We start from the raw sequence: 56,973 nt of genomic DNA on the forward strand, positions 1-56,973 counted from the left end.
GAGCAAATCACGCACCGTCAACGACACCCCGACCGAACAGGAGGCCACCCCCGCGGCACTGACCACCTGAACCATCACCTCGAAGAATCACACGACGACGTCGTACACCACGTCCCTGGACTTGACCGATCGACCAAGTGTGGTCGCGAAAGTGCCGACACACCTCCCCGCGAATGGTCGGCACCGCGAACGCCGCGAATCGCCCCTTGGCGGGGTCGTAGCGGTCCACGCTCTTGACCAACCCCATCCGGGCAACCTGGACCAGGTCCTCGGACGGTTCGCCGCGCCCGACAAATCGGACGGCGATGTGGTCGGCCAGCGGCACACACTCGGTGATGATCCGTTGTCGCCAACGCCTGCGCTCGTCGTCCGCCGCGCAGGCAGTCAACTGCGCGAACATGGTGTCAACATGCGGCCAGTCAGGATCTCGGACGGCAACATCGCTGCCTGAACCATCCGGCTGCGCGAGTGTCATCGTGGCCTCTTTCTGGGCGGAAGGCGTCGTCTTCGGCGGCTTTGCTGTGCCCTCCGCCTACCCACATGAGCCACACAACTATGGTGTTCGCGCAATCGTTGCTCAACCGAGACAAACACCGATTTCCGGATGGCGGGTATCAAGCCCCGGCCTGGAGGGAACTCCTCCTCGGACAATCGAGATCGCCGATGCGACCCACTGGAGGCAGACACATGCGGCAAGCACAGGTCCACCGGGAGGCTCCGGTGGTGCTGGCAGCAACGGCGCTGGCACTCGGAATCTCCGGGTGCGGCGAGGATGCCGCGGTGGACTCGTCCAATCGCGGCTCGGGATCGGATACGGAGGGTACGTCGGTCGAGAACGCTTTCATCGTGCCGGCCTTTGTGCCCGGCGAATGCGCGCTGCAACTCGATGCCGGCGGCGAAATGCGTTTCACCGTCACGAACAACCGTCCCGCAGACACCGAGCGACTCCTCGGTCTGACCATCGGCGCGGCCGCGCAGGCGCACGGCATCGACAGCGTGGCCATCCCCCCGAAGTCGACCGCCGCCTTCGGCGAGGCGAACCACGGTCCAGCCCCCGACGGGCGTCACCCGGCGGTCCGGCTCCAACGATTGGATCCAGGCCTGCGACCCGCCACCTCGACTGACGTGACCTTCCGTTTCGAGCGGGCCGGCGACATCACGTTGCCGGTGCCGGTCGAGGCGTGCCCCGTCCAGACTCGGTGACGGACCACCGGCAGGTACTCTGCTCGGTCTAGCAACCTGTCCTGAGCTCGAAGTGCGCGGTGTCTGTGTCCCCGGGTTCGTCGACGTAATACCCCACCGCGGTTCCGGTGATCGTGCATACCCCATCGGAGAACGTGGCATCGGCTTCGACCGGGGCGGTCGCCGGATCGGCGTTCCACGAACTGCCGGTGAAGCCGGCCAGATTCTGAATCCGGACCAGTCGCGCGCCCACGCGTCGCCGGTGCGCACCTGAGCGGTGAAACCTGGTTCCTGCTGCAGACTTTCGATGAACCACACCCAACCGACCTGGTCACACGTGATTCGCATCTGCTCCTCGACCACACTGCCGTTGATCAGCACTCGCGCAGTGTGGGTACCGAGGGCCTCGTGGCCGTCGGTTGAGCACCCTGCACCCAGCAGAGCCGCAAGTGCAAGTCCGAGAGCCCGCGTGGGGTGCGCGCGGCCTGGCATCAATCGGGCTTGGTGGTGAGCACACACGCTCACAAGTACCCCGGCGCCACGAAGTCATACGGTCGTGCAGCGGGCCGGCACGTATCAAAGCGGCGTCTGCGGGTACGGATACGGCATGGTGCGATGGATAGCAATCTTCGTGGGTGTGGTGGTCTTGCTGGTCGGGCTCCTGGGACTGATCACGCCCGTGTCAGTCTCGCCTTTTCAGCAGAGCGTCAGTTGTGGCAGTGTTGTCGCGCCCGACCTGTCGGAGGCTCGATCGCTCGACGACTCGAACGCAGCGAACGTACCCGTAGACGGCGAGATCGTGGTCGACGTGAACTACACGCACCTGTGTCGCATGGAACTGGAGGACCGGAGGCTGTGGACCATCACCGTCGCGGTGTTGGGAGCGCTGATGGTGAGTGCGGCCGGCGTGCAGCGCGTGTTGACTTCGAGAAGGACTCCCGTCAGCTGAGTCCCTCATGGACGAGCGTGCGCATTCTCGGCAGTTTCCACGGCGTGTCCGCCACAGACACGCACGCTCGCCATGACACTCGCCATGACACCGGGCTACGCCAGGCGGGAACGAACCTCTGCGACAACCTGATCGAGGGCGATGTCGACCTGCTCGCCGGTGGCCATGCTCTTCACCCCGACCGTGCCGGCCTCCAGATCCCGGTCCCCGGCCACCAGCGCGATCGAGGCCCCCGACCGGTCGGCGCCCTTCATCGCGCCCTTGAGACTCCGGTCGCCGTAGGCGACGTCGACGCGCACCCCCGCCGCCCGTAACTGCGCGGCCAGTACCGCCAGTCGCACCTTGGCGTCGGCCCCCAACGGCACCGCGTACACGTCCACCCGCGCCGTCTCCCCGGCCGCCTTGCCCTCGGCGCGCAGCGCCAGCAGCGTGCGGTCCACCCCGAGGCCGAAGCCGATCCCGGACAGGTCCCGGCCACCCAGCTGTGACATCAGGCCGTCGTAACGGCCCCCGCCGCCGATGCCGGACTGGGCGCCGAGCCCGTCGTGGACGAACTCGAACGTCGTCTTGGTGTAGTAGTCCAGCCCGCGCACCATCCGCGGGTTGATCACGTACGGCACCGACAACGCGTCCAGGTGCGCGAGCACGGTGTCGAAGTGTGCCTTGGCCGCGTCGGAGAGGTGATCGAGCATGACCGGCGCGTCGGCGGTCATCTCCTTCACGTGCGGGCGCTTGTCATCGAGCACCCGCAGCGGGTTGATCTGCGCGCGGTGCCGCGTTTCTTCGTCCAGATCCAGCTTGAACAGGAAGTCCTGCAACAGTTCCCGGTACTGCGGCCGGCAACTGTCATCGCCCAGCGAGGTGATCTCCAGCCGGAACCCGTCAAGGCCCAGAGATCGGAACCCGGCGTCGGCGACAGCGATCACCTCGGCGTCCAGCGCGGGATCGTCGATGCCGATCGCTTCGACGCCCACCTGCTGCAGCTGCCGATACCGGCCTGCCTGCGGGCGCTCGTAGCGGAAGAACGGGCCGGCGTAACACAGCTTGACGGGCAGCTGACCACGGTCGAGGCCATGCTCGATGACCGCCCGCATCACGCCGGCGGTGCCTTCGGGCCGCAGTGTCACCGATCGCTCACCGCGATCGGCGAAGGTGTACATCTCCTTGGAGACCACGTCGGTGGACTCCCCCACCCCGCGCGCGAACAGCGCGGTGTCCTCGAAGATCGGCAGCTCGATGTCGCCGTAGCCGGCGCGTCGGGCTGCGGCCAGCAGCCCTGCGCGTACGGCGACGAACTCGGCCGAGTCCGGCGGGAAGTAGTCGGGGACGCCCTTGGGCGCCTTGAACGAGTCAGTCACGGAGTCAAACCTTCGAGGAATGGGTTGGTGTGGCGTTCGATGCCGATGGTGCTGCGCTCGCCGTGCCCCGGTAGAACCAGAGTGTCGTCGTCGAGCACCAACAGTTTTGTGACGATCGATTCGAGCAGGTCCCGCCCGCTGCCGCCGGGCAGGTCGGTCCGTCCGACCGACGACCGGAACAACGTGTCGCCGGTGAAGGCCACCTGCTCGGGCCCGTGCTCGACGCGGAACACCACCGAGCCCTGGGTGTGGCCGGGGGTGTGGTCGACGGCGACGGTGATCCCGCCGAGCTCGATCTTGTCCCCGTCGCGGTCCAGTTCGAGCACCTGCCTGGGCTCGCGGAACATGGCTCCGAGCGCGGTGCGCGCCAGGCCGCCGAGAAACCCCCTCCCGAAGCCCTTGATCGGGTCGGTGAGCATGTGCCGGTCGGCCGGGTGGATGAAGGCCGGGCACCCGTAGGTGTCGGCCACCTTCTGCGCCGACCATATGTGGTCGATATGCCCGTGCGTGAGGAGTACCGCGGCCGGGGTCAGCCGGTTCTCGTCGAGGATCCGGCGCAGCGGACCCATCGCCCGCTGGCCGGGGTCGACGACGATGGCGTCGGCGCCCTGCCGCGGGGCCAGCACGTAGCAGTTGCACGCCAACATGCCGGCCGGGAATCCGGTGATCAACACGTCTTCCAGCTTCCCATGCCCAGGTGGTGAGCCTGTTCAGGAGGGTCGCGGCGGCCGTTTCCAGCCGGAGCTGGCACACTCGGTGCCGACCGGATCAACTTCGAGGAGGACACCGGCCGTGCCGACGAACGAACAACGGCGTGCGACCGCCAAGCGCAAGCTCGAGCGACAGATGGAGCATCGGGCCGAGCGTGAGCGCAAGCGCCGCCTGTACACGATCATCGGATCGGCGGTGGCAGCCGTCGTCATCGTCGCCGCCGTGGTCGCCACCATCGTGATCACCAACCGCGACTCCGGCACCCAGACCGCGTCCGCTTCCAGCACCACCGCCACCACCGAGCCGTCGTCGCCACTCGACATGCCGGCGCCGGCGGAGGCCGGGGCCCTGCCCGAGTTCACCGCACCGGAAAATCTGGGCGGCGACTGCCAGTACCCCGCGGCCGAGCCGGCCAGCAAGGAGAACACCCCGCCGCGCAGTGGCAAGGTGCCCACCGAGCCTGCCCATGTCAGCGCCAGCATGGTCACCGACCAGGGCAACATCGGGCTGCAACTCGACAACGGCAAGTCGCCGTGCACGGTCAACAGCTTCGCCAGCCTGGCACAGCAGGGCTACTTCAACGACACCCCGTGCCACCGCCTCACCACCAGCGACTCACTCGGGGTGCTGCAGTGCGGCGACCCGACCGGTGAGGGCACCGGCGGTCCCGGCTACCAGTTCGCCAACGAGTACCCGACCGACCAGTACCAGCCCGACGATCCGGCGCTCGGCCAGCCCGTGGTGTACCCGCGCGGCACGCTGGCGATGGCCAATGCCGGCCCCGGCACCAACGGCAGCCAGTTCTTCCTCGTCTACCAGGATTCGCAGCTGCCGCCGCAGTACACGGTCTTCGGCACGATCGACGAGACCGGTCTGGCCACCCTGGACAAGATCGCGGCCGAGGGCGTCGACGGTGGCGGGCCCGACGGCCCGCCCAAGCTGGCGACCACGGTGAAGTCCATCCAGCTGGACTGACCGCCGGGAAGGCTCAGCGCAGCGAATCCGCCGACGACTGCGCGTCGGCGACGCTGACCACCAACCGGTCGTAGTTCTGACCGTCGAGTTCGATCTGCACCGCGGGCCGTCCCGCCCGCGCGACGGCGAACGTCTTGCGGCCCCGTCGGCGCCAGGTACCGATCTTCGTGCGTCCGGGCCAGTGCAGACCCGGGGCCCGCATGCCGGCCACCGCGCGCAGCGGCTCGTCCACGACGTCGACGGCCTTCACCGCCGACACCGGCACGCGGATGTCGCCGTGCAGGCCCGCGATCTTCTCCCCGAGCGTCAGACGCAGCTCCACATCCGTCCCGACCCGTCGAAGTTCAGCCATCGATCCCTCTCCTTTCTCATTATTGATAATGATACCAAGGGCGATAATAGGCAGATGGCTTCGCTCGATCTTCTGCTGCACCCGGTTCGCATGCGCATCGTCCAGGCGATGCTGGACGGCAGCGAACTGACCGCCGGTGACCTGCGCGCCGAGCTCCCCGAGATCCCAGCGGCGTCGCTGTACCGGCACATCGCCACGCTCTCTGAAGCCGGCGTGCTGGAAGTGGCGCGCGAGCGACAAGTGCGAGGGGCCGTCGAGCGGACCGTCCGCCTACACCTGCCCTCCGCGGTGGTCTCCCCGCAGCAGGCGCGCGACTTGACCCGTGAAGACCACCGCCGCGCGTTCGCCGCCTTCGTCGCGATGCTGATGGCGGACTTCGACCGCTACCTGGCGGCCCCCGAGGTCGACGTCGTAGCCGACGGCGTGGCCTTCACCCAGGCCGCGCTGTGGTTGGACGACGACGAAATGCACGCGCTCCGGGACGAACTCGCCGCGGTGATCACGGCACGCATGGGCAATCGCCGCAGCGCGGGCCGCACCAAACGGTTGCTCAGCACCGTGCTGATGCCCGCGCGCTGAGACTGCGGCTCACGCCGCTGACGTCACGCGGTAGACGTCGTAGACGCCCTCCACGTTGCGCACCACGTTGAGCACGTGACCGAGGTGCTTGGGGTCCCCCATCTCGAAGGTGAACCGGCTGATCGCGACCCGGTCGTTGGACGTGGTCACCGACGCCGAGAGAATGTTGACCTTCTCGTCGGCGAGCACCCGGGTCACATCCGACAGCAACCGGTGCCGGTCGAGCGCCTCCACCTGGATGGCGACCAGGAACACCGACGACGGCGACGGCGCCCACTGGACATCGATGATGCGCTCCGACTGTTGTTGCAACGACGACGCATTCGTGCAGTCGGTGCGGTGCACGCTGACCCCGCCGCCGCGGGTCACGAAGCCCATGATGTTGTCGCCGGGCACCGGCGTGCAGCACTTGGCGAGCTTGGTCAGCACGCCGGGCGCGCCCGGCACCGCGACGCCGACGTCATCGTTGGTGCGCTGCCGCACCGGCATGGTCGCCGGCGTGGACCGCTCGGCGATCTCGTCGGCGGCCTCGTCGTCGCCGCCGAGCTGGGCCACCAGCCGCTGCACGACGTGCCGCGCCGAGACATGCCCCTCACCGACAGCCGTGTAGAGCGCCGACACGTCGGTGTAGCGCAGCTCCCGGGCCAGCGCGGTGATGGTCTCGGCATTCATCAGCCGCTGCAACGGAAGTCCGCCACGGCGGACTTCGCGGGCGATGGCCTCCTTGCCGGATTCCAGCGCCTCCTCGCGGCGCTCCTTGGCGAACCACTGCCGGATCTTGGCCTTGGCCCGCGGTGAGACGACAAAGGTCTGCCAGTCCCGCGACGGCCCCGCATTCGGGGCTTTGGAGGTGAAAACCTCCACCACTTCCCCGTTTTCGAGCTTGCGTTCCAGCGCGACCAGCCGACCGTTGACACGGGCGCCGATGCAGCGGTGCCCCACCTCGGTGTGCACCGCGTAGGCGAAGTCCACCGGTGTCGACCCGGTGGGCAGCGTGATCACATCCCCCTTCGGGGTGAACACGAAGATCTCCTGCACCGCGAGGTCGTAGCGCAGCGATTCGAGGAACTCACCGGGGTCGGCGGCCTCCCGCTGCCAGTCGAGCAGCTGGCGCATCCACGCCATGTCGTCGATCTCGGTGGCGGCGTGGCTGGGCGGAACTCCGTTGCGGCCCTTGGCTTCCTTGTAACGCCAGTGCGCGGCGATGCCGTACTCGGCGGTCTTGTGCATGTCGATGGTGCGGATCTGCACCTCCAGCGGCTTGCCCTCGGGGCCCACGACCGTGGTGTGCAGCGACTGGTACACCCCGAACCGCGGCTGGGCGATGTAGTCCTTGAACCGCCCGGCGATGGGTTGCCACAGCGAGTGCACCACGCCGACCGCGGCATAACAGTCTCGCAGCTCGTCGCACAGAATGCGTACGCCGACCAGGTCGTGGATGTCATCGAAGTCACGGCCCTTGACGATCATCTTCTGATAGATCGACCAGTAGTGTTTCGGCCGGCCCTCGACCACAGCGTTGATCATCGACGCGTTCAGGGTCGCGGTGATCTCGGCGCGCACCTTGGCCAGATAGGTGTCCCGCGACGGGGCCCGGTCGGCGACCAGCCGCACGATCTCCTCGTACTTCTTCGGATGCAGGATCGCGAACGACAGATCCTCCAGTTCCCACTTGACCGTCGCCATCCCGAGCCGATGAGCAAGGGGCGCAATGACTTCCAGCGTTTCGCGAGCCTTGCGGGCCTGCTTCTCGGGCGGCAGGAAACGCATCGTGCGCATGTTGTGCAGCCGGTCGGCGACCTTGATCACCAGCACCCGTGGGTCACGCGCCATCGCGATGATCATCTTGCGGATGGTCTCGCCCTCGGCCGCCGTGCCGAGCGCGACCTTGTCAAGCTTGGTGACACCGTCGACGAGGTGGCCGACCTCGGTCCCGAACTCCTGGGTCAACTGCTCGAGCGTGTAGCCGGTGTCCTCGACGGTGTCGTGGAGCAGCGCGGCGATCAGCGTGGTGGTGTCCATCCCGAGCTCGGCCAGGATGTTCGCGACCGCCAGCGGATGGGTGATGTACGGGTCGCCGGAGCGGCGCAGCTGGTCGGCATGCCGTTGCTCGGCGACTTCGTAGGCCTTCTGCAGCAACGTCAGGTCGGCCTTCGGGTAGATCTCGCGGTGCACTGCGACAAGCGGTTCGAGCACCGGGTTGATCGTGCTGCGCTGGGACGTCATCCGACGGGCCAGCCTGGCCCGCACCCGGCGGGACGCGCTGGTGGCCGGTTTGGTGCTGTCGCCGCGGGGCAGCTCCAACGGCTGGGTCTCCGGGCTGGACACCGGCGGCCGGGACGGCGACTGCACAGCCTGGCTGGCGGGCTCGGTCCGAACCTTGTCGGCCATGTTCACCTCCGGGATCTGTGCTCTTCGCAGGATATCCGCTCAGACGGTGTAGAGACTGGTCACCTCGAGCGGTCCCAGCGCGGTGCGACCGCCCAGCGCCGTGAGCTCCATCATCACCACCGCACCGGTCACGTTCGCGCCGACCCGGGTGAGCAACTGATGGGTGGCGGCCAGCGTGCCACCGGTGGCCAGTACATCGTCGATGATCACCACGCAGCGGCCCGCCAGATCGATGCCCTCGGCGGGGACCTCCAGCGTGGCCGTGCCGTATTCCAGGGAGTAGGTCTGGCTGATGACCGGGGGTGGCAGTTTGCCACCCTTGCGCACCGCGAGAACACCGATGCCCAGGCTGATCGCGACCGCACCACCGAGCAGGAAGCCGCGGGCGTCCACCCCGGCGATCAGGTCCGCCCCGCGCGCGGCGTCGGCGATGGCCCTGCTCACCTGCGCCAGCCCGTGCGCGTCGGCGAGCACCGGCGTCAGGTCCTTGAACTGGATGCCTGGTTCGGGGAAGTCCGGGACCTCCCGCACCAGGGACGCGATCACGTCGGCGATGTCGCTCACTGGCTCAGCTTCCAACGATCCATGTTCCATCCCGCGCCCCATCGTGTCGGATTGCCGCTCACCGCGTACATCTTGGCCGAGGTCAGCAGCGTGCGCTGCTGGCGGTACAGCGGCAGCGTCGGCATGTCGCCCCACAGAATCGGCGCGGCCTCACCGAGCAGCCGCGCGATCTCCTTCGGGTCGGAGACGACGGCCAGCGTTGCGATGATCGCGTCGATGCGCTCGTTGCGGTAGCGGGGCAGGTTGTTGCCGTTGGCGCTGTGCAACGCGTAGGCATCCATCGTCGACGAGCCCGTCGACCCGCTGCCCGCCGCTCCCCCGACGGTGGCGATCAGCACGTCGATCTCATTGTTGCGCAACGACAACGGGCCGACATTCTCCCCCGCCACGTCCTCGACGGTGATGCCCGCGGGGGCACACGCCTTCGCGATGGCGCCGACGGTCGCGGCCAGACGCGCGTTGGGGGTCTGGTAGCCGATCCGCACGGTCAGGGGCGCCCCGTCCAGCACGGCGCGCGCGGCGTCGGGGTTGGCTACCGCGAACTCGTTGACCTGCGGCGTGACTTCGGCGGCGCTGTAAGCGTCCACCGTCGCGCTGTTCAGCCGCGTGTTGGCCACCGGCACCTCGGCGTTGCGGGCGATCACGTCACGGGGTGTGCACAGGGCCAATGCGCGGCGCGCCGGCACCGCGGCCAGCGGGCCGCCCGGGGCGAAGATGAGCTGTTCGACACCCGCCGACGGCGAGTCGGTGCGCACGTAGTCGTCGGGCAGGTTCAGCGTGCCCGACGATCCGGTGGCGATATCGACGACGTCATAGGCGCCCTCGTTGACCTTGTCCTGCATGTCGGCGCTGCGCGGCCACACGGTGATCTCGGCGGTGACCGGTGTGGTGCCCCACCATTTATCGTTGGCCACCAGTTTCACCGCGCCGTCCTCGGTGACGGAGTCCATCTTGTAGGGGCCCGAGGACGGGAACTTCTTCAGGTCGAGCTCTGGCGTCAGGTCCCAGGTGGTGTTCCACACCTGCGCGATGCGCTCGACGGTCGGGCGGTCGTTGTCGAGCAGCGCCCGGGTCACCCCGCCGTCACCGAGACCGAGGACGTCGGCGATCACGTGGGCCGGCATCATCGACGTCGCCGCGAACAGCTGGCCGTAGTCGGTGAAACCGCGTTCGGGAGCGAACGACACCCGGGCCTTCTTCTGCCCCGGCGCGCAGTCGACGCTCGCGATGTCGACGTAGCCCGCGCGGCTGGCCGCGTCGAATCCCGGGAACCGGCCCGACTGCGAAGCCCATGCCAGCACCATGTCGTCGCAGGTGATCGGTTTGCCGTCGGAGTACACCGCCTCGGCCTTGATCTCGTAGTCCAGGATCAGCGGGCTGCGGCCCACCACCGAGATGGTGCCGAAGTCGTGGTCGCCGACGATCTGACCGTCCGGCCCGTGATAGTTGAACCCGGTCAGGACGCGTGCGAACGCCTGCGGTCCGCCCGATGCGGCGCCGACGACGGTGTTGGTGTTGTAGGTGATCAGCGCTCCGTCCACGGCGTAGTCGACGGTGTCGGCGGTGGCGTCCCCGCACGAGGTCAACCCCAGCCCGCCCACCACGGCCAGCACCGCGGTCAACGCGATCGCGCGACGTGGGCGAGGTGCCCGGCGGGCTCGCAGGCGCCAGCGATCGGCCATCGGCGGCTACCGGTTCCGCGGGGTGCGCTTACCCGACGGTCGCCCGGTCCGGCTGCTGGTGGGCCGCACGGGGCGGGCGCCCGGGGCAGGCTTGTCAGGCGCGGGAGCCGGCGGTGTGGACACCACGGCCGCGGGTTCGGCCGTCACGGCGTCGTCGTCGGCGAGCGCGTCGGCCCCGGTCAGGTCGGCGCCGCCGGCCTTGGCCGCCGCCGTCTGACGGCGGTTGAGCACCCGGCGGGTGTGCTTGCTGACCAGCTCGGTGCGTTCGCGCAGGCTCACCAGCAGCGGTGTGGCGAAGTAGATCGACGAATAGGTGCCGACGATCACGCCGACCAGCTGGACGAGCGCGAGATCCATGAGCGTGCCGACGCCGAGCAGCCAGACCGCGATCACCATCAGCGCGATGATCGGCAGCACGGAGATCAGGCTGGTGTTGATCGACCGCATGAAGGTCTGGTTCACCGCCAGGTTGGCCTGCTCGGCGAATGTCCGGCGGGTGGTGTGCTCGAACCCGTCGGTGTTCTCCTCGACCTTGTCGAACACGATGACCGTGTCGTAGAGCGAGAAGCCCAAAATCGTCAGCAGGCCGATGACGGTGGCCGGGGTGACCTCGAAGCCGACGAGTGCGTACACCCCGGCGGTCACGACGAGGTCGAACACCAGGGTCGCCAGCGCCGCGATCGCCATGTATCGCTCGTAGCGCACCGTGATGTAGATGGCCGCCAGCACGAGGAAGACCACGAGCGCGATCAGCGCCTTCTGGGTGATCTGCCCACCCCAGGTCTCCGACACCGCGGAGTCGGAGATGGCCTGTTCGCTGGGCTGGCCGTCCGGTCCTTTCGGCTGGAACGCGTCGAACAGCGCCTTGCGGAGCTCGATGATCTGCTCGTTGTCCAGGGTCTCCGAACGGATCTGGAACGTCGCCGAGTCGCCGGCGCCGACAATCACGACCGATTCCGGCGGGTTGCCGATGGTGTCGGTGAAGACGGTCTCGACCTGCGAGGTGGTGGCCTGGGTGTCGCTGCGGGGGAACGACACCTTGGTGCCACCCTCGAAGTCGATGCCGAAGGTGAACCCGCGCAACAGCATCGCGCCGAGCGACACCAAAATAATCAGCCCGCTGACCGTGTACCACAGCTTGCGTTTGCCGATGACCTCGAAGGCGCCGGTGCCTGTGTAGAGCCGGACGAAGAAGCCGTGCTTGGCTGCGCCGGTCGCGGCGGACTCCAGGTCGGGCGCCTCGATCGCGCCGGATTCGTCGTTGTCTGTGCGGTGACGTGTCGCCATGATCTATCCCCGTCCCGCCGCGTTCGCGGCCGCTCGGCGTTCGCGTGCGATCTGTTGGACGGCACCCAACCCGTTGAGCGACGGCTTGGCCCACAACGTGGACTTCGACGCCGCGTACACGAGCGGCCAGGTCACCAGGAACACGATCACGACGTCGAGGATGGTGGTCAGGCCGAGGGTGAACGCAAAGCCCTTCACCTGACCCACAGCCAGGAAGTACAGCACCGCTGCGGCGAGCAGGGTCACGGCGTTGCCGGAGACGATGGTCTTGCGGGCGCGGGCCCAGCCTCGTGGCACCGCCGACCGGAACGAGCGCCCCTCCCGGATCTCGTCCTTGATGCGTTCGAAGAACACCACGAACGAGTCGGCCGTCATACCGATACCGATGATCAGACCCGCGATACCGGCCAGGTCCAGCGTGTAGTTGATGTATCTGCCGAGCAGCACCAGGATCGCGAACACCATGGCCCCCGACGCGGTCAGCGACAGCGCGATGAGCACGCCCAGCGCCCGGTAGTACAGCAGCGAGTACAGCAGCACCGCAACGAGCCCGACCGCGCCGGCGATCAGGCCGGCCCGCAGCGAGGACAGGCCCAGCGTCGCGGACACGGTCTCGGCCTCCGAGGATTCGAAGGACAGTGGCAGTGAGCCGTACTTGAGGACGTTGGCGAGTTCGCGCGCGGTGTCCTGGGTGAACTGGCCGGTGATCTGCGTGCGGCCACCGGGGATGGCCTCCTGGATCACCGGGGCGCTGACCACCTGCGAATCGAGGACGAACGCGGTCTGCGTGCCGATGTTCGCGGCGGTGAAGTCCGCCCACACCTTCGCGGCGTCGCTCTTGAACTCGACGTCGACGACGTACTCGCCGGCCTGCTGGTTCAGCCCGGACGTCGCGTTGGCGATCTGCTCGCCGTTGATGATCGACTTGTCCAGCAGATAGACCTCATTGCCGTCCTGCGAGCAGGTCACCAGCGGCAGGTTCGGGTCGTCGTTGCCCGCCAGCACGTCCTCCTGGCCGCAGCGGGTGGCCTGGAACTGCAGCGCGAGGATCTGGATCGCCTGCTCCGTGCTCTGCCGCAGCCGCTTCTCGTCCTGGATGCGGGTGGCCAGCGGGACATCCTTGTTGTCACCCGGCGTCGCGGCGCCCGGCGCCGGCTGCGCTCCGGGCGCGGGGGTCGGCGACGGTCCCGGAGGCGGGGTCGGCGCCGGCTGTTGCGGGAACGGACGCGGCTGCGGGGCGGGTGCTTGCGGCGCCCCCGGCTCGGCGGCCGCATCCGCACCGGGCGCGGGGCTGGGTTCGGCGCCCGGCGGCGTTCCGGGCGCTCCCGGTGGAGCCCCGGGGGCACCGCCCTGCGGGCCGGCTTCCGCTCCGGGCGGCATCGCACCGGCGGCCGGGATTACGTGGACGACGGGACGGATGTACAGCCGAGCCGTCTGCCCCAGGCTGCGGGCTTCGCTGGTGTCGTCACCGGGGACGGTGATCACGAGGTTCTGGCCGTCGATGATGACCTCTGAACCCGACACGCCGAGACCGTCGACGCGGGAGCCGATGATCTGCTTGGCCTGCTCCAGTGATTCGCGCGACGGCGGTGAGCCGTCAGGGGTGCGCGCGGTCAGGGTGACGCGGGTGCCGCCCTGCAGGTCGATGCCCAGTTTGGGTTCGGCCTTCTTGTCCCCCGTCAGGAACACCAGCAGGTAGGCGCCGATGAGCAGCACCAGAAACAGTGCCAGATAGCGGGCAGGGTGAACCGTCGAAGACGATGCCACGTGTTTACAGTCTCCTAGAGATCAGTTCGTCAGGTACCGCACGAGGGCGCGAAGGTACGGAAAGACATGGAAAGACACGAAAAGATTACGTGCTGTTGCTGAGATTTCAGCCGTCGCTCTTGGTGTTGGGCCGCTCGCCGAGGTCGGCGCCGGCGTCGAGATCGGCGTCATCGGTGTCGCCGTCCTCGTCGATGTCGTCGACGATGCGGTCCCGCACCGCCAGCTTCATCCAGGTGGTGACCACACCGGGGGCGATCTCCAGGTCGACGTAGTCGTCGGTGATACCGGTGATCGTGCCCTTCAGGCCGGAGGTGGTGTGCACCTGGTCGCCGATCTGCAGCGAGTTGTGCAGGTCGATGGTCGCCTGCATGGCCTTCTTCTGGCGCCGCGACGCGAAGTACATGAATGCGCCCATGATGATGAGCAGGGGCAGGAAAACGACCAGATCCATGGCGGCAATGTCTCTCTAAAAGTCTTCGTATCGGTCATGCGTGCAGGCTGTCGCACCTGCCGCAACAGGGGCCCGTCGCGCGGACTCACGCGCGGGCTCAACTAACCAGTGTGCCATTTCGGCCGCTTGAGGCCACGACCCTGGTCGGGCGTCCCCTGCCACGACCTCGCCCACCGGGTCCATTCGCGACGGAATCCGAAGCCGACAGCGCCAGACAGCGATGATTCCGCATCAAGGTGGCGATGTTCTCGACGGATCAGCCGGTTCAGCGACTAGGCTCAGACGGTAACTCGGCAGTCGTCGAACCCGGTCCCGTTGAGGCCTGTAGGAGGTTTCCCGTGAGCGCTCTGGAACAGAGCCGCCACCTCGCCACCGCCATTCCCGGTCCCCGCTCCGCCGAGATGATCGCGCGCAAGAGCGCGTCGGTGGCCCGGGGCGTCGGCACCACGATGCCGGTGTACGCGGCGCGGGCGTTCGGCGGCATCGTCGAGGACGTCGACGGCAATCGGCTGATCGACCTCGGGTCTGGCATCGCGGTGACCACCGTCGGGAACTCGTCGCCCCGAGTGGTCGACGCCATCACCGACCAGGCCGGCCGGTTCACCCACACCTGCTTCATGGTCACGCCCTACCAGGGATATGTGGCCGTGGCCGAGGCGCTCAACCGGCTCACACCCGGGGACGGCGACAAGCGGTCGGCATTGTTCAACTCGGGCTCCGAGGCCGTCGAGAACGCGGTGAAGATCGCCCGCGCGTACACCCGCAAGCAGGCGGTGGTGTCGTTCGACCACGCCTATCACGGGCGCACCAACCTGACGATGGCGCTGACGGCGAAGTCCATGCCCTACAAGCACGGCTTCGGCCCGTTCGCCCCGGAGATCTACCGCGCTCCGCTGTCGTACCCGTTCCGCGACGCCGAGTTCGGCAAGGAGCTGGCCACCAACGGCGAACTGGCCGCCCGACGGGCGATCACGGTGATCGACAAGCAGGTCGGCGCCGACAACCTTGCCGCCGTGATCATCGAGCCGATCCAGGGCGAGGGCGGTTTCATCGTGCCCGCCGAGGGTTTCCTGCCGACCCTGCTTCAGTGGTGCCGGGCCAACGGCGTGGTGTTCATCGCCGACGAGGTGCAGACCGGGTTCGCCCGGACCGGCGCGATGTTCGCCTGTGAACACGAGGGCCCCGAAGGCCTGGTCCCCGATTTGATCGTCACCGCGAAGGGCATTGCCGACGGGATGCCGCTGTCCGCGGTCACCGGCCGCGCCGAGATCATGGACGCCCCGCACGTCAGCGGGCTGGGCGGCACCTACGGCGGCAATCCGGTGGCCTGCGCGGCCGCGCTGGCCACCATCGAGACCATCGAGTCGGAGGGTCTAGTCGAGCGGGCCCGTCAGATCGAGACGCTGATGAAGGACAGGCTGGGCCGGATGCAGGCCGAGGATGACCGGATCGGCGACGTCCGTGGCCGTGGGGCGATGATCGCCGTCGAACTGGTCAAGTCCGGAACGCTGGAACCGGACCCGGAGCTGACCCGCAGTCTGCTCGCCGCAGCCCACCAGGCCGGCGTGATCGTGTTGTCCTGCGGCACGTTCGGCAACGTGCTGCGCTTCCTGCCTCCACTGGCCATCAGCGACGAACTGCTGCTCGAAGGCCTCGACATCCTCGAACTGATCCTGCGCGACCTCTGACTCAAGGAGCTCCAAAGACATGACCACAGTTCAGAACTTCATCGACGGCCGCCTCGTCGACTCCAGCAGTGGCGCCACCATGCCGCTGGTCGATCCGAGCACCGGCGAAAAGTACGGCACGGCACCGGTTTCCAACGAACAGGACATCGACGAGGCGTATGCCGCGGCGGCCAGGGCGTTCAAGGAGTGGAAGAAGACGACACCGTCGCAACGACAGAAGGCGCTGTTGGGCTTCGCCGACGAGGTGGAGAAGGCCGCGGACGCGTTGGTCGCCGCCGAGGGCCGCAACACCGGAAAGCCCAATCACGTCACCGCGGTCGAGGAGATCCCGCCGATGGTCGATCAGATCCGGTTCTTCGCCGGCGCGGCCCGGGTACTGGAAGGCAAGTCGGCCGGGGAATACATGGCCGACCACACGTCGTGGATCCGCCGCGAGCCGGTCGGCGTCATCGGGCAGGTGGCACCGTGGAACTACCCGATGATGATGGCGATCTGGAAGATCGCCCCGGCCATCGCCGCGGGCAACACCGTGGTCATCAAACCCAGCGACACCACCCCGGTGACGACGGTGATGCTGGCCGAGCTGGCCGCCAAGCACCTGCCCGCCGGCGTGCTCAACGTCGTCACCGGCGACCGGGTGACCGGCGCGTCCCTGGTGGCGCACCCGACCCCGGAGATGGTGTCGATCACCGGCTCGGTGGCGGCGGGCAAGGCAGTCGCGGTCAGCGCCGGAGGTAACCTCAAGCGCACCCATCTGGAGCTCGGCGGTAAGGCCCCGGTGGTGGTGTTCGACGACGCCGATTTGGCCGCCGCGGCCGAGGGCATCGCCACCGCGGCGTACTTCAACGCCGGGCAGGACTGTACGGCTGCCACCAGGGTGCTGGCGTCGGCCTCGATCGCGGCCGACCTGACCGCGGCCCTGGCCGAGCAGGCCAAGGCCGCCACGACCACGTTCGGCCGACCCGCCGACGATGAGGACGCCTGGGTGCCGCCGGTCAACAACGTCAACCAGATGGAGCGGGTGCTGTCCTTCTTCGATGACATCCCGTCGCACGCCACCGTCGCGGTAGGGGCGAATCGCCAGGGCGACAAGGGGTTCTACATCGAGCCGACAGTGATCGGTGGGCTACGCCAGGACGACCGGCTGATCCAGCAGGAGATCTTCGGTCCGGTGATCACCGTGCAGACGTTCTCCGACGAGGACGAGGCGATCGGCTGGGCCAACGGGGTCGAGTACGGACTGGCGTCGTCGGTGTGGACCAAGGACGTGTCCAGGGCGCTTCGGGTCTCCAATGCGCTCGACTTCGGCTGCGTCTGGATCAACACGCACATCCCGCTGGTCGCCGAGATGCCGCACGGCGGTTTCAAGTCGTCGGGCCACGGCAAGGACCTGTCGATGTACGGGCTGGAGGACTACACGCGCATCAAGCACGTGATGGCTTACACCGGCTGAGCCGCGGCCCGCACGAAGTCGACGAGGATCTGCCGGATCTCGTCGGCGGTCAGTCCGTCACCGTCGACGTCATGGGCGATCAGCTCGGAGATCAGGTCGTCTCCGGGCTGCCCGCACCGGTATGCCACCATCACGTCGAAGTAGGCGCCGAGCTCGTCGCGCACCTCGCTGTCGTCAACAGCGCCTGCCCACCGAGCGATCCGCCACCAGTCCCGAACCGGCGCGCCGAGCGCGCTGCACAGCCCGCACATCCGGGGTCCGAGGACGATCGCGGCGACGTCGTCGTGGGTGCCGGCCGACATCCGCGCCGTGAACAACTCGGTGAGCCGCTGCGTCTGCGGGTGCACCTTCCGACCTCCCTGGACAATTAGCCAACCTATTCATTCCACGCTAACCGTCGGCGATACCCGAAGAAGCACGCAGACGGCCGACTGTGGCGGGCTTAACGCCGGACCGCGCAGTGTGACCCCCGCTGCACATATGCGAGTTGGCTTGCGCCGCAATCATTCACAGCATTTTGACAGGCCTCGAGGCTACCGTGACGGAATAAAGTTAGTTTTACTATCGTAATTTTTTTACGGCGCAGCGCCGCGCCCGTCCCCCACCGCGATTCCGCTGAGGAACTCTGATGCCCACTGAGATGCCCACTGACTCCCGCGAGGACCGCCTCGTTCGTCGCATCGCCGACCTGCGCGCCACCGACCCGCAATTCGCCGCCGCCGTGCCCGACGAGGCCGTCTCCCACACCATCGACCGACCCGGCATGCGCCTTCCCGAGATCATCGCGACCGTGCTCGGCGGCTACGCCGACCGACCGGCCCTCGGCGCGCGCGCCGTGCGCTACGTCGTCGATCCGGACACCGGCCGCACCAGCGCCGCACTGCTCCCCCACTTCGAGACGATCAGCTATGCGGAGCTGTCGCGCCGCGTCGACGCCGTGGCCGCCGCGCTCGACGACGTGCGCCCCGGCGACCGTGTCGCGATGCTCGGGTTCACCAGCATCGACTACACCACCATCGACATGGCCCTGGCGACCATCGGGGCGGTGACGGTGCCGCTGCAGACCAGCGCCCCGATGGGCACGCTGGCGCCCATCGTCGCCGAGACCGAACCGCGTGTCGTCGCCTCGTCGGTCGACTCGCTCACCGACGCGGTGACACTCGTGCTGGAAACCGCGACCGTGACACGGCTGGTGATGTTCGACCACAACACGCGGATCGACGATCACCGTGACGCGGTCGCCTCCGCCGCCGCCCGACTGAAGTCCGCCGGGTCGGCGGTCGACGTCGAGACACTCCCCCGGGTCATCGCCCGCGGATCGACACTGCCGCACCGCGAAATCTCCGCCTCCCACGACGACACGCTGGCCCTGTTGATTTACACATCCGGCAGCACCGGCGCCCCGAAGGGCGCGATGTACCCCGAACGACTGGTGGCCAACTCGTGGCGGCAGTCCACCAAGGCGAACTGGGGCAACCGCGGCGGCCTTCCGTTGATCACGCTGAACTTCCTGCCGATGAGCCACATGATGGGCCGCGGCCTGCTCTACGGGACGCTGGGCGCCGGCGGCACTGCGTATTTCGCTGCACGCAGCGATCTTTCGACCTTTCTGCAGGACCTTGCCCTGGTGCGGCCCACGCAATTGAGCTTCGTCCCGCGGATCTGGGACACCGTCTACGCCGAGGTGTGCAAGGAACTCGAGGCCGCGCGGCAGAGCACCGCGAGGTTCTCGCCGACCTGCGGCAGAGCCTGCTCGGCGGCCGATTCGTCACGGCGATGACGGGCTCGGCGCCGCTGTCTTCAGAGATGAAGACCTTCGTCGAGGACCTGCTCGACATGCACCTGGTCGACGGTTACGGCTCGACGGAGGCCGGCGCGGTGTTCGTGGACGGGCTCGTCCAGCGGCCCCCGGTCATCGACTACAAACTCGCCGACGTTCCCGAGCTCGGCTACTTCGCCACTGACCGTCCCCACCCGCGCGGCGAGCTTCTGGTCAATTCGGAGACGCTGTTTCCCGGCTATTACAAGCGTCCCGACGTCACCGCCGAGATGTTCGACGCGGACGGCTATTACCGCACGGGCGACATCGTCGCCGAGACCGGCCCCGATCACCTGGCCTACCTCGACCGTCGTAACAACGTTCTGAAACTGTCCCAGGGTGAATTCGTCACCGTGTCCAGGCTCGAAGCGGTGTTCGGGGACAGTCCGCTGGTTCACCAGATCTATCTGTACGGCAACAGCGCGCGACCCTACCTGCTCGCAGTGGTGGTGCCGACCGAGGCGGCGTTAGCCGGCGACGACGTCAAAACGGCTGTGGCGGAATCACTTCAGCATGTCGCCAAGCAGGCCGGACTGCAGTCCTACGAGGTTCCTCGCGACCAACTCATCGAGACCACGCCCTTCACGCTGGAGAACGGCCTGCTCACCGGCATCCGTAAGCTGGCCCGTCCCAAGCTCAAGGAACGATACGGCAACCGACTGGAAGTGCTGTACACCGAGTTGTCCGAAGGGCAGGCCGACGCACTGCGGCAACTTCGCCGGCAGGGGGCGGGCCGGCCGGCCCTCGAGACCGTCGGCCGCGCCGCCGCCGCGCTGCTCGGCACCGCGGCCGGCGATGTGCACGACGACGCCCATTTCACAGACTTGGGCGGGGATTCCCTGTCGGCGTTGACCTTCGCGAACCTGCTCCGTGACATCTTCGACGTCGAGGTTCCGGTCGGTGTGATCGTCAGCCCAGCCACCGATCTCCGCGAGCTGGCCGACTACATCGACTCCGAGCGCCGAAGCGGTTCCACGCGACCGACATTCGCGTCGGTGCACGCGCGATCCGACGGCCCGGTGACCGAGGTGCACGCCGGCGACCTGACGTTGGACAAGTTCCTCGGCGCCGAGACCCTCGCCGCCGCGCCCGCCCTGCCCGGGCCGCGCCAGGAGATCCGCACCGTGCTGCTGACCGGGGCGACCGGGTTTCTGGGCCGCTACCTCGCGCTCGAATGGTTGGAGCGCATGGCGTTGGTCGGTGGCACGCTGATCTGTCTGGTGCGCGCGAAGGACGACGCCGCGGCACGGGAGCGGCTGGACCAAACGTTCGACAGCGGGGATACCGAGCTGTTGGAGCACTACCGGCGTCTGGCCGCCGAGCACCAACAGGTCCTCGCCGGCGACAAGGGCGAGCCACATCTCGGGCTCGACCCGCAGACGTGGCAGCGACTCGCCGACACCGTCGACCTGATCGTCGACCCGGCCGCGTTGGTCAACCACGTGCTCCCCTACAGCCAGCTGTTCGGTCCCAATGTGGTCGGCACGGCCGAACTGCTCCGCATCGCACTGACGACGAGGTTGAAGCCGTTCGTCTACGTGTCGACGATCGGCGTCGGCGCCGGTGTCGAGCCTGCAGAGTTCAGCGAAGTCGGCGACGTCCGCCAGATCAGCGCGACCCGCAGGGTGGACGACAGCTACGCCAACGGCTACGGCAACAGCAAGTGGGCCGGCGAGGTCCTGCTGCGGGAGGCGCATGACCTGTGCGGTCTTCCGGTGTCGGTGTTCCGGTGCGACATGATCCTGGCCGACACCACCTACACCGGACAGCTGAACCTGCCCGACATGTTCACCCGGCTGATGCTCTCGCTGATCGCCACCGGTGTGGCGCCGGACTCGTTCTACGAACTCGACGCTGACGGCCGCCGGCCGAGGGCCCACTATGACGGTCTGCCGGTGGAGTTCATCGCCGAGGCGATCTCGACGCTCGGCGCCCAGGCCGTCTCCGGGTTCGAGACCTATCACGTGATGAACCCGTACGACGACGGGATCGGTCTCGACGAGTTCGTCGACTGGCTCATCGACGCCGGCCACCCGGTCCGCCGGATCGGTGGCTACGACACCTGGCTGCAACGTTTCACCACCGCGCTGCACGGGCTACCGGACCGACTGCAGCAGGCGTCGTTGCTGCCTCTGCTGCACAACTATCAGCGGCCCGACGCTGCGGTGCGCGGTTCGATCGCACCGACCGACAGGTTCCGTGCGGCCGTTCAGGACGCGAAAATCGGTCCGGACAAGGATATTCCGCACGTGACGCCGCAGATCATCGTCAAGTACGCGACTGATCTACGGCGCCTCGGCCTGCTCTAGTTGACCGCCAGCTTGTCGCTGGCCTTGGTGCGGCGACGCCCGAACAGCCGGTGCCGCTTGCGGTCGCGTTCCACTGGCGCGGTCACCGCATCAGGCCGGTCGGACCGATTCCACCCTGCGGTGGCCTCCGGGGTCGCGTCGGTGACGGGGTGCGGTTCGGCCGCCGGGACGCGGGCATCGCGGTAGGCGATGTCGCGAGCGCTGCGCACCGACAACCGCCCTACGGCCATCGCGGCGAGGAACACGATCAGCGCGCCCAGCCCGGAGAAGTAGGTCAGCTCGAGCCAGACCTGCTTGGTCTCGTTCGCGGCCACCGGCTGCCCGACCCCGCCCAGTCCCAGCGGTCCCGCCACGGCGCGTCCGACGACGAACCAGGCGCCGGCGGCCACAGCCAGCCACGCGCCGAGCATCGCGGTGGCACGGTTACGGGACACCAGCAGCAGCAGACCGCCCAACACGGCGACCGCACCGGGCAGCACTTCCAGCCACCCACGGCCTGCGGTCCACGTCCACGCCCGGTCCGGGGTGAACGCGAAATTGAAGAGCGGGCCGATGAAAGGCACCAGCGCGCCCCATATGCCCAGCGCGATGATCAGCAGGCCGCTGACCGCGCCGCGGCTCCGGGGAATGTGCATCCTGCTCTCACGGACCCGATTGGTTGAGTCGACCATGATTCCTCCTGAAGGTGATGCCAGCGGGTACCCGCAGGCGCCGGGCGATAACCCGAGGGTCGCGTGAAAGGCAGCCCGGGTTGCCAGAACCGCACCCGTGCGCTCCGTCGGCGGGACTCACTAACATCGGCGGCGTGGGTCGCATACGCCAGTGGTGGGGACAACCCGACCATTACCACTGGTTGTCGGGGTACCTCGGCTCCCGCGACCTGCGCGGGTTCACCCGCATGATGATGGGGCTGATCGTCGTGGTGCTCGGCGTCGTCCCGGCTCTGATGTTGCTCAGCCCGTCGGGTCCGGACACGAATCTCGGCCGCGGGGTCAGCCTCGCGGTCGTGACGCTGTGCGCGCTGATGGCAGCCGTCTGGTTCAGACACTGGCCGTCGAGGCGCGAATCCCTGATCTTCGCGGTGCTGTCCGACCTGAGCATCGCCGCCGTGGTGCTGGTCTGGCCGGACCCGCTGACCGGGCTGCTCGGGTGCATCTCGTTCGCCGCGCTGGCGGGTTATGTGGCGTTCTTCCACTCCAGCCACTATCTGGTGATGGTGCTCGCGACGGCGGCGGCCGTCGCGCTGCGCTGCACTCTCGAGATCACCGCCCGCGGCGACGGTTACCTCGCCACCGTGGCCTTCCTGATGATCGCGGTCGGGGTGCTGGCCGTTCCGTTCTCAGCGCAGGTGCTGGTCCATCTGCTCGGCGACGATGCGCTGCAATCCCACACCGACGCGCTGACCGGTCTGCGCAACCGCCGGGGGTTCTACCGGTCGGTGCGGGAACTCATCAATTCCGCACCGGCGCAAGGCCTTCCGCACCTGACCGTCGCGATGGTCGATCTGGACCGCTTCAAACAGGTCAACGACACCCGCGGCCACGCGACCGGGGACCGGCTTCTGGTCGCCGTCGCCACGAGCCTGCGCCAGGCCGTCAGTGGACAGGCGGTCGTCGCGCGGGTCGGTGGCGAGGAGTTCCTGGTCGCCGAGGCAACCCGGGACGACGAAACCGACGCGCTGGGCGAACGGCTCCGCAGTGCGATCGTGGCGGCCCCGTGGGGTGTCACCGCCAGCATCGGGGTGGTCTGCACGCAGATGGACGGCGACACCGGCACCCGGGAAATCCTGGGTGAGCTCATCGAGGCCGCCGACACCGCGATGTACGAGGCCAAGCGGTCCGGCGGAAATCAGTACCGCCGGGCGGGGCGGTCAGCGGCCTGACCGACGCACCCGTTCGACGACGTCGACGATCGCGCGGGCGAGGACCTTCGGCTGGTAGAGCATCACGTTGTGGCCGCATCCCGGCACCAGCACGTTGCTGGTTCCCAGCGCGGCGGCGAGCAGGTCGTTGGCGCGGTGGATCTGCGCCTGCGTGTAGTTGTCGGCGGTGAGCCGGCTCGGCGGCGGGAATCTGTCGGCGCTGAGCACACTGGCGGGCACCCTCGGCAGCGGCGGCGCCGCGGCGACCGCCGCGAACGCCCTCTCAAACCAGACGCTTTCACCCGGCGCTCGGCCCTCCCGGCCGCTGGCGTAGAACGCGGCGTTCTGCGCCGGCGTCCCGATACCGGGCAGAAACTCCGAGGTGGGTTCGACGAACACCAGGCCGGAGATCAACTCGGGGTGTTGTCGGGCGAGCAGGTCGAGGATCAGACCGCCGTAGGAGTGAGCCACGAAGACAAGCGGCGCGGTCAGCTTGGCGGCCGCGATCAGCGCCACGATGTCGTCGACGTCCTGCTGCATGTCGTGCGGTTGGGGTACCGACGTCGATCGCTGGTCTCCGTCGGGGCGGGTATCGGGCCGGTCATAGACGCACACGTGGGTGGCCTTGGCGACCGTCGGCTGGGCTGCGTCGCGACTCGGCACCGGATCGGCGATCTCGACATCGTCGTAGGGCGTGGACCAGACCGGGTCCCCCGGCGGGATCAGATAATTCCAGGCTTCGGCGTAGCTGCCCATGCCGGGAATGACGAAAACCGTTGGGGCGCCGGAGCCCTGGCAGTTCAGGAACAGAGTGCGCCCGCCACCGATGTCGACGGCGCCGGGAACGGCCGGGGACGGTTGGGCCGCGCTGGTTGCGCACGCCGACACCGCGACGAGCACCGCCGCGAGCGCGCCGCACCGACGCCACCTCACGCCGGCGACAGTACCGCGCGGCGGGGGCGTCACGAGCAGGATTGCCGAGCGTCAGTCGAACAGGCCGGCCTGGCCCAGTCCCACGGCACCGGCGGGCGGTGTCATCCCGAGATGCGTCCACGCCTGCGCGGTGGCGACGCGACCGCGCGGCGTCCGCGCGATCATGCCGGCCCGCACCAGGAACGGCTCACATACCTCCTCGACCGTGGTGGCCTCCTCACCCACCGCCACCGCCAGCGTCGACACCCCGACCGGCCCGCCGCCGAAGCTGCGCGTCAGCGCCGAGAGCACCGCCCGGTCGAGCCGGTCCAGGCCGAGCTCGTCGACGTCGTAGACCTCCAGCGCGTACTTGGCGATGTCGCGGGTGATGACACCGTCGGCCCGCACCTCGGCGTAGTCCCGGACGCGCCGCAGCAACCGGTTCGCGATACGGGGGGTGCCCCGGGACCGGCGCGCGATCTCCGCGCCGGCGTCGGCGCCCAGTGCGATCCCCAGAATGCCGGCCGATCGGGCCAGCACCCGTTCCAGTTCGGCGGGCTCGTAGAAGTCCATGTGCGCGGTGAAGCCGAACCGGTCCCGCAGTGGGCCGGTCAGCGCCCCCGACCGGGTGGTGGCCCCGACCAGCGTGAAAGGCGCCACCTCCAGCGGAATCGACGTGGCGCCGGGCCCTTTCCCGACGACAACGTCGACGCGGAAATCCTCCATCGCCAGATAAAGCATCTCCTCGGCAGGCCGGGCGATCCGGTGGATCTCGTCGATGAACAGCACGTCGTGTTCGACCAGATTGGACAGCATCGCGGCCAGATCACCGGCGCGTTCCAGCGCCGGCCCGGAGGTGACGCGCAGTGAGGACCCCAACTCGGCGGCGATGATCATCGCCAGCGAGGTCTTGCCCAGCCCGGGCGGGCCGGACAACAGGATGTGGTCCGGGGTGCCGCCCCTGTTCTTGGCGCCCTCGAGGACGAGCTGAAGCTGTTCACGCACCCGGGGCTGGCCGATGAACTCACCCAGCGACCGCGGGCGCAGGCTGGCGTCGATGTCGCCCTCGCCGACGGTCAGCGCCGGCGACACGTCCCGTTCGTCGGGCTCGTCGACCGAATCTTCGGAGAACCGGCCCACGTTGCTACTTCTTCCCCAGCATCGACAGCGCCGCGCGCAGCGCGCTGGAGGTGGTGGCCTCCGGATCGTTGGCGAGCACCTTGTCGGTGGCCTCCTCGGCTTGCTTCTGCGCGAAGCCCAACCCGACGAGGGCTTCCACGACGGGGCCGCGGATACCGTGTCCGCCGCCGGCGACGACCCCGGCCGGGCCGGACGCACCGACCTTGTCGCGCAGGGTCAGCACCAGAAGTTCGGCGGTCTTCTTGCCGACCTTCGGGATCCGGGTCAACGCGGTGACGTCACCGTCGCCGATCGCCTGCCGCAGCGTGGGACCGTCGTACATGGCCAGCGCACCGAGGGCGATGCTCGGTCCGATCCCGGACACGCCGAGCAGCGTCAGGAACAAATCCCGGGCGTCGGAGTCGGCGAAGCCATAGAGCGTCATCGAGTCTTCGCGGACGATCATCGCGGTGATCAGCCGCGCCTCGACGCCGCGTCGCAGCGTCGCCAGGGTGGCGGGGGTGGCCATCACCTTGTAGCCGACCCCGGCCGCCTCGATGACGACGTGATCGAGGGCGATGTCGAGGACCTCACCCCGGACCGCGGCGATCACCGCGCACTCCGGGACATCCGGCTCTGCTTGGCCTTCGCGTTGAGGGTGGCCCGGTACTTGCGGCGCTGCTCGGCGGCCATCGCCTCCGCTTCGGCCATCCGGGCGATCATCGGTGCCCGCCAGCAGTGGCAGATGGCAAGTGCCAGCGCGTCGGCGGCATCGGCGGGGGTCGGTTTCTGTTGCAGCGCAAGAATCCTGGTGACCATCTCGGTGACCTGGGCCTTGTCGGCGCGTCCGTTGCCGGTGACCGCGGCCTTGACCTCGCTGGGTGTGTGAAAGTGCACGTCGATGTCGCGGCGCGCCGCGGCCAGCGCGATCACCCCGCCGGCCTGCGCGGTGCCCATCGCGGTGTTGGCGTTCTGGTTGGAGAACACCCGTTCGATGGCGAGCACATCCGGGCGGTGGGTGTCCAGCCAGTGTTCGACGGCGTCACTGATGGCGAGCAGACGGTGCGCCAACGGATGATCGGCGGGCGTGCGCACCACATCGACGTCGAGCGCGATGACCTGACGGCCCCTACCGCTCTCGATGACCGACAACCCGCACCTGGTCAGGCCGGGGTCGACACCCATCACTCGCACGCCGGCCCTTCCTCGAAAGAGAACATCTGTTCGAGAGCTTAGCCGCTCGCGCGGACAGGGCCCGGCAGGACACGCGTTCAGTTCAGCGTCGTCCCCGCACTCGGCAGGACGATCTCGCCCGGTTGTTCGGCCGTGCCGGCTTCAACCGTGCCGGTTTCGGCCATCCGGGCCAGTTCGGCGATCCGCCGGCCCGAGTTGCGCCAGCCCCGGACCCGTTCGCGCGCGACCTCGGTCCCCTCCCTCTCGACGAGCACGGTCCACGGCACCCCGCACCACTTGGCCAGCAGCCAGAACGGCCACATCGCCATGAACGGCAGCACGATCAGGAGGATGACCGTGTCCAACGTCGCGAAGCCGGTCTCCCACGGGATGGTCTTCCACCACCACCGCCGCACCGTCCACTTCACGCCGTCGGGCCCGACCACGTTCTTGCGCATGGCGCCACCGCTTTCCGCCCGTCTCGGGAGTGACGTTCGGATTATGCCGCGCGACACCACGGCGCGGGAGTTGACCGGCGAAGCCGGACCCGGTGCGGCGTAGAGCGTCTCAGCCGAACGAGGCGCGGGGCGCGCCGATGCCCGGATCGATCTTCACCGGCCCGGAAGCCGACGGGGCGACCGGGAAGTCGAAGATCGCCGTCGGGATGTACACGGTGGCACAAGCATTGGGGATGTCGACGACGCCCGACAGCCGGCCCTCGATCGGTGCCGCACCGAGCAACAGGTAGGCCTGCTCGGGGCTGTAGCCGAACTTGGTCAGGTAATCGATCGCGTGCAGGCAGGCCCGCTGATAGGCCAGATGCGAATCCAGATAACGCTGTTCGCCGTCCAGGGTCACCGATGTCCCCGAGAACGCCAGCCACTCGCAATACTGCGGGTCGGTATTGCCGGGCATGAAGATGGCGTTCTCGCTGACACCGTAGGTCTCCATCCCGCCGGGGATGACGTCGACCCTCAGGTCGATGAAGCCGCCCATCTCGATGGCGCCGCAGAACGTGATCTCGCCGTCACCCTGGGAGAAGTGCAGATCGCCGACGGACAGATTCGCACCGTCGACGAACACCGGGTAGAAGATGCGGCTGCCCTTGGTCAGGTTCTTGATGTCCTGGTTGCCGCCGTTCTCGCGGGGCGGCGCGGTCCTGGCCGCCTCGGCGGCGGCCGCGGTGAACGCGTCACCGGTGAGGCCGCCGAGGATCGCGTCCCGCGGTTCCGGCGGCAGCGCCAGCGGCGGCACCCGGTCGGGGTCGGTGGCGATGAGCGCGGCCTCGCGCGTGTTCCACGTCGAGAGCAGCTCCCGCGACGGGGCGGTGCCCATCAGACCGGGGTGGATGATGCCGGTGAACTCCACGCCCGGGACGTGGCGAGAGGTCGCCTTCTGCCCCGAGAAATCCCAGATCGCCTTGTAGGCGTCGGGAAACTGCTCGGTCAGGAAGCCGCCGCCGTTGCGCGTGGCGAAGATCCCGGTGTAGCCCCAGCCCTGGCCCGCCAGCGGCCCGGAATCCTCCTGCGGAATCGGACCCACGTCGAGAATGTCGACGATCAACAGGTCGCCGGGCTTGGCGCCCTCCACGGCGATCGGGCCCGACAGCGTGTGCACCGTGGTCAACGGCGCGTTGAGGATGTCCTCGGCCGAGTCGTCGTTGTGGATCGCGCCGTCGAACCACTCGCGGCAGTGCACCCGGAAGGAATCACCCTTCTTGACAGTGACCGCGGCCGGGATGTCGGGGTGCCACCGGTTGTGCCCAACCTTCTCCTGGTCGGTGAACTTCTTCGTGGAATCGAGCGGGAAGACGACGTCGGGCATGGAGGCTCCTTCAGGGTCGCGGGAGGGTCTGATGCAGGGGGTTCGTGGTGATCTTGCGGGCGGGGGCGCCCCGAGGCGGCGCCGCGACAACAGCGGGGGTATCGGCGGAACTACGGGTGGCGTCCTGCAGTGCCATCGCGGTGCTGCCCGAACGTCCCAGGTGCGGCGTGCCCATCATCCGGCGTGCCATCCCCCGGCACGTCGGGCACTCGATTTCATCGGGGCGACTCGCCATCGAATGCATCTGCCGAGTGATTCCACAACCGGATCGGCACCGAAATGCATAGAGGATCAAAGCATTTCCCTTGGTGGTCGAAGGAGAGAAGCGGGGATGAACGCCACCCTACCCAGCCACGCGGGTGTGTGCGCAGCAGATGGACAACACGACAACACACGGGTGTGCCGTTGTGGCCGGCTACAGCTGCGGGGCTACCGCCGTTGCCGGGATGAAGGCGTAAAAACCTTGTGCCGGAGGGTGTTCGGTCCCGGAACAGGCGTCGCGCCGTCCGGTTCGCCGCGCTCCTCCATCCCCATGTTGTGGGCGGCCCACAGCGCGATGCGGAAATTGATGCGATCGCTCTCGTCGAGCGGGTTGGCGTCGGTCAGCTCGGCGATCTTGGCCAGCCGGTTGCGCAGCGTGTTGACGTGCACGTACAACTGACCGGCCGCGGCGCCGATGTCGTTGCCGGGGGCCAGGAACGCCTCCAATGAGGCCACCAGGAAGGAGTTGTTGACCCTGTCGTGGTCGACCAGCGGTCCCAGCAGCCTATGGACGAACGGGACCAGTCGCACCTTCGGCACCGCCGCCAACAACCCTTCGAGCGTGGCGATCTCATCGATGTGCACAGTGCGCTGCCGGCGACCCGCCTCGTGGAGCGCTTCGAGGGCCTCCGGGATCGCATGCGCCATCGACTGGGCGTCGGCGCCCAGCGCCACCCCACAGACCAACGGCGATGCGGCCAGATCGGCACGAAGTTCCGGAGTCTGCGGGCACAGCGCCACGATGCGGTCATCGAGCAGGGCCACCGCCCCGCGGTGGCGGTCGACCAGCGCGTGCACGTCCGCATGCCCCTCAGACGGGAACGCGCACACCGCCACCGGTGCCTCGCTGAGTCCGTGGCGCGCCAGCGCGGCCTCGACCGGACCGACGCCCAGCGTGCCCGCGATGAACCACCGCAACATCGATCCGAGGTCGCGTTCCCGGGCATCGACGTCACGATCGGCGGCCCGCCGGGACTCGCCCCAGTCGACGATACGGCGGAAAGGCACCGCCGGCCGCTGGACCAGCAGCGGCAGGTTTCGGCCCAGGCACGCCTGCACCAGAGGCTCGGGCAGCTCGTCGAACACGTCGCCGAGCCCGATCACCAGCCCCGCCACGCCGCGCTCTGCCAGGATGTCGACGTATCGAAGCACGGCCGCGTCCGGCTGCCCGGCCACCGGCACGCCGACGCTGAGGATCAGCTCCTCGCCGATCAGGTACGGCGATGGGTCGGCGAGCTCGGTGGGATAGACGTAGCGGATCGGCCGGTCGAGATCGTCGATCGGCGTCACGATCTCGACGTGCAGGCTGGGTTCGGCGAGCAGCTCCCCGACGCTGACCGTGCCGTCGTGAGGCCCTTTCACGGTCGTCGCACTCTCCTCGGCGCTCCGTTCGCTCGTCGTCATCGCGCCGCTCGCACTGCCATGCCAGCGGAGTCTAAGCGCCGGAGCGCGCCGTCACAGGTCGAGCGTGAGCTTGGACCCGCACTGCGAGCGCGACACGCAGATCATCATCGAGCTGTTCGTCCGCCGCTCCGCGTCGCTGAGCAGCTCGTCACGGTGGTCGACGTCACCGGCGAGCACCTTGGTCTCACAGGTCCCGCAGAAGCCGCTGGTGCACGAGAACGGGGTGTCGGGTGCCACGGCGAGGACCGCGTCGAGCACGCTCTGGTTCTGCGGGACGCGGACCGTGACGCCGGTGCGGGCCAGTTCGACCTCGAACGCCCCGTCCTCGGATCTCGCCTCCAAGGCCGGGGTCGCGGCGGTGAACTGTTCGACGTGCAGCGGCATGTCCGGGTAGCGGGTGCTGATCTGCTTGACCGCCGCGAGCATCGCCGGCGGCCCGCAGCAGTACACCGCCGTGCCCGCCGGACTGTCGGCGAAGGCGCGTTCGATGTCGGGCAGACCGACTTCGTCCTGCGGATAGAGCTGGACGAAGTCGCGCCCGGCCAGGCGGTCGGTGAACGCCATGGCGGCGCGGCTGCGTCCGCCGTAGACCACCGTCACCGGGGGCGGCAGCGGCCGGGCTTGCAGTGCTTCGACCATCGCCAGGATCGGAGTGATCCCGATGCCCCCGGCCAGCAGCAGATAGCGCGGCGAGTCGACCAGGGCGAAATCGTTGCGCGGCTCCCCCACCTCCAGCACGTCGCCCGGGCGTAGCCGGTCGTGGACTTCCCGGGACCCGCCGCGGCCGCCGTCGACCTTCAGCACGGCGACGGTGTAGCTGTGCGGGTCATCGGCGGACCCGCACAACGAATACTGGCGCACCGCCCCCGACGGGAGCGTGACGGGGATGTGAGCCCCGGCGCTCCAGTCGGGGAGCCGCCCCCCGGTCGGGCTTCGCAGCTCGACGGAGATGACGGCGTCGGCCTCCAGGCGCAGTTGGGTGACTCGCAGCCTCACTGCGGTGCGTGACCGTTGGTCGCAACCAACTCCGGATCGCGGGCCTGCTGGATGGTCTGCACGGCGAATTGGGTGGCCCGCCGGTAGTTCAGCGTGTAGATGTCCGCGGGCGCGGACACCTCCACGGCCTGCCCGGCCAGCGGCACCTCTTTGGGTTCAAGGCCCTCCAGGACGGGGGTGTCCTCGTTGAAGACCTTGGTCTCGACCTCCAGGATCTCGTCGACGGTGCCGCCGCGAAAGTCCTTGTCGGTGGCCACGCCCCAGAAGATGATGCACTTGTCGTAGCTGACCGGCGACGGGAAGTCGACGAGGTAGCGCTTGCCGGTTTCGGGGCCGAAGTCGTACAGGATGGTCGCGATACCCGGGGCGTACGAGTGGTAGTGCATCCAGGCGTCACCGACGTCGGAAAAATCCGAATCGGGGACCTGCCGATAGAAATACGACGCCCAAACCTCACGTCCTTCGCGCTTGACGTCGAGATCGGTGACGACCGGGTTCACGTCGCCCATCGACGGCGCGTGCACGAACGGGAAATGCGCCATGTCACGGAAGTTCTCGGTGGCGGCCATGAATCCGCAGTTGGCGTGAATGGGTTCTGCTGCGCGCCAACTCAGTTCGAGACCGTCGAGCTCCGGCGGGTTGGGCAGGTCGAAGACGGGGTCGCCCAGGCAGGTCCAGACATGCTCGAAGCGCTCGATCACCGGATAGGACTTGATGGCGGCCTTGGGCGGGATGCGCCCGTCCTCGGGCAGGGACGGGATGCGGCTGCAGACGCCGGTGCCGCCGTCGAACTGCCAGCCGTGGTAGGGACACGCGATGCCCTCGCCCACCACCTTGCCGTCGGCGAGGTTGCCGCCGCGGTGTATGCAACGGCGGTCGGTGACCCGCGCCGCGCCGGTGGAGTCGCGGAACACCACGAGGTTGTGGTCCAGCAGCGTCGCGGACTGCGGGGTGTCGATGTCCTGGGACCTCGCCACCACGAACCACACGTGCTGATAGGCCGCACGCAGTTTGTCCGGGGTCAGTGCATCGTGATTCATCGTCGCTCTCCTGTCGGTCGGGCTGTGACCGGGTCGAACTCGGGTCGGGTCAATGTACGGGGGGTCAGCCGCTGGGCGCGCACGTGATCGGCGATCTCGGCCATTCCGGCCACCCAGACGTCGTCCATGCCGCATACGTCGGCGACGAACTCGCGCAGCGCGGCGGCCCGTCCGGGCCGGCCGCTGAGAAACGGGTGGTTGGTCAGAATCCAGGCGCCGCCGATCTCCCGCATGGCGTCGAGCTCGCTGCGCCACAACTCGACAGCCTTCGCCGGCGTCTCGATCAGGCCCGTGCCGGAGAAGTCGGGAACGAAGCAGTACTGCTGCCAGTCGTCGAGTGCCCAGCTCACCGGAAGCTCCACGAGCGACCCGGCTCCGGGAACCGCCAGCTCATAAGGGTGATCGGAGTCCATCAGCGTCGAATCGTAGGTGAAACCGAACTCGGCGAGCAGTTTCGGTGTGTGCCAATTCATCTCCCACATCGGCGCCCGGTAGCCGGACGGCCGGACACCGGCTACTTCTTCCAGCGCGCGCAGGCCACGGTCGAGGATCGCGCGTTCGGTGTCCTCGTCGACGCCGACCAGCGACTCGTGCAGGTAACCGTGGTGAGCGATCTCGTGACCGGCGCGGGCGATCGAGCGGATCGCCTCCGGGTGCCGGTGCGCGGTGTATCCAGGCACGAAAAACGTTCCGCGAACCCCGAACTCGTCGAGAATTCCGAGGAGGCGCGGTACGCCCACCAGAGGGCCGTAGGCCTGATGCGACATCGCACCCATCCGGTCGGCGAACGCGGGATCAGTGGTCAGCAGTGGTGATTCGGCATCGACGTCGAAGGTGAACGCCACAGCACAGCGTTTCCCCTCCGGCCACGACACCGGACCCGCGGGTGTCAGTGCGGTCAAAGTTGTGCCTTTCTCCCGAAGACGGACAGGAATTCCCATGTGACGTTGGCCGCCGCGACGGCGGTGATCTCGGCGTGGTCGTAGGCCGGCGACACCTCGACGACGTCGACACCGACGAGGTTGACGCCGTCAAAGCCGCGGATCACCTCGAGCAGCTCGCGGCTGGTCATCCCGCCGGCCTCGGGGGTGCCGGTGCCCGGCGCGTGCGCAGGGTCGAGCACGTCGATGTCGACCGACACGTACACCGGCGCGTCCCCGACCCTCTCGCGGACGCGTTCGATCATCCCCTCGGTGCCGAGCGTGTCGATGTCGCGGCAGGTGATGCAGGAGAAGCCGAAGTTGGCGTCCTCCACGAGATCCTGCTTGTCGTAGATCGATCCGCGGACGCCGATGTGCAGGTTCTTGTCCAGCAGCAGCCCCTCCTCGAAGGCCCGGCGGAACGGCGATCCGTGGGTGATGTCGGCGCCGTAGTAGCTGTCCCAGGTGTCCAGGTGTGCGTCGAAATGCACCAGGGCCACCGGACCGTGTGCGGCGTGAACCGCCCGCAACGAAGGCAGCGCCACCGAGTGGTCACCGCCGAGGATCACCGCGCGGGTGCCGTCGGCCTGCAGCGCGGTCAGCTGCTGGGCGGTCTGGTCGACCGCCTGGGCGATATCGAAAGGGTTGCACGCGATGTCGCCGGCGTCGGCGAACTGGCACACCTCGAACGGCTTGATGTCCAGCTCGGGGTTGTACCCGCGGATGAGCCGGGATGCCTGCCGAATCGCGTTGGGGCCGAACCGCGCTCCGGGACGGTAGGTCACCGCGCTGTCGAACGGCACGCCGACGACGACCACGTCGGCGCGCGTGACGTCCTCCAGCCTTGGCAGCCGCGCGAACGTCGTCCATCCCGCATACCGCGGTTGAACCTGGGGGTCGACCGCGCCGACGATGGGAGGCCGGCCGGTGTCGTTGTTCATTGATTGCCTTTCCTATACGCGATTACGAGAGAGTCCGCCGTCGACGTTGACCACCTGGCCCACCGCCGCACCGAGCTCGCGTTGACAGAGCAGACCGATGGTCCGGGCCACCTCGGCGACGGTGCCCCGCCGACCGATCGGAGGTACGGCCGCGGGAGTACCGTCTGCGGCATCGCACACCGACCACTCCGAGGCGACGGCACCGACGGCTACGGCGTTGACCCCGACTCCGAATCGGCCGAAGTCGCGGGTCAACGACTTGGTCAGGGCGACGAGGCCACCCGCCGCGGCCGCGACGGCGGACAGACCGGGTGCACCGATGTGCCAGCGCGAGGCGGTCAGCACCATGCGGCCGCCCGCGCCCGTGTCGCGCATCTGCTCGGCGGCGGCCTGGGCGAACAGGAAGCTGCCCGTCAGAGTGCTGTCCACGTGCGCCCAGAAGTCGTCCATGGACTGGGCGGTGACCGTGGCGACGTGCGGCAGACCGTGCGCGGTCACCAGCGTGTCGATCCCGCCCATCGCCTCGGCGGCGGCTGCAACGGCGGCCCGTACGGCGGCGCCGTCGGCGGGGTCCGCCACGACGGAGATCGTCTCGCCGGAGGCGGTCGCCGGTGCAGCGGAGCAGGTGCCGACGGTGCGCGCGCCACCGGCACGGAAATGGTCCCGCACGGCCGCACCCAGCTCGGTGTCCACCCCGGTGACGAGAACCCGCTGTTGTGTCCCCATGCTCAGATCACCGTTCCGCTGTTGACCGACAACACTTCTCCGCACAGGAAGAGATCGTCTTCCAGCAGCGCCCGGACCAGCTCGGCGACCTCGACCGGTGTGGCTATCCGCCGGGCGGGCAACGACTCGAGGAACTCCTCGGCGCGTTCCCAGGAGTCGGCGGGCAGCAGCGGCGTGTCGCAGGGACCCGGCGCGACCGCATTGACGATCACCCCGTCTGCCGCCACCTCGGCGGCGACACTGCGCAACAGCGACAGCGCGGCGCCTTTGGCCGCGGCGTAGTGAGCGTCGTTGCTGCCGCCGCCGATGGCACGTTCGGACGCGATCCCCACGATCCGGCCCTGCGTGCGCCGGCGCATCTGCGGCAGAACCGCCCGGCACACGTGGGCCAACCCGCCGACGTGCACCCGCAGCATCCGCTGCCAGGACTCCGGATCGATGTCCAGTGCCGGGATCTCCTCGTAGTGACCGGCACAGATCACCGCGGCGTCGATCTGCCCGAGGGTGGCCTCGATCTGTGCCACGGCATCGATCACCGCCTGTTCGTCGGCGACGTCGGCGGTCAACCACATGTCGGTGTCGGGCGCGGGTTCGCGGGAGATGGATGCGACCGTCCACCCGCATTCGGCGAGCCGCGCGGCGATGGCCGCACCGATGCCGCTGCCGGCGCCGGTCACCACGGCGACGGGGGCACTCATACGAGTTCCGTTTCCGGGGTCGACTCCGGCGCGGAGGGCGCGCCGGGCCGACTCTGACCGACCTTGCGGACCTTCACGATCACGATGCCGAGCGCGAGAATCGCGCCCATCGCCACGAAGAACGCCCAGTTGATGAACCACGCGTCCGACACCGTGCGGGGCCACACGATGTTGAGGAACGCGAATCCCGCCCAGAGGACGGCCATCAGCGCCACCGGCAGGCTGAGCCTGCCCAGATGCCACGGCCCCGGCACCCACGTACCGCGAAGGCGCGCAACCAATCCGGTGACCAACGGGAACAGGAAGGCGAGGTAGTAGCCGCCCGCTGTGAAGGTGACCAGCACCGAGTAGACGTCGGTGGCGGAGATGAGGTAGACCACGGCGCCGATCACGGTGGTGACGAGGATCGCGGTGACCGGCTGGGCCTCCGCCCTGGACAACTTCGACAGCACGCGTGAGCCGGGCAGCACCTTGTCGCGGGCGAAGGCCCAGATGACCCGGGATGCCGAGGCCTGCAGCGCCAGGAAGCTCGCCAGGAAGCCGATCACGAACGCCAGCAGGATCGGTTTGACCCAGGATTCGCCCAGCGCGGTCCCGAGAACGTAGGTGACCGGATCGGAGACCTCACCGGAGGTGATCTTGTCGAAGTCGGGCACCGCCAGCGTGACCGCCAGCGATGCGTAGGCGATGACGATGGCGATGAACGACACCGAGAACAGCATGGCCTTGGGGACGTTTCGCTGCGGTTCCTTGACCTCTTCGGCGATCGCACCGGCACTTTCGAAGCCGAGGATCGACCAGCTGGTGAAGGCCAGGGCCGCCAGGAACGGCCCCGACAGATAGGCCCACGACCATCCGCTGCCGAGGTCGATGCCCTGCACGATGATGTCGAGACCGTGGTGGCGATGGAAGATCAGCAGGTAGGTGCCCAGCCCCACCGAGGCCACGATTTCGGCGATGATGCTGCCCAACATCAGGGTTTTCAGGAAGACGCGGCCGGCGATGTTGGCGCAGGTGCCGGCCAGCAGAATCAGCAGCGCGATGATGCTCTGCTGCACCGCGGTCGGACTCGCGATCCCGACCAGCTCCGCCAGGAACCCTGCGCCGCCGTAGGCGACCGTGGCCATGATGATCACCAGCGCCCACATGTACACCCACCCGGCGAACCAGCCGGTCACCTCCCCGGCCAGGCGTTTGGTCCACTGGTAAATGGAACCTTCGAACGGCCAGCGCGACACCAGTTCTGCGAACGCCAGCGCGACGATGAACTGTCCGGCGCCGACGATCACGAACGTCCACCAGAACCCGGGCCCGGCAGTGGACAGCGACAGTCCGTAGATGCCGTACATCGCCACGATCGGCGAGATGAACGCGAACGCAAACGCGAATGCCGACCACAACGAGAACTCGCGCTTGAGTTCGGTTGGCGCTGAGCCTAATTGACCATTTCCGGCCATCCGGGTTTCCTTTCGTCACCCCCAAAGTTCACGCAAGTATGCGCACGGGCGCGGTGCCCCGGCAGCCGGACCGGCCGAGTCTGGTTTGGGCGCACAGTCCGACGCCGCACGGATGTAGGGATCTACAGCGTCGTGCCGGCAACCGGCTGCGCAGGCGAGCGCTGGGGCCCCACTGCCCATACACTCGCCGCGCCGGTCTGCTCAGAAAGCGAGGATGTGGTGGGCGACAACGCGGTGGCTTCTCCGTTCCAACCAACGAGTCCGTGTCAACCAACGACCAGGTTCCTGGGGACCCTGGAGGACCAGCTGGGCGCGGCGGTGTGCGACACCGTCGCCGCACCACTGCGATCGATCGACGCCAACCTGGAGCCGGTGGCGGATCTCTGCCTGTCGGCGGTGAAGGCGGGAGGTAAACGGCTGCGTCCCCGGTTCATGTTCTGGGCGTGGCGGGCGGCCGGCCCGCCCGCCACCGGTCTCCCGCCGCTGGTGCACCTGGCCGCGGCGGTCGAACTGCTCCATGCCGCGGTGCTGGTTCACGACGACGTCATCGACGACTCCGACGTGCGGCGCGGACAGCCGTCGGTGCGCGCGGCGCTGGCCTCCCGGCACCGCGCCGACGACGGCACGGGTGATGCGCGTCTGTTCGGCGACCACATGGCACTGCTTGTCGGCGACCTGCTGTGGTCGGCGGCGCACGACTCCGTCGCCTGCGCGGTCAGCTTGCTCGGCACCGACGCGCGCCGCCGCGTCAGGCAGACCTTCGGCGCAATGCGGGTCGAGGTGGTCGCCGGCCAACTCCTCGAGCTCCAGGCCCAGGCCGCGCGTGACTACTCCTGGGCCGCGGCCGGGAAGATCCAGCGGTACAAGACCAGCAGCTACACCGTGGAGCGGCCGATGCAGCTGGGGCTCGCGCTCGCCGGGACTGCGACCCCAGCGATTGAGGCCCACCTGAAGAAGTTCGCCCGCGCGGTAGGGCAGGCTTTTCAGCTGCGCGACGACCTGACCGATGTGTTCAGCACAACGGCCGCAAGTGGCAAGCGGGTCGGCGACGACATCCGCGGCGGAAAACCTACCGAGTTGCTGGGCACCGCTCTGGAACTGGCGAGCGCACCGGACCGGCGCACCCTGACCGGCATCGTCGGCGACGCGGACGCCGACGACGCCGCGATCGCCGAGGCCCGGCGCGTCCTGGTGGGCTCGGGGGCGGTCGATCGAATCCGGGGTCGCGTCACCGAACTCGTGGTTATCGCGAACGAGGCGATCGAGGAGTTGAATTCCCGCACCGATGCCGCGGTGTGCGCGGGCCTGACCGCGATGCTCACCGAATGCACCGACCTGTCGTTCCTGCCGCCCGGGGTCTGACCGGGCGTCACCGCGCGGCGGTCACTCCTGTTCGAGTGCGGCGGCGACGTCGTCGGGGATGTCGATGTTGGTGTAGACGTCCTGGACGTCGTCACTGTCTTCGAGGGCGTCGACGAGCTTGAGCACCTTGCGGGCGGCCTCGACGTCGACCGGAACACTGACCGAAGGCTGGAAGGTCGCCTCGGCCGACTCATAATCGATGCCCGCGTCCTGCAGCGCAGTGCGTACCGCGACCAGATCGGTTGGCTCCGAGATGATCTCGAAGCTGTCGCCGAGGTCGTTGACATCTTCGGCACCGGCGTCGAGCACCGCGGCCAGCACGTCGTCCTCGGTCAGCCCGTTCTTGTCGAGGGTCACCACGCCCTTACGGGTGAACAGGTAGGACACCGAACCCGGGTCGGCCATGCTGCCGCCGTTACGCGTCATCGCCACCCGCACCTCGCCGGCGGCGCGGTTGCGGTTGTCGGTCAGGCACTCCACCAGCACGGCCACGCCGTTGGGTCCGTAACCCTCGTAGGTGATGGTCTGCCAGTCGGCGCCGCCGGCTTCCTCGCCCGCGCCCCGCTTGCGGGCACGTTCGATGTTGTCGTTGGGCACCGAGTTCTTCTTCGCCTTCTGAATGGCGTCATACAGTGTCGGGTTGCCGGCGGGATCTCCGCCGCCGGTGCGCGCCGCGACCTCGATGTTCTTGATCAGCTTGGCGAAGTTCTTACCGCGACGCGCATCGATCACGGCTTTCTTGTGCTTGGTGGTGGCCCACTTCGAATGGCCGCTCATAGAGGTGCTACTTCCTTCGAGTTCTACTGGTCAATGTCACGTCGTCAGTCCGATCGACCAGTCTACGTGGGTGTTCGGGTGAACCGAACCCACTCACCCCAGGTCTTCGAGGATGTAGCGCTGCAGATTCGGCGCCACCGCCGCGATGAGCGCATCATCGTCCATCGATGCGATCGGCTCGATGCGCCATACATAGCGCATCATCGCCAGCCCCATGATCTGCGAAGAGATCAGGCCGCTACGGAACAGTCGGTCGGCGTCGTCGGCACCTAATTCTGAGACACCCATCAGACTCCGCTGCACCACCAGGCGCAGCTTTTCCCGGGTGGCCGCCTCATGTGCCGCGGTCTGCAGGATCGCATGCAGCACGGGGCCGATCTCGCAGTCGGCCCAGGCACTGAGCATCAGCCGCACCAGGGCGGCCCCCAGTTGGGGAGCCGGCGTGGCCCACGTCGCGGCGACGCTATCCAACCACTGCTGAGGTGGGTCGGTAGCGGCGTCGAGCAGCGCTTCCTTCGACCCGAAGTAGTGGTACACCAGCGCCGGGTCGACCTCGGCGGCCCGGGCCACCGCGCGCACCGTCGTTCCTGCGTAGCCGGTGGCGGCGAACGCCGCGCGGGCGGCGACGAGGATTCGCCGCGACAGCACACCGCGTTCGTCCCGGGGGCCGGACGGGATCTTGGGCACGAGTTTCATCGTAGCGTGAAATTCATGTTGTGGTGAAACTAGTCTCAACGTAGCGTGAGACTATGCCCAGCGTCGATCGCCCCCTCAACGGCCCGCAGGACACCGGCCGCACATACCGCAACCTGAGCCGGCCGCGGTTCGGAATCGCCCACCGCATAAACCAACGGGTCGGCATGCGCGACGGCGTCGACCTGCTCGCCGATGTGCACCACCCCGATTCGGTGGGACGATTCCCGGCGCTGATCGCCGCGTCGCCGTATCCGCGGCAGATTCAGGACCTGGGCGCCCCCGCGGGCTTCATCGAAGCCGGGGGCGACGTACTTCTGGGTCTCCCGCGGATACGTCCATGTCATCGCCAACCTGCGCGGCACCGGCGGATCCGGCGGCACCTTCGGCTTCATGGACGCCCAGGAGCGCCGCGACCTCTTCGACCTCGTCGAGTGGACAGCCGCCCAACCGTGGTGCGACGGCAACGTCGGCATGATCGGGATCAGCTACTTCGCGATGGCCCAGCTGGAGGCCGCCGTGGAGCGGCCACCGCACCTGAAAGCCATCTTCCCGATCGCGGCCACCGCCGACCTCTACGAAGCCGCATCACACCATGGGCTGACGAGTTCGTCGTTCGTCACGCCGTTCTTGTCGATGATGGGACTGACCGCCGGCCGCAGCGACGCTTTCTGGCGGCGCAATCCGGCCCTCGCCGTCGCCCGCCGCATCCTGAACACGCCGCGGTTACATCGCAGGTTGGCCACGATGAACGGGGAAGCCGCCGTGACGATGATGCGTCGGCTGCTCCAACTCCCCCACAATCCACACCCGTGGGACGACCTCTGGCTCGATGCCATGGTCCGGCATCCCCTGCGCGACCAGTGGTGGCAGGAACGCAACCTGTTGCCGCTGCTGGACCGCGTCGACATCCCGGTCTATCTCGGCTGCGACTGGGAGAACGTCCCGCTGCATCTGCCCTCGACCTTCACCGCATGGAAGGCGTTATCGGCCAACCCGAATGTGCGGATGGCGATGCTTGGTCAATTCGGGCTCACCTGGCCGTGGGAAAGCCTGCACCGCGAGGCACTGGCCTGGTACGACCACTGGCTCAAGGGCGCCGACACCGGCATCATGGACGGCCCGCCGGTGCGCTACGTCCTGCCGGGCGCCGACACCTGGCTCGCCAGCGCGAACTGGCCACCGGCCGCCACTGCGCTGCACTGGGCGCTACGCGCCGACGGCACCCTCGGCGCCGATGAGGGCGAACCCGGAGCACGCGAATACCTGACCCTCGGTGGCGGGCTCAACCGAGTGAAGGCCAGCCCGATCGACCCGCCGCCGACGCTGAGCTGGACTTCCGCCCCACTCGAGCGCGACCTCGACCTCGTCGGCGACATCGAGTTGCGGCTGCAGGCCTCGGCCACCGCCGCGGACACCGCCTGGATCGCGACGCTGCGCGACGTCGGACCCGATGATCAGATCACCGAGGTGACCGCGGGCTGGCTTCGGGCCAGCCTGCGCTCCGTCGACGCGGCTGCCAGCACCGACGGCGCCCCGGTGCTGCCCTGTGACACCGCCGTGGCCGTACCGGTCGGCGATACCGTGACCTACCGAATCCCGTTGGTGCCCAATGCCCGCCGCTTCCGAGCCGGCCATCGGGTGCAGCTCACCCTGACCAGCGACGATCAGGATCCACGCACTCCGGCGATCATGGGCTTCCGGCACGCGTCGGTCGGAACCAGCAGCCTGAACACGGTTCGGTCCGACTCCCAGCTGATTCTTCCAATACTTGCCGACGCTGTTAGCTGAGCCACACTCGCTGGCCGAGTAACTTACTCCGCAGTAAGGTACCCAGGCATGACGTTCTCCCTGGAACTGCCGCCGGACTTGGTGGATGTGCAGAAGTGGGTTCACGAGTTTGCTGCCGACGTGGTCCGGCCCGCGGCCGCGGAGTGGGACGAGCGCGAAGAGACCCCATGGCCGATCATCCAAGAGGCTGCCAAGATCGGTCTCTACTCCACGGAGTTCTTCGCCGAGCAGGCCGCCGAACCCAGCGGTCTGGGCATGATCGTTGCGTTCGAGGAGATGTTCTGGGGTGATGCCGGCATCGCGCTGGCCATCCTGGGCACCGGCCTGGCCGCGGCGTCGGTCGCCGCCAACGGCACCCCCGAGCAGGTCGGCGAATGGGTGCCACAGATGTTCGGCTCCGTCGACGATCCCAAGGTTGCCGCGTTCTGTTCATCCGAACCCAACGCCGGCTCCGATGTCGGGTCGATCCTGACGCGCGCCCGCTACGACGAGGCCACCGACGAATGGGTGCTCAACGGCACCAAGACCTGGGCCACCAACGGCGGCATCGCCAACGTCCACGTCGTCGTCGCCTCGGTGCACCCGGAGCTGGGCACGCGCGGTCAGGCGTCGTTCATCATCCCCCCGGACACGCCAGGTCTGAGCCAGGGCCAGAAGTTCCTCAAGCACGGCATACGCGCCTCCCACACCGCCGAGGTGGTCCTCGAAGACGTGCGCATCCCGGGCCGCCTGATCGTCGGCGGCAAGGAGAAGTTCGATGCGCGGATCGCCAAGGTCCGCGAGGGCAAGAGGGCCGCCGGGCAGGCCGCACTGGCCACTTTCGAGCGCACCCGACCCACCGTCGGCGCGATGGCGGTCGGGGTGGCACGCGCCGCATACGAGTACGCCCGCGACTACGCCTGCGAGCGTGAGCAATTCGGCCGCAAGATCGGTGAGTTCCAGGCCGTCGCGTTCAAGCTCGCCGACATGAAGGCACGCATCGACGCCGCCCGGCTGCTGGTCTACCGCGCCGGCTGGATGGCCCGCAACGGCAAGGAGTTCACCTCCGCCGAAGGGTCGATGGCCAAGCTGGTGGCCAGCGAGACCGCGGTGTACGTGACCGACGAGGCGATCCAGATCCTCGGCGGCAACGGCTACACGCGCGAGTACCCCGTCGAGCGCATGCACCGCGACGCGAAGATCTTCACGATCTTCGAGGGCACCAGCGAGATCCAGCGACTGGTGATGGCCCGCGCCCTCACCGGCCTGCCCCTGCGCTAACGCGAACCGGCGGCGTCGCTACAGGGAGGCGACGAAGAGTTTGTGGACGCGGCGGTCGCCGGTCACTTCGGGGTGGAACGCCGTGGCCATCGTGCGTCCCTGCCGCACCGCGACGGGATGGCCCGCCGCGCTGGCCAGCACCTCGACGCCTGCGCCGACCCGCTCGACCCACGGCGCGCGGATGAACACCGCGTGCACCGAACCGTCCAGCCCCTCGAAGTCGACGTCCTCTTCGAAGGAGTCGACCTGCCGCCCGAAAGCGTTGCGGCGCACCGTCATATCGATGGCGCCCAGCGGCAGCGCCTGCCGTCCGGGCACCCCGGCGTTGGCGATGTCGCTGGCCAGCAGGATCATCCCCGCGCAGGACCCGTAGGCGGGCATCCCGTCGGCGAGCCTGGCGCGCAGCGGCTCCAGCAGCTCGAACTCGCGCAGGAGATGACTCATCGCAGTGGACTCCCCACCCGGGATCACCAGCGCGTCCACCGCGTCGAGCTCGGCGCGCCGACGGACGGTGCGGGCCTGCGCCCCGGCTTCCTCCAGTGCGGCCAGGTGCTCCCGGGTGTCGCCCTGCAGCGCGAGCACCCCGACCTGGGGAGCGCTCACCCTCGGCCCGGGGTGAAGTCGCGGGTGTAGCGGGTCAACCCCTCCTGCATCACGGCGGCGACCATCTCGCCGTACCGGTTGTAGATCTTGCCCTGGGTGAGCGCGCGCCCACCGCACGCCGACGGCGAGGACTGGTCGTAGAGCAGCCACTCGTCGGCCCGGAATGCCCGCATGAACCACATCGCGTGGTCCAGCGAGGCCACCATCAGATGAGCACGCTCCTCGATGTGATTGACCTGCGCCGATCCCAGCAGCGTGAGATCGCTCATGTAGGCCAGCGCGCAGATGTGCAGCACGTGGTCGTCGGGCAGCGGGTCGCGATGCCGGAACCACACCTGCTGCTGAGAGGCCTTGCCTTCACGCACCCCCAGCCGGTCGCGCGGCACGATCCGCACATCCCATTCGTCGAACTGCCGGAAGCTGGCGTCGTCGAACACCTTGCTGCTGGACTTGAAATCGGGGATGTCGTCCGGCGGCGGCGCGAACGGCATGGCGTCCTGGTGTTCGATGCCGCTCTGGTCGGTCTGGAACGACGCCGACATCGAGAAGATGGTCTCGCCGTGCTGGATCGCGCTCACCCGCCGGGTGCAGAACGACCCGCCGTCGCGGATGCGCTCGACGATGTACACCGACGGCGCGCGCGCGTCGCCGGGCCGCAGGAAGTAGCCGTGCAGCGAGTGCACCTGGAACTTCGGGTCGACGGTCCGCACCGCGGAGACCAGCGACTGCCCGGCCACGTGACCGCCGAAGGTGCGCTGCAGGAAGCCGGATTCGGGACTGAAGACACCGCCGCGATAGATGTTGACCTCGAGCTGCTCCAGATCGAGGATTTCTTCAATCGCCACTTACCAGCCGCGCTCGGCCAGGCGGTGCGGCACCGGGATGTCGTCGACGTTGATGCCGACCATCGCCTCACCCAGACCGCGCGACACCTTGGCCAGCACGTCAGGATCGTCGTAGAACGTGGTGGCCTTGACGATCGCCGCCGCGCGCTCGGCCGGGTTGCCGGACTTGAAGATGCCCGACCCGACGAACACGCCCTCGGCGCCGAGCTGCATCATCATCGCCGCATCGGCCGGGGTCGCGATGCCGCCGGCGGTGAACAGCGTCACCGGCAGCTTGCCGGCCCACGCCACCTCGACCACCAGATCGTAGGGGGCCTGCAATTCCTTTGCCGCCACATATAATTCGTCCTCCGACAGCGAGGTCAACCGGCGGATCTCGCCGCCGATCTTGCGCATGTGGGTGGTGGCGTTGGACACATCGCCGGTGCCGGCCTCACCCTTGGAGCGGATCATCGCCGCCCCCTCGGTGATCCGCCGCAGCGCCTCGCCGAGGTTGGTCGCCCCGCACACGAACGGCACGGTGAACTTCCACTTGTCGATGTGGTTGGTGTAGTCGGCCGGGGTCAGCACCTCGGACTCGTCGACGTAGTCGACCCCGAGGCTCTGCAGGATCTGAGCTTCGACGAAATGCCCGATCCGCGCCTTGGCCATCACCGGGATGGTGACCGCGTCGATGATGCCCTCGATCATGTCGGGGTCGCTCATCCGCGACACCCCGCCCTGGGCCCGGATGTCGGCGGGAACCCGCTCTAGCGCCATCACCGCGACCGCGCCGGCGCCCTCGGCGATACGCGCCTGCTCCGGGGTCACGACGTCCATGATCACGCCGCCCTTGAGCATCTCGGCCATTCCGCGCTTGACCCGCGCGGTTCCGCGGGTGGGAGCCCCGAGCCCTTCGCCGGACATTTCGGATTCCACTGCTTTCTCCTTCAATCGCTACTGATCCAGTCTAGGTGTGGCCGCAAATCGATTCGATCCGCTCGGACATGAGCAGCGATACAACTCAGGTCAGCGGATGGACTTCAGGGGGCCGTCCGCCGACGCACCCGGTGCGTCGGCCAGCGCGTTCGCCTCGTCCAGAAGCTCGCCCAGCTGCAAGGGGTACACGGTCTCACCGTTGGCGACCAGCTTGTCGATCATTGTCGCATCGCACCAGCGGTGACCGTGAATGTAGGTGCGCTCCAGCCTGGACCGGCCCGCGTCCGACGGCTCGAACCGTGTGGTGCGGTGCACGAAGTACATCTCCTCGCTGCGGATCACCGCCCCGTTGAAGTCGATGACGGCGTCACGGCGCCACACCGGGCCGGTGATGACGTCGGGCGCCACCAGCAGTCCGGTCTCCTCGTGCAGTTCCCGCACCGCGGCCTGCGCCAGCGACTCCCCCACCTGGGCCGCACCGCCGATGGTGAACCACCACCGCGGCGGGGGCCCGTCCCCGCCCGCGGCAGCGGGATCGGATCCGCGCAACAGCAGCACCGCACCGTGCTCGTCGAGCAGCACCACCCGCGCCGAGATCCGTCTGCTCACCGGCGCAGGCTCGCGGGCCGACCGCTCGCCGCCCTCGGCGATTTCGAAATAGGTTGGCAGCGAGGCGGTTCCACCGAGGCGCAGCGCGCGCACCAGGGGGCGCTCCCGCAGGGCGAGGGTGTCGCGCACCGCATCGTTGTGGAAGCGGCGGGCCAGCACGACGCGCGCCTCGGCGTCGGCGAGTTCGGCCACCAGCGGCAACGGCAGTGACGCGGGGTTCACCCGCGCCAGGGCCGCCGACAGCTCGTTCTCGACGGATTCCCGGGCCGGGCGGGCGGCCCGCTCGGCGGCGTCCGCCAGCGCGGCGAGCCGCTTGCCCTCCGGTCCTCCGCCGTGCGCCTCGACGGCCACCGCGCGGGCTACCACGGCCCGGCGGGCCAACGCCCCGTCGAGTGCCTGCCACGACAGGTCGTAGCGCACGTGCAGCCGGTCCAACCGGTTGGCCGTCTGATAGGCCCAGCCGGCGATCAACAGGATCAGCGCGACCAGCACCGCGACCATGACCGCGGTCACCCACGGAATCACGACGCGACCTGGATCTTCACCCCGGCCCCGGCGACGGTCTCGTACACCCGCACGATCTGGCGCGCCACCACCGACCAGTCGTACCGCTGCACCGCCTGCGTCGCGTTGTCGATGTAACGCGCCCGCGCGGCGTCGTCCGACAGCATCGCGATCAGCCCATCGGCCAGGGCCGCGGGGTCATCGACAGCCACCAGTCGGCCGGCCTCGCCGTCGACCAGCACCCGCCGGAACGCGTCGAGATCACTGGCCACCACCGCGGTGCCGGCGGCCATCGCCTCGACCAGCACGATGCCGAAGCTCTCCCCGCCGGTGTGGGGGGCGCAGTACACGTCGGCGCTGCGCATGGCCGACGCCTTCTCCGCGTCGTCGACCTGCCCGAGGAACCGCAGGTGAGGGGCCAACTGTCCCGCCTGCGCGCGCAGCTCGCCCTCATCGCCGCGGCCGACCACCAGGATCTCTACGTCCTCGAACCGGGCCACCAGCGCGGGCAGCGCTGCCAGCAGCACCGCCATGCCCTTTCGGGGTTCGTCGAACCGCCCCAGGAACAGCACGGTGCGGCCCGGCCGCGGATACCCGGGCAGCAGGGGCGCCGAGGCGAAGGAGGCCACGTCGACGCCGTTGGGGATCTCGACGGCGTCGCTGCCCAGCGCTTCCATCTGCCAGCGCCGTGCCAGATCCGACACCGCGATCCGGCCGACGATCTTCTCGTGCATCGGCCGCAGGATCGGTTCGAACACCGACAACGTCAGAGACTTCGTCGTCGACGTGTGGAAGGTCGCCACGATCGGGCCTTCGGCGATGTTCAGCGCGAGCATCGACAGGCTGGGGGCGTTCGGTTCGTGCAGGTGCAACACATCGAAGTCGCCCTGCTGAAGCCACTTCTTGACCTTGCGGTGGGTGGCCGGGCCGAACCGCAGCCGCGCCACCGAGCCGTTGTACGGGATCGGTACGGCCCGGCCTCCGGACACCACGAAGTCCGGCAGCGAGTCCCCCGCCTCCGGTGACGCGGGCGCCAGCACACTGACCTCGTGGCCGCTGCCGCGCAGCACCTCCGCCAGCTGCAGCACGTGCGACTGCACTCCGCCGGGCACGTCGAACGAGTACGGGCACACCATCCCGATCCGCATCAGCGTCGTCGCTTCGTCGCGCAAGCGCTCACGGGGAAGCCTCCAGGCGGGCCCTGCGCTCGTCGGAGAGGTCGGCCAGCCACTGCGGCTGCATCATGTGCCAGTCCTCGGGGTGGGCGGCGATGTTCTTCGCGAACCGGTCGGCCAGGGCCTGGGTGATCGCGATGACGTCCCCCGAGGACGTGTCCACTTCCGGGTAGACCTGCATGCCCCAGTCGTCCGGCTCGAACCAGCAGTGCACCGGAAACAGCGCCGCCCCGGTCGCCAGCGCGAGTTTGGCCGGGCCCGCGGGGAGCCTGCTCGGCTCGCCGAAGAAGTCGACCGGGACGCCGGTGCGCGTCATGTCGCGGTCGGCCATCAGGCACACCACACCGTTGTCGCGCAGCCGGTCCCGCAGCACGTCGAACGGCGGCCGCTCACCTCCGGACAGCGGCACCACCTCGAACCCGAGGCTTTCGCGGTAGGCCAGGAACCGGTGATACAGCGACTCGGGTTTGAGCCGTTCGGCAACCGTCGCGAAGGTGCCGTGGTGCTGGGCCAGCCACACCCCGGCCATGTCCCAGTTCCCGCTGTGCGGCAATGCCAGCACGGCCCCACGGCCGGCCTCCAGTGCCGACCACAGCAGCTCGATGTCGTTGACGTGCAGGCGGCTGGCCAGATCCTCGTGGTCCATCGCGGGCAGCCGGAACGCCTCCCGCCAGTACCGGGCGTAGGACGCCAGCGAGGCGCGCATCAGATCCGCGGGGACGTCGTGGGGCGCCGTGCCGACCACCCGGGCCAGGTTCCTGCGAAGCTGCTCAGGCCCGCCGTTGCGCGACGCCCACCACGCTCCGGCGTCGAAGGTGTTGCGCGCCAAAACCTCCGGGGCCGCGCGCACCAGACGCCAGCCCGCGGCATACCCCCAGTCGGTCAGGTGGCCACTCAACGTCGACGGCACCGACAACAGTCGCCCGATGCCGTGTCCCGACCCGACCGGGTGCTCCGTCATTGGTCGGTGGCCTCCGGCGTGTCGCCGGCTTCGGGCACCGGGAGCGGATCCATCGCCGCCGCGGAAGTCCGCACGCTGTGCAACCGCTGCCCCACCGTCACCACGCTGGTCACCGCCAGCACCCACATCGCCACATCGAGCAACCAGGGCAGCGGGAAGAACGGCAGATCCGACAGTCCGGCGCCGACGAGCACGATGACCAGCCGCTCGGGCCGTTCGATCAAACCGCCGTCGCCGGACAGCCCGCTGGCCTCCGCACGGGCCTTAATGTAGGAGATGACCTGCGATGAGACCAGGCAGATCATCGTCGCGACCACCAGGTGCGTGCTGTGCAACCCGAATGCGGCCCACCACAACAGACCGCAGAACACCGCGCCGTCGCTGATGCGGTCGCAGGTGGCGTCCAGCACCGCCCCGAAGCGGGTGCCGCCGCCGCGCAACCGGGCCATCGCGCCGTCGAGCATGTCGGCGAGCACAAAGAACGAGACCGCGACCGCGCCCCACCACAGCTGCCCGATCGGGAACAGGGTCAGCGCGGCAAGTACCGAGCCTGCGGTACCCAGGATCGTGACGCTGTCGGGCGTCAGTCCCAGCTTGAGGGCCCCCTTGGCCACCGGCCGCGACAACTTGGCGTAGGCGGCGCGGGTCATCAGGTAGAAGTCGCTCACTGCTGCCTGTCCCACTCGGTGGCCAGCAACTTGCGGGTGTCGCGCAGCAGCTGTGGGATCACCTTGGAATCGCCGATCACGGTGATGAAATTGGCGTCCCCGCCCCAGCGCGGCACGACATGCATGTGCAGGTGTTCGGACAGCGATCCGCCCGCCGAAGTGCCGAGGTTCAGGCCGACGTTGAAACCGTGCGGGCGCGACACCGCCTTCATCACGCGGATGGCCTTCTGGGTGAACGCCATCAGCTCGGCGCTCTCGTCGTCGGTCAGGTTCTCCAGTTCGGCCACCCGCCGGTACGGCACCACCATCAGGTGACCCGGGTTGTACGGGTACAGGTTGAGCACCGCGTACACCAGTTCCCCGCGAGCGACCACCAATCCGTCCTCGTCGGACATGGTCGGGATGTCGGTGAACGGCTCCGCCGACGACGCCGATCCGGGTTTGACCGCGTCGACGATGTAGGTCATCCGGTGCGGCGTCCACAGCCGCTGCAGACGGTCCGGGTCCCCAACGCCGCGGTCTACGATCGTGTCCTCGGGATCCACGTCACCCCTCGCCCGCTTCAGCATTGACCTCGACGAGTTGGGCTGTGGGCGTGGCATTCTCGCGCCGACGCACCCACTCGACAATGGTCTCGACCGCTCGGTCCCGCGGCACCCCGTTGATCTGGGTGCGGTCCCCGAACCGGAAGGACACCGCGTCGGCCTCGACGTCGCGGTCGCCCGCGAGCAGCATGAACGGCACTTTTTGGTTGGTGTGGTTGACGATCTTCTTGGCCATCCGGTCGTCGCTGGTGTCGACCTCGGCGCGGATGCCGTTCGCGCGCAGCCGGGCTGCCACGTCCTGCAGGTACGGGATGTGGTCGTCGGCGACCGGGATGCCGACCACCTGCACCGGCGCCAGCCAGGCCGGGAAGGCTCCGGCGTAGTGCTCGGTGAGCACGCCGAAGAACCGCTCGATCGACCCGAACAGCGCCCGGTGGATGAGCACCGGGCGCTGACGGGAACCGTCGGGGCTGGTGTATTCCAGCTCGAAACGGTCGGGCATGTTGAAGTCGAGCTGGATGGTCGACATCTGCCAGCTCCGGCCCAGTGCGTCACGCACCTGCACCGAGATTTTGGGGCCGTAGAACGCCGCGCCACCCGGATCCGGCACCAGCTGCAGCCCTGAGGATTCGGCCACTTCACGCAGGGTTTCGGTGGCTTCTTCCCAGATCTCGTCGGAGCCGACGAACTTGTCCGGATCCTTGGTCGAAAGCTCCAGGTAGAAGTCGTCGAGACCGTAGTCGGCCAGCAGATCCAGGACGAACTGCAACAGCCGGGCGAGCTCGTCGCGCATCTCCTCGCGGGTGCAGTAGATGTGCGCGTCGTCCTGGGTCATGCCCCGCACCCGCGTGAGCCCGTGGACCACACCGGACTTCTCGTAGCGGTACACGCTGCCGAACTCGAAGAGCCGCAACGGAAGTTCCCGATAGGAGCGCCCCCGCGACCGGTAGATCAGATGGTGCATGGGGCAGTTCATCGGCTTCAGGTAGTAGTCCTGACCGGGTTTGCGCACCGTGCCGTCGTCGTTGTACTCGGCGTCGATGTGCATGGGCGGGAACATGCCGTCGGCGTACCACTCGAGGTGCCCGGAGGTGATGTAGAGCTGTTCCTTGGTGATGTGCGGCGTATTGACGAACTCGTAGCCGGCCTCGATGTGCTTGCGGCGCGAGTACTCCTCCAGTTCACGGCGCACCACACCGCCCTTGGGGTGGAAAACCGGCAGACCCGAACCCAATTCGTCGGGGAAGCTGAACAGGTCCAGCTCGACGCCGAGCTTGCGGTGGTCACGCTTCTGAGCTTCCTCGATCAGCTCGAGATGGCGGTCGAGCGCTTCCTGGGACTCCCAAGCAGTCCCGTAGATGCGCTGCAGGCTGGCGTTGTTCTGATCACCGCGCCAGTAGGCCGCCGAGCTGCGGGTCAGCTTGAACGCCGGGATGTAGCGGGTGGTAGGAATGTGCGGACCGCGGCACAGGTCGCCCCAAACCCGTTCCCGGGTACGGGGATTGAGGTTGTCGTAGGCGGTCAGCTCGTCGCCACCGACTTCCATGACCTCCGGGTCGTCGGCGCGGGACTTGTCGTCGATCAACTCGAGCTTGTAGGGCTCCGCGGCGAGCTCTTCGCGGGCCTGGTCAATGGATTCGAACACCCGGCGCTCGAACAGCTGACCGTCCTTGACTATCTTGCGCATCTTTTTCTCGAGCGCCTCAAGATGCTCCGGGGTGAACGGCTCGGCGACGTCGAAGTCGTAGTAGAAGCCGTCGGTGATCGGCGGGCCGATGCCGAGCTTGGCGTCGGGAAACATGTCCTGCACCGCCTGGGCCAGCACATGGGCGGCCGAGTGCCGGATCACGCTGCGGCCGGCCTCGGTGTCGGCGGCCACAGCGATCACCTCGACGTCGGCGTCGGGAACCCAGGACAGGTCGCGCAGCCGGCCCTCGGGATCTTGAACCACGACGATGGCGTCGGGCGCCCCCCGGGACGGTAGGCCCGCGTCACGCACCGCCTGCCCGGCGGTCGTCCCGGCAGCCACCCGGATCGAGGCTGCGGGGGCGGGGCGGGCGGGGGCGCTCATCGCTGGGCTCTCCAAACTCTCAGGTGCGGGTCGTGGATCGATCGCGACCATGCTATCGGTGCTGGGCCTCAGCTCCCGATACCAATAGGGCTCTTGAGCCACGGGTAGTCCATCCCGACCAATCCGCCGGCGAAACCGAGCGCCCCCAGCAACCACAGCGTGCCCACCACCACCGCGAAGGTGAAGAGCGCGCCGAGCGCTTGAACCCAAAGGCCCTGACGTTTGAACCAGTCCATCGCGGCGTCGTAGCGGGAGCGTGCAAATTTCAGCAGGCGATGTGCCCACTCGAACTCGGTGGCCAGGATCACCAGGCCCAGGAAGACGATGGCCCAGCCTGGGCCGGGGTACGGAATCGCCAGGATTCCGACGGCGAGCACCAGGAGCCCGACCACACCGACCGCGATGCGGTAGGCGAGATCGAGGCCCCGGCGGTCCCGCAGCCGGTCTCTCCAGCGCGCCCACCTGCGGGTGAGTCCGCGTACCCCGCCGCGCTCGCTCACGGCTGCCCGGGTTTCAACGTGACGAACAGAGAATGGGCGTCGGCCAGCACGTCGTCACCGTCGAGAAGCCTGCCCGACACGAAGATCTTCCGGTCGACAATGTCGTCGATCCGGGCCTCGACCTGGAGCTCGGCGCCGATCAGCGCGATCTTGCGGTAGTCCACGTGCAGGAAGGCGGTGCGCTGGGCCTTGTTGCCGCTGAGTTTGAACGCGGTGAACCCCAGCAGGGAATCGAACAGGTGGGCCACCGCGCCGCCGTGCGCGGCGCCGTTGCGGCCCAGGTGGTAGCGACGGAACCGGGCGGTGCCGGCGACGCGGCCGTCCTCGGTCAGGTGCAGGTCGATCGGCGGGCTGAGAATGTTGCCGCGGTTGGGCAGGTCCATCCGCCGGCCGGACGGCGACGACCATTCGTCGGCGTCGTACGGCGCCAGCAGCGCCGAGACCTTCTCGATCAGGTCGGCGGCCTCAGTGATCACCGCGTCGGGCGCGTCCGCAGCGCGGGCATGGTCCTGCAGTGTGCGGACCGCTTCGACGAACCGCCCGTAGTCCGGGCCGCCGCGGTTGGTGGGTTCGGGCGGGTTGAACCCGCCACCGACGCGGGCGTCGAAACCAGTACCGACGCGGGCGTCGAAACCAGTACCGACGCGGGCGTCGGCAGCTTTGTTGGTGCTCACCCGCTCACCGTATTGGTTGCTCAACTCGCGGCGGCGCCGGCGTTGCTCAGTGTCTCGAACTCGGTGTCGGTCAGCTCGATCTGCGCGGCCGCCACGTTCTCCTCCAGATGGGCGACCTTCGAGGTTCCCGGGATGGGCAGCATCACCGGCGAACGCTTGAGCAGCCAGGCCAGCGCCAGCTGCGACGGGGAGCACCCATGGTCGGCCGCGATCCGCTGCAGCGGGCCGTCGGGAGCCGCCAGCGGACCCGCGGCCAGCGGAAACCACGGGATGAACGCGATGCCGTCGGCTTCGCACACGTCGAGCACAGGCTCCGAGTCGCGCATCGTGAGGTTGTACTTGTTCTGTACGGACACGATCACGGTGACCCGGCGCGCCGCGGCGAGCTGGTCGGTGTCGACCTCGGAAAGGCCGACGTGCCGGATCTTGCCCTCCTTCTGGAGCTCCGCCAGCTCACCGACCTGGTCTTCGGCGGGGAACTTCGGGTCGATGCGGTGCAGCTGGAACAGGTCGATGGTGTCGACCCCCAGCCTGCGCAGACTCATCTCGCATTCCTGCCGCAGGTAGGCCGGAAACCCTAGCGGCTCCCACACGTCCGGCGCGGTCCGCAACAGGCCCGCCTTGGTCGCGATGACGACACCGTCGTAGGGGTGCAGCGCTTCGTGGATGAGGTCCTCGGAGATGTACGGGCCGTAGGAGTCCGCGGTGTCGATGAAGTCGACGCCGAGTTCGACCGCCCGGCGCAGTACCCGCAGGCATTCGTCGCGGTCGGCGGGCGGGCCCCACACGCCGGGACCGGTGAGGCGCATAGCGCCGAAGCCGAGTCGGTGGACAGTCAGGTCGCCGCCGAGGGTGAAGGTCGGTGCGTTCGCGGCAGTCACCGCTCCGACGGTACGCGGGCGATGACAAGCTGACATGGTGAGACTGACCGACCTGGCCGCCACGGCGCTGACCTATCCGGAGGTGGGGGCGACCGCCTCGGACATGCCCGGCGGCTACCACCATCTGCACAAGTCGTCGGTGATCGGACGCGGCCGTGACCGGTTCGAGCGGGCCGCCGCCGAAGGCATGCGCTGGGGGATGCTGCGCGGGGCGGGGCTGCGGGTGGAGGCCACGGCGCCGGTGGCAACCGTCGGCGCCGAGGTGCTGGTGCATCTGGGACCGGTGATCGCCCCGTGCCGGGTCGTCTACGTCGTCGACGAGCCCGATCGTCGCGGTTTCGCCTACGGCACGCTGCCCGGCCACGCCGAGTCTGGAGAGGAACTCTTCCTCGTGCGCTACGACCCCGCCACCGATCTCGTGCACGCGGAGGTGACCGCGTTCTCCCGGCACGCGACATGGTGGAGTCGGTTGGCTTCCCCGGTGACCTCGCTGGTGCAGCGGGTGATCACCAACCGGTACCTGCGGGCGCTTTGACCGAGTGCCTCCGATTTCGCTGGCAGCGCGCTGCCCGGAACGGAAAGGCTGCCGGACGGGCGCCGGCCCGGCCTTCCGGTATGACGGCTACCGCGCCAAACGGTCACAATAGCGACATTCCGCATGCCCGCACCGACCGTCGGGCTCGGCGGTAGCCTTAAGAGCCATATTGACGCGTGAGTATCGGACGGTGAGGGATGAGCGATCCAGCTGCCATGGAGGCTGCGCACCTGCGTGTGGCCGAGCTGGTGCAGGGCCTGCACAACAGGCCTGACACCGACTCAGAGACCGTGGTCGCCGAATTGGCCGAACTCGCCGCCGCGGAGATCCCGGGTGCTCAGTACGCCGGAATCACGTTGACTCGCAACGCGAAACAGATCGAAACCCCGGCAGCGACCCACCATTGGCCGCTGCTGCTGGACAAGATCCAGCAGCGTCATCTGGAAGGGCCGTGTCTGACCGCGGCATGGGACGAAAAGACCGTCCACGTCCGCGATCTGGAGACCGACGAGCGCTTCCCGAACTATCGGCGTGATGCGCTGGCCGAGACACCTGTCCGGTCGATCATGGCGTTCCAGCTGTTCATCGCCGGGGAGACGTTGGGTGCGCTCAACATCTATTCCGAAAGTGGGGGGGCTTTCACGGACGAGTCGCGCACTCTCGGACTGATCTTCGCCGCACATTCGTCGGTGGCATGGAACTCGGCGCGCCGCGAAGAACAGTTCCGCCGGGCGCTGGCCAGTCGGGACGTGATCGGCCAGGCCAAGGGCATGATCATGGAGCGCTACCGCGTGGACGCCGTTCAGGCGTTCGAGTTGCTGCGCAAGCTGTCTCAGGACAGCAACGTTCCGCTGATCAAGGTCGCCACGAACCTGGTCGCCGACGCACAGACTTCGGAGGCCTGAGGCAGCCGGGAGTTCTGCGGTTCAATGCACGTGGCGGGCAGGTGAGTGCGGCTACAGGCCGCAAGCCCCAGGCGCACGTGTGACACGCCCGTGCTCGAAGCGAGCCGGGCCGCCCGCACTCCCGGTGGCGGGAGGACGGGCGGCGAGGTCGCCCGCGGCGTCGTTACCGGGTGTCCCACCGGTCACGTCGGTCACCGACCGGGGCGGTACCCGTGACCAGTGCCCGCGGGATCTCGGCGTTTACCGGAGCGGCAGCCGAATCACCCTGCGTCGCCGACCAATCCGTGCCGACGCAGAGCAGGTCCGACGGCGTGGGCAGTTCACTCGGCAACGGCACCGGCAGACCCGGGATCGACGGGATACTCAGCGACGGCGGCGCCACCAGATTCGACAGGCTCGTCGCGGCGAGCGGGGTGAACGGGTCGGGCGGCGCGGGGACACCCACACTGACCGATCCGGCACCACCGGGCACCGGGGCGGGCGGCGGAGGCAGGATGCCGGCGACCGAGGACGTGGCGCCCTGAACCGAGCGGATCACTCCGGGCGGCGTCAGCAGATCTTCGAGCGCCACCGAGCTGCCGGGTGTTCCGGGGATCGGCGACCTCGGCGTGCCGGTGTTGACGCTGGTGGATCCTCCCGGAGCGGGCGGTAGAACCGGGTTGTTGCCGGGAACCGGTCCGCCGACAGACGTTCCGGGTGTGCCGGGTGACGTCGGCGTACCCGCGTTGACCGGGCTGCCGGTCGACGCGGGCGGCACCGGCGGAGTCCCCGGTGTCGCGCCGGGCACCGTCGTGATCGCGGGCGTGCCGGGACCACCCGGCGCCGGCGGGGTCACCACACCGGCAGGCACCGCACCCCCGCCACCGGGAACGCCCGGCACCGGCGGGGCCACCACACCGGCAGGCACCGCACCCCCACCACCGGGAGCACCCGGCACCGGCGGGGTTGCGACGCCGGCCTCGCCGAAGATCGGCGCACCGGGTGCGGGCGGAGCCGGCGGCGCGACAGCCGCGGCAGCCGCATCAATCGGAGCACCGCCACCTGGGCCACCCGCGCCCGCACCGACAGCTCCCCCGGCACCCTCAACCGGAGCACCGCCACCCGGGCCACCCGCGCCCGCACCGACAGCTCCCCCGGCACCCTCAACCGGAGCACCGCCACCCGGGCCACCCGCGCCCGCACTGACAGCTCCCCCGGCACCCTCAACCGGAGCACCGCCACCGGGGCCACCCGCAGCGATGGCACCGGCGTCACCGAAAACCGGTGCGGCAGGTGGCGCCGGGGGCGCCACCGCTGCGGCGGCCGCATCGATCGGTGCGCCGGACGGGCCCGGAGCGGGCGGCGTCACGACACCCGCCTCGCCACCGGCAGGCACACCCGGCACACCCGGGGCGGGAGGTGTCGCAACACCGGCCTCCCCCACCACCGGAGCACCCGGAACACCCGGAGCCGGCGGCGTCACGACACCCGCCTCGCCACCGGCAGGCACACCCGGCACACCGGGAGCGGGAGGTGTCGCAACACCGGCCTCCCCCACCACCGGAGCACCCGGAACACCCGGAGCGGGCGGCGTCACGACACCCGCCTCACCTCCAGCGGGCACACCCGGCACACCCGGCGCCGGCGGTGTGGCCACGTCGAGCGACGAATTCACCGGTGCACCAGGCACTCCCGGCGCCGGAGGCGTCGCAACACTCACCTCACCACCAGCAGGCACACCCGGCACACCCGGCGCCGGCGGTGTGGCCACGTCGAGCGACGAATTCACCGGTGCACCAGGCACTCCCGGCGCCGGAGGCGTCGCAACACTCACCTCACCACCAGCAGGCACACCCGGCACACCCGGA

At 68.6% G+C, this 56,973-nt stretch carries 55 protein-coding genes and 2 pseudogenes (1 of these 57 only partly in view); 14 read left to right on the plus strand and 43 right to left on the minus strand.

Annotation, left to right across the window (positions count from 1 at the left end; all coding sequences use genetic code 11):
• Positions 1-7 precede the first annotated feature (7 nt).
• On the minus strand, positions 8-475 hold the full coding sequence (locus ACXMYJ_RS18650) for a sigma-70 family RNA polymerase sigma factor (RefSeq protein ID WP_460358339.1): 468 nt from the start codon (positions 473-475) through the stop codon (positions 8-10).
• Positions 476-687: 212 nt separating this feature from the next.
• On the opposite strand from ACXMYJ_RS18650, the gene ACXMYJ_RS18655 reads away from it, so the two are divergent.
• Positions 688-1,203: a copper chaperone PCu(A)C gene (locus tag ACXMYJ_RS18655; RefSeq protein ID WP_260752004.1), complete on the plus strand. Its 516-nt coding sequence runs from the start codon at positions 688-690 to the stop codon at positions 1,201-1,203.
• Positions 1,204-1,231: 28 nt separating this feature from the next.
• Here ACXMYJ_RS18655 and ACXMYJ_RS18660 read toward each other — a convergent pair whose 3' ends face one another.
• Positions 1,232-1,435, minus strand: a complete 204-nt coding sequence (locus ACXMYJ_RS18660) for a lipoprotein LpqH (RefSeq protein ID WP_260752003.1) — start codon at positions 1,433-1,435, stop codon at positions 1,232-1,234.
• A gap of 378 nt (positions 1,436-1,813) precedes the next feature.
• Between ACXMYJ_RS18660 and ACXMYJ_RS18665 the strand changes: the two genes are divergently transcribed.
• On the plus strand, positions 1,814-2,131 hold the full coding sequence (locus tag ACXMYJ_RS18665) for a hypothetical protein (RefSeq protein ID WP_260752001.1): 318 nt from the start codon (positions 1,814-1,816) through the stop codon (positions 2,129-2,131).
• A gap of 95 nt (positions 2,132-2,226) precedes the next feature.
• On the opposite strand, the gene hisS is transcribed toward ACXMYJ_RS18665, so the two are convergent.
• Together hisS and ACXMYJ_RS18675 are read right to left on the minus strand one after the other, a co-directional pair.
• The gene (gene hisS / locus ACXMYJ_RS18670; RefSeq protein WP_460358343.1) at positions 2,227-3,489 is read right to left on the minus strand and encodes a histidine--tRNA ligase; all 1,263 of its coding nucleotides are present in this window, start codon (positions 3,487-3,489) and stop codon (positions 2,227-2,229) included.
• Positions 3,486-4,163: an MBL fold metallo-hydrolase gene (locus ACXMYJ_RS18675; RefSeq protein WP_443189385.1), complete on the minus strand. Its 678-nt coding sequence runs from the start codon at positions 4,161-4,163 to the stop codon at positions 3,486-3,488. The genes hisS and ACXMYJ_RS18675 overlap by 4 nt, the downstream gene beginning before the upstream one ends.
• Positions 4,164-4,281: 118 nt before the next feature.
• Between ACXMYJ_RS18675 and ACXMYJ_RS18680 the strand changes: the two genes are divergently transcribed.
• A complete protein-coding gene (locus ACXMYJ_RS18680; RefSeq protein WP_260751997.1) occupies positions 4,282-5,175 on the plus strand; it encodes a peptidylprolyl isomerase in 894 nt (297 codons plus the stop codon).
• Positions 5,176-5,188: 13 nt separating this feature from the next.
• Here the strand turns inward: ACXMYJ_RS18680 and ACXMYJ_RS18685 are convergent, their stop codons facing one another.
• Positions 5,189-5,527 (minus strand): hypothetical protein, encoded by a 339-nt coding sequence (locus tag ACXMYJ_RS18685; RefSeq protein ID WP_443189383.1) that lies wholly within the window; start codon positions 5,525-5,527, stop codon positions 5,189-5,191.
• A 54-nt stretch (positions 5,528-5,581) separates the two neighbouring features.
• Between ACXMYJ_RS18685 and ACXMYJ_RS18690 the strand changes: the two genes are divergently transcribed.
• A complete protein-coding gene (locus tag ACXMYJ_RS18690; protein WP_443189382.1) occupies positions 5,582-6,106 on the plus strand; it encodes a helix-turn-helix domain-containing protein in 525 nt (174 codons plus the stop codon).
• A 9-nt stretch (positions 6,107-6,115) separates the two neighbouring features.
• Here ACXMYJ_RS18690 and ACXMYJ_RS18695 read toward each other — a convergent pair whose 3' ends face one another.
• The 6 genes from ACXMYJ_RS18695 to yajC form a co-directional block, all read right to left on the minus strand.
• The gene (locus ACXMYJ_RS18695; RefSeq protein ID WP_460358348.1) at positions 6,116-8,497 is read right to left on the minus strand and encodes a RelA/SpoT family protein; all 2,382 of its coding nucleotides are present in this window, start codon (positions 8,495-8,497) and stop codon (positions 6,116-6,118) included.
• Positions 8,498-8,536: 39 nt separating this feature from the next.
• A complete protein-coding gene (locus tag ACXMYJ_RS18700) occupies positions 8,537-9,091 on the minus strand; it encodes an adenine phosphoribosyltransferase (RefSeq protein WP_396884515.1) in 555 nt (184 codons plus the stop codon).
• Positions 9,058-10,743 carry an ABC transporter substrate-binding protein gene (locus ACXMYJ_RS18705; protein ID WP_460358352.1) on the minus strand — a complete coding sequence of 562 codons (1,686 nt, stop codon included), beginning with the start codon at positions 10,741-10,743 and terminating at the stop codon, positions 9,058-9,060. The genes ACXMYJ_RS18700 and ACXMYJ_RS18705 overlap by 34 nt, the downstream gene beginning before the upstream one ends.
• Before the next feature lie 6 nt (positions 10,744-10,749).
• Positions 10,750-12,030, minus strand: coding sequence for a protein translocase subunit SecF (secF, locus tag ACXMYJ_RS18710; protein ID WP_260751991.1), 1,281 nt, complete (start codon positions 12,028-12,030; stop codon positions 10,750-10,752).
• Between the two features lie 3 nt (positions 12,031-12,033).
• Positions 12,034-13,797: a protein translocase subunit SecD gene (gene secD, locus ACXMYJ_RS18715; protein WP_443189378.1), complete on the minus strand. Its 1,764-nt coding sequence runs from the start codon at positions 13,795-13,797 to the stop codon at positions 12,034-12,036.
• Positions 13,798-13,903: 106 nt separating this feature from the next.
• Positions 13,904-14,248: a preprotein translocase subunit YajC gene (yajC, locus tag ACXMYJ_RS18720; RefSeq protein ID WP_260751989.1), complete on the minus strand. Its 345-nt coding sequence runs from the start codon at positions 14,246-14,248 to the stop codon at positions 13,904-13,906.
• Between the two features lie 338 nt (positions 14,249-14,586).
• Between yajC and gabT the strand changes: the two genes are divergently transcribed.
• Both gabT and ACXMYJ_RS18730 read left to right on the plus strand, forming a co-directional pair.
• On the plus strand, positions 14,587-15,936 hold the full coding sequence (gene gabT, locus ACXMYJ_RS18725; protein ID WP_443189377.1) for a 4-aminobutyrate--2-oxoglutarate transaminase: 1,350 nt from the start codon (positions 14,587-14,589) through the stop codon (positions 15,934-15,936).
• A 19-nt stretch (positions 15,937-15,955) separates the two neighbouring features.
• Positions 15,956-17,389 (plus strand): gamma-aminobutyraldehyde dehydrogenase, encoded by a 1,434-nt coding sequence (locus tag ACXMYJ_RS18730; protein ID WP_260751987.1) that lies wholly within the window; start codon positions 15,956-15,958, stop codon positions 17,387-17,389.
• Here the strand turns inward: ACXMYJ_RS18730 and ACXMYJ_RS18735 are convergent.
• Positions 17,377-17,736, minus strand: a complete 360-nt coding sequence (locus tag ACXMYJ_RS18735; RefSeq protein WP_443189376.1) for a hypothetical protein — start codon at positions 17,734-17,736, stop codon at positions 17,377-17,379. The two genes, ACXMYJ_RS18730 and ACXMYJ_RS18735, sit on opposite strands and share 13 nt — an antisense overlap.
• Positions 17,737-18,029: 293 nt before the next feature.
• Here ACXMYJ_RS18735 and car point away from each other — a divergent pair.
• Positions 18,030-21,517, plus strand: a pseudogene (gene car / locus ACXMYJ_RS18740) (carboxylic acid reductase).
• On the opposite strand, the gene ACXMYJ_RS18745 reads toward car, so the two are convergent.
• Positions 21,514-22,188 carry a hypothetical protein gene (locus tag ACXMYJ_RS18745; RefSeq protein WP_460358357.1) on the minus strand — a complete coding sequence of 225 codons (675 nt, stop codon included), beginning with the start codon at positions 22,186-22,188 and terminating at the stop codon, positions 21,514-21,516. The pseudogene car and the gene ACXMYJ_RS18745 overlap by 4 nt on opposite strands.
• Before the next feature lie 134 nt (positions 22,189-22,322).
• On the opposite strand from ACXMYJ_RS18745, the gene ACXMYJ_RS18750 reads away from it, so the two are divergent.
• On the plus strand, positions 22,323-23,399 hold the full coding sequence (locus ACXMYJ_RS18750) for a diguanylate cyclase domain-containing protein (RefSeq protein WP_460358360.1): 1,077 nt from the start codon (positions 22,323-22,325) through the stop codon (positions 23,397-23,399).
• Here ACXMYJ_RS18750 and ACXMYJ_RS18755 read toward each other — a convergent pair.
• The 14 genes from ACXMYJ_RS18755 to ACXMYJ_RS18820 all read right to left on the minus strand — a co-directional run bounded on the left by ACXMYJ_RS18755 (position 23,388) and on the right by ACXMYJ_RS18820 (position 36,849).
• Positions 23,388-24,311: an alpha/beta fold hydrolase gene (locus ACXMYJ_RS18755; RefSeq protein WP_460358363.1), complete on the minus strand. Its 924-nt coding sequence runs from the start codon at positions 24,309-24,311 to the stop codon at positions 23,388-23,390. The two genes, ACXMYJ_RS18750 and ACXMYJ_RS18755, sit on opposite strands and share 12 nt — an antisense overlap.
• Before the next feature lie 51 nt (positions 24,312-24,362).
• A complete protein-coding gene (ruvB, locus tag ACXMYJ_RS18760; protein WP_260751981.1) occupies positions 24,363-25,430 on the minus strand; it encodes a Holliday junction branch migration DNA helicase RuvB in 1,068 nt (355 codons plus the stop codon).
• A gap of 4 nt (positions 25,431-25,434) precedes the next feature.
• Positions 25,435-26,022: a Holliday junction branch migration protein RuvA gene (gene ruvA / locus ACXMYJ_RS18765; RefSeq protein WP_260751980.1), complete on the minus strand. Its 588-nt coding sequence runs from the start codon at positions 26,020-26,022 to the stop codon at positions 25,435-25,437.
• The gene (ruvC, locus tag ACXMYJ_RS18770) at positions 26,019-26,603 is read right to left on the minus strand and encodes a crossover junction endodeoxyribonuclease RuvC (RefSeq protein ID WP_260751979.1); all 585 of its coding nucleotides are present in this window, start codon (positions 26,601-26,603) and stop codon (positions 26,019-26,021) included. The genes ruvA and ruvC overlap by 4 nt, the downstream gene beginning before the upstream one ends.
• Before the next feature lie 77 nt (positions 26,604-26,680).
• Positions 26,681-27,040: a hypothetical protein gene (locus ACXMYJ_RS18775; protein ID WP_260751978.1), complete on the minus strand. Its 360-nt coding sequence runs from the start codon at positions 27,038-27,040 to the stop codon at positions 26,681-26,683.
• 109 nt (positions 27,041-27,149) lie between these two features.
• Positions 27,150-28,406 carry a formamidase gene (gene fmdA, locus ACXMYJ_RS18780; protein WP_443188731.1) on the minus strand — a complete coding sequence of 419 codons (1,257 nt, stop codon included), beginning with the start codon at positions 28,404-28,406 and terminating at the stop codon, positions 27,150-27,152.
• A 429-nt stretch (positions 28,407-28,835) separates the two neighbouring features.
• On the minus strand, positions 28,836-30,029 hold the full coding sequence (locus ACXMYJ_RS18785) for a PucR family transcriptional regulator (protein WP_443188730.1): 1,194 nt from the start codon (positions 30,027-30,029) through the stop codon (positions 28,836-28,838).
• Between the two features lie 93 nt (positions 30,030-30,122).
• A complete protein-coding gene (locus tag ACXMYJ_RS18790) occupies positions 30,123-31,067 on the minus strand; it encodes a PDR/VanB family oxidoreductase (RefSeq protein WP_460358368.1) in 945 nt (314 codons plus the stop codon).
• Positions 31,064-32,107, minus strand: coding sequence for a Rieske 2Fe-2S domain-containing protein (locus tag ACXMYJ_RS18795; RefSeq protein ID WP_460358371.1), 1,044 nt, complete (start codon positions 32,105-32,107; stop codon positions 31,064-31,066). The genes ACXMYJ_RS18790 and ACXMYJ_RS18795 overlap by 4 nt, the downstream gene beginning before the upstream one ends.
• Positions 32,104-33,009, minus strand: coding sequence for a polysaccharide deacetylase family protein (locus ACXMYJ_RS18800; protein ID WP_260751968.1), 906 nt, complete (start codon positions 33,007-33,009; stop codon positions 32,104-32,106). Before ACXMYJ_RS18800 ends, ACXMYJ_RS18795 begins: the two co-directional genes overlap by 4 nt.
• Positions 33,006-33,968, minus strand: a complete 963-nt coding sequence (speB, locus tag ACXMYJ_RS18805; protein WP_260751963.1) for an agmatinase — start codon at positions 33,966-33,968, stop codon at positions 33,006-33,008. The genes ACXMYJ_RS18800 and speB overlap by 4 nt, the downstream gene beginning before the upstream one ends.
• 12 nt (positions 33,969-33,980) lie before the next feature.
• Positions 33,981-34,694, minus strand: coding sequence for an SDR family oxidoreductase (locus tag ACXMYJ_RS18810; RefSeq protein ID WP_460358375.1), 714 nt, complete (start codon positions 34,692-34,694; stop codon positions 33,981-33,983).
• A 2-nt stretch (positions 34,695-34,696) separates the two neighbouring features.
• Entirely contained in the window at positions 34,697-35,392 is a 696-nt protein-coding gene (locus tag ACXMYJ_RS18815) for an SDR family NAD(P)-dependent oxidoreductase (RefSeq protein WP_260751957.1), read from the minus strand.
• Positions 35,389-36,849 (minus strand): amino acid permease, encoded by a 1,461-nt coding sequence (locus tag ACXMYJ_RS18820; RefSeq protein ID WP_260751954.1) that lies wholly within the window; start codon positions 36,847-36,849, stop codon positions 35,389-35,391. Before ACXMYJ_RS18820 ends, ACXMYJ_RS18815 begins: the two co-directional genes overlap by 4 nt.
• A gap of 318 nt (positions 36,850-37,167) precedes the next feature.
• On the opposite strand from ACXMYJ_RS18820, the gene ACXMYJ_RS18825 reads away from it, so the two are divergent.
• Complete coding sequence (locus ACXMYJ_RS18825) at positions 37,168-38,211, plus strand: polyprenyl synthetase family protein (protein ID WP_260751953.1); 1,044 nt, start codon at positions 37,168-37,170, stop codon at positions 38,209-38,211.
• Positions 38,212-38,232: 21 nt separating this feature from the next.
• On the opposite strand, the gene ACXMYJ_RS18830 is transcribed toward ACXMYJ_RS18825, so the two are convergent.
• Both ACXMYJ_RS18830 and ACXMYJ_RS18835 read right to left on the minus strand, forming a co-directional pair.
• A complete protein-coding gene (locus ACXMYJ_RS18830; RefSeq protein WP_260751952.1) occupies positions 38,233-38,988 on the minus strand; it encodes a YebC/PmpR family DNA-binding transcriptional regulator in 756 nt (251 codons plus the stop codon).
• A gap of 93 nt (positions 38,989-39,081) precedes the next feature.
• Complete coding sequence (locus tag ACXMYJ_RS18835) at positions 39,082-39,684, minus strand: TetR/AcrR family transcriptional regulator (protein WP_260751951.1); 603 nt, start codon at positions 39,682-39,684, stop codon at positions 39,082-39,084.
• 53 nt (positions 39,685-39,737) lie between these two features.
• Between ACXMYJ_RS18835 and ACXMYJ_RS18840 the strand changes: the two are divergent.
• A pseudogene (locus tag ACXMYJ_RS18840) lies at positions 39,738-41,472 on the plus strand (CocE/NonD family hydrolase).
• A 48-nt stretch (positions 41,473-41,520) separates the two neighbouring features.
• Entirely contained in the window at positions 41,521-42,732 is a 1,212-nt protein-coding gene (locus ACXMYJ_RS18845) for an acyl-CoA dehydrogenase family protein (protein ID WP_260751949.1), read from the plus strand.
• Positions 42,733-42,750: 18 nt separating this feature from the next.
• On the opposite strand, the gene pdxT is transcribed toward ACXMYJ_RS18845, so the two are convergent.
• The 12 genes from pdxT to ACXMYJ_RS18905 form a co-directional block, all read right to left on the minus strand.
• Positions 42,751-43,335 carry a pyridoxal 5'-phosphate synthase glutaminase subunit PdxT gene (gene pdxT / locus ACXMYJ_RS18850; RefSeq protein WP_260751947.1) on the minus strand — a complete coding sequence of 195 codons (585 nt, stop codon included), beginning with the start codon at positions 43,333-43,335 and terminating at the stop codon, positions 42,751-42,753.
• A complete protein-coding gene (tesB, locus tag ACXMYJ_RS18855) occupies positions 43,332-44,180 on the minus strand; it encodes an acyl-CoA thioesterase II (RefSeq protein ID WP_260751946.1) in 849 nt (282 codons plus the stop codon). The genes pdxT and tesB overlap by 4 nt, the downstream gene beginning before the upstream one ends.
• On the minus strand, positions 44,181-45,086 hold the full coding sequence (pdxS, locus tag ACXMYJ_RS18860) for a pyridoxal 5'-phosphate synthase lyase subunit PdxS (protein WP_460358403.1): 906 nt from the start codon (positions 45,084-45,086) through the stop codon (positions 44,181-44,183).
• Between the two features lie 102 nt (positions 45,087-45,188).
• A complete protein-coding gene (locus ACXMYJ_RS18865) occupies positions 45,189-46,208 on the minus strand; it encodes an NUDIX hydrolase (protein WP_460358406.1) in 1,020 nt (339 codons plus the stop codon).
• Between the two features lie 20 nt (positions 46,209-46,228).
• A complete protein-coding gene (locus tag ACXMYJ_RS18870; RefSeq protein WP_460358408.1) occupies positions 46,229-47,359 on the minus strand; it encodes a glycosyltransferase family 4 protein in 1,131 nt (376 codons plus the stop codon).
• A gap of 28 nt (positions 47,360-47,387) precedes the next feature.
• A complete protein-coding gene (locus ACXMYJ_RS18875) occupies positions 47,388-48,347 on the minus strand; it encodes a phosphatidylinositol mannoside acyltransferase (RefSeq protein ID WP_460358381.1) in 960 nt (319 codons plus the stop codon).
• Complete coding sequence (pgsA, locus tag ACXMYJ_RS18880) at positions 48,344-49,015, minus strand: phosphatidylinositol phosphate synthase (protein ID WP_443188724.1); 672 nt, start codon at positions 49,013-49,015, stop codon at positions 48,344-48,346. Before pgsA ends, ACXMYJ_RS18875 begins: the two co-directional genes overlap by 4 nt.
• Positions 49,012-49,584, minus strand: coding sequence for an ATP adenylyltransferase (locus tag ACXMYJ_RS18885; protein WP_443188723.1), 573 nt, complete (start codon positions 49,582-49,584; stop codon positions 49,012-49,014). Before ACXMYJ_RS18885 ends, pgsA begins: the two co-directional genes overlap by 4 nt.
• On the minus strand, positions 49,562-51,631 hold the full coding sequence (gene thrS / locus ACXMYJ_RS18890) for a threonine--tRNA ligase (RefSeq protein WP_460358384.1): 2,070 nt from the start codon (positions 51,629-51,631) through the stop codon (positions 49,562-49,564). Before thrS ends, ACXMYJ_RS18885 begins: the two co-directional genes overlap by 23 nt.
• 68 nt (positions 51,632-51,699) lie before the next feature.
• Positions 51,700-52,131, minus strand: a complete 432-nt coding sequence (locus ACXMYJ_RS18895) for a TIGR02611 family protein (RefSeq protein ID WP_260751938.1) — start codon at positions 52,129-52,131, stop codon at positions 51,700-51,702.
• A complete protein-coding gene (locus tag ACXMYJ_RS18900; protein WP_460358387.1) occupies positions 52,128-52,805 on the minus strand; it encodes a PaaI family thioesterase in 678 nt (225 codons plus the stop codon). Before ACXMYJ_RS18900 ends, ACXMYJ_RS18895 begins: the two co-directional genes overlap by 4 nt.
• Before the next feature lie 20 nt (positions 52,806-52,825).
• Complete coding sequence (locus tag ACXMYJ_RS18905) at positions 52,826-53,686, minus strand: aldo/keto reductase (RefSeq protein WP_460358389.1); 861 nt, start codon at positions 53,684-53,686, stop codon at positions 52,826-52,828.
• Positions 53,687-53,723: 37 nt separating this feature from the next.
• On the opposite strand from ACXMYJ_RS18905, the gene ACXMYJ_RS18910 reads away from it, so the two are divergent.
• Together ACXMYJ_RS18910 and ACXMYJ_RS18915 are read left to right on the plus strand one after the other, a co-directional pair.
• On the plus strand, positions 53,724-54,221 hold the full coding sequence (locus tag ACXMYJ_RS18910) for a DUF1990 family protein (protein ID WP_460358392.1): 498 nt from the start codon (positions 53,724-53,726) through the stop codon (positions 54,219-54,221).
• Positions 54,222-54,418: 197 nt separating this feature from the next.
• Positions 54,419-55,126, plus strand: a complete 708-nt coding sequence (locus ACXMYJ_RS18915; protein ID WP_260751934.1) for a GAF and ANTAR domain-containing protein — start codon at positions 54,419-54,421, stop codon at positions 55,124-55,126.
• Positions 55,127-55,289: 163 nt separating this feature from the next.
• Here ACXMYJ_RS18915 and ACXMYJ_RS18920 read toward each other — a convergent pair whose 3' ends face one another.
• Positions 55,290-56,033 (minus strand): hypothetical protein, encoded by a 744-nt coding sequence (locus ACXMYJ_RS18920; protein WP_460358394.1) that lies wholly within the window; start codon positions 56,031-56,033, stop codon positions 55,290-55,292.
• Complete coding sequence (locus tag ACXMYJ_RS18925) at positions 55,958-56,380, minus strand: hypothetical protein (protein ID WP_460358397.1); 423 nt, start codon at positions 56,378-56,380, stop codon at positions 55,958-55,960. The genes ACXMYJ_RS18920 and ACXMYJ_RS18925 overlap by 76 nt, the downstream gene beginning before the upstream one ends.
• Between ACXMYJ_RS18925 and ACXMYJ_RS18930 the strand changes: the two genes are divergently transcribed.
• Positions 56,365-56,973: the 5' end (the start) of a hypothetical protein gene (locus ACXMYJ_RS18930; RefSeq protein WP_460358399.1), read on the plus strand. Its footprint extends 654 nt past the window's final position; only the first 609 of its 1,263 coding nucleotides appear in the window; its start codon is at positions 56,365-56,367; its stop codon lies off the right edge, out of view. The two genes, ACXMYJ_RS18925 and ACXMYJ_RS18930, sit on opposite strands and share 16 nt — an antisense overlap.

The sequence above is a fragment of the Mycobacterium sp. ZZG genome (assembly GCF_054786995.1).

Bases quoted from the DNA above. Each gene is read 5' to 3' on its own strand.
- ACXMYJ_RS18650 (WP_460358339.1), bottom strand. From the start codon at position 475: ATGACACTCGCGCAGCCGGATGGTTCAGGCAGCGATGTTGCCGTCCGA.
- ACXMYJ_RS18655 (WP_260752004.1), top strand. From the start codon at position 688: ATGCGGCAAGCACAGGTCCACCGGGAGGCTCCGGTGGTGCTGGCAGCA.
- ACXMYJ_RS18685 (WP_443189383.1), bottom strand. From the start codon at position 5,527: ATGGCTGAACTTCGACGGGTCGGGACGGATGTGGAGCTGCGTCTGACG.
- ACXMYJ_RS18690 (WP_443189382.1), top strand. From the start codon at position 5,582: ATGGCTTCGCTCGATCTTCTGCTGCACCCGGTTCGCATGCGCATCGTC.
- ACXMYJ_RS18695 (WP_460358348.1), bottom strand. From the start codon at position 8,497: ATGGCCGACAAGGTTCGGACCGAGCCCGCCAGCCAGGCTGTGCAGTCG.
- ACXMYJ_RS18700 (WP_396884515.1), bottom strand. From the start codon at position 9,091: ATGGAACATGGATCGTTGGAAGCTGAGCCAGTGAGCGACATCGCCGAC.
- ACXMYJ_RS18705 (WP_460358352.1), bottom strand. From the start codon at position 10,743: ATGGCCGATCGCTGGCGCCTGCGAGCCCGCCGGGCACCTCGCCCACGT.
- secF (WP_260751991.1), bottom strand. From the start codon at position 12,030: ATGGCGACACGTCACCGCACAGACAACGACGAATCCGGCGCGATCGAG.
- yajC (WP_260751989.1), bottom strand. From the start codon at position 14,248: ATGGATCTGGTCGTTTTCCTGCCCCTGCTCATCATCATGGGCGCATTC.
- ACXMYJ_RS18730 (WP_260751987.1), top strand. From the start codon at position 15,956: ATGACCACAGTTCAGAACTTCATCGACGGCCGCCTCGTCGACTCCAGC.
- ACXMYJ_RS18745 (WP_460358357.1), bottom strand. From the start codon at position 22,188: ATGGTCGACTCAACCAATCGGGTCCGTGAGAGCAGGATGCACATTCCC.
- ACXMYJ_RS18775 (WP_260751978.1), bottom strand. From the start codon at position 27,040: ATGCGCAAGAACGTGGTCGGGCCCGACGGCGTGAAGTGGACGGTGCGG.
- fmdA (WP_443188731.1), bottom strand. From the start codon at position 28,406: ATGCCCGACGTCGTCTTCCCGCTCGATTCCACGAAGAAGTTCACCGAC.
- ACXMYJ_RS18795 (WP_460358371.1), bottom strand. From the start codon at position 32,107: ATGAATCACGATGCACTGACCCCGGACAAACTGCGTGCGGCCTATCAG.
- speB (WP_260751963.1), bottom strand. From the start codon at position 33,968: ATGAACAACGACACCGGCCGGCCTCCCATCGTCGGCGCGGTCGACCCC.
- ACXMYJ_RS18810 (WP_460358375.1), bottom strand. From the start codon at position 34,694: ATGGGGACACAACAGCGGGTTCTCGTCACCGGGGTGGACACCGAGCTG.
- ACXMYJ_RS18815 (WP_260751957.1), bottom strand. From the start codon at position 35,392: ATGAGTGCCCCCGTCGCCGTGGTGACCGGCGCCGGCAGCGGCATCGGT.
- ACXMYJ_RS18820 (WP_260751954.1), bottom strand. From the start codon at position 36,849: ATGGCCGGAAATGGTCAATTAGGCTCAGCGCCAACCGAACTCAAGCGC.
- ACXMYJ_RS18830 (WP_260751952.1), bottom strand. From the start codon at position 38,988: ATGAGCGGCCATTCGAAGTGGGCCACCACCAAGCACAAGAAAGCCGTG.
- ACXMYJ_RS18835 (WP_260751951.1), bottom strand. From the start codon at position 39,684: ATGAAACTCGTGCCCAAGATCCCGTCCGGCCCCCGGGACGAACGCGGT.
- ACXMYJ_RS18845 (WP_260751949.1), top strand. From the start codon at position 41,521: ATGACGTTCTCCCTGGAACTGCCGCCGGACTTGGTGGATGTGCAGAAG.
- pdxS (WP_460358403.1), bottom strand. From the start codon at position 45,086: ATGTCCGGCGAAGGGCTCGGGGCTCCCACCCGCGGAACCGCGCGGGTC.
- ACXMYJ_RS18865 (WP_460358406.1), bottom strand. From the start codon at position 46,208: ATGGTCGCGGTGCTGGTCGCGCTGATCCTGTTGATCGCCGGCTGGGCC.
- ACXMYJ_RS18870 (WP_460358408.1), bottom strand. From the start codon at position 47,359: ATGCGGATCGGGATGGTGTGCCCGTACTCGTTCGACGTGCCCGGCGGA.
- ACXMYJ_RS18875 (WP_460358381.1), bottom strand. From the start codon at position 48,347: ATGACGGAGCACCCGGTCGGGTCGGGACACGGCATCGGGCGACTGTTG.
- ACXMYJ_RS18885 (WP_443188723.1), bottom strand. From the start codon at position 49,584: ATGCTGAAGCGGGCGAGGGGTGACGTGGATCCCGAGGACACGATCGTA.
- thrS (WP_460358384.1), bottom strand. From the start codon at position 51,631: ATGAGCGCCCCCGCCCGCCCCGCCCCCGCAGCCTCGATCCGGGTGGCT.
- ACXMYJ_RS18915 (WP_260751934.1), top strand. From the start codon at position 54,419: ATGAGCGATCCAGCTGCCATGGAGGCTGCGCACCTGCGTGTGGCCGAG.